General features: G+C 74.5%; 52 protein-coding genes. 26 read left to right on the top strand and 26 right to left on the bottom strand.

Annotated features, from left to right (window positions below; all coding sequences use genetic code 11):
* Window positions 1–174: 174 nt before the first annotated feature.
* The gene (locus ACZ462_RS25690; protein WP_467809947.1) at window positions 175–504 is read left to right on the top strand and encodes a hypothetical protein; all 330 of its coding nucleotides are present in this window, start codon (window positions 175–177) and stop codon (window positions 502–504) included.
* 115 nt (window positions 505–619) lie between these two features.
* Here ACZ462_RS25690 and ACZ462_RS25695 read toward each other — a convergent pair whose 3' ends face one another.
* The 4 genes from ACZ462_RS25695 to ACZ462_RS25710 form a co-directional block, all read right to left on the bottom strand.
* Window positions 620–946, bottom strand: a complete 327-nt coding sequence (locus ACZ462_RS25695; RefSeq protein ID WP_467809948.1) for a hypothetical protein — start codon at window positions 944–946, stop codon at window positions 620–622.
* A 71-nt stretch (window positions 947–1,017) separates the two neighbouring features.
* Window positions 1,018–1,233 (bottom strand): hypothetical protein, encoded by a 216-nt coding sequence (locus tag ACZ462_RS25700; protein WP_467809950.1) that lies wholly within the window; start codon window positions 1,231–1,233, stop codon window positions 1,018–1,020.
* A 58-nt stretch (window positions 1,234–1,291) separates the two neighbouring features.
* A complete protein-coding gene (locus tag ACZ462_RS25705; protein ID WP_467809951.1) occupies window positions 1,292–2,188 on the bottom strand; it encodes an arylamine N-acetyltransferase family protein in 897 nt (298 codons plus the stop codon).
* Window positions 2,189–2,218: 30 nt separating this feature from the next.
* A complete protein-coding gene (locus ACZ462_RS25710) occupies window positions 2,219–3,361 on the bottom strand; it encodes an NADH-quinone oxidoreductase subunit D (protein ID WP_467809952.1) in 1,143 nt (380 codons plus the stop codon).
* Window positions 3,362–3,457: 96 nt separating this feature from the next.
* Here ACZ462_RS25710 and ACZ462_RS25715 point away from each other — a divergent pair, with 96 nt between their 5' ends.
* Together ACZ462_RS25715 and ACZ462_RS25720 are read left to right on the top strand one after the other, a co-directional pair.
* Window positions 3,458–3,949 carry a PH domain-containing protein gene (locus ACZ462_RS25715; RefSeq protein ID WP_467809954.1) on the top strand — a complete coding sequence of 164 codons (492 nt, stop codon included), beginning with the start codon at window positions 3,458–3,460 and terminating at the stop codon, window positions 3,947–3,949.
* Window positions 3,946–5,379 (top strand): PH domain-containing protein, encoded by a 1,434-nt coding sequence (locus ACZ462_RS25720; protein WP_467882869.1) that lies wholly within the window; start codon window positions 3,946–3,948, stop codon window positions 5,377–5,379. Before ACZ462_RS25715 ends, ACZ462_RS25720 begins: the two co-directional genes overlap by 4 nt.
* A gap of 37 nt (window positions 5,380–5,416) precedes the next feature.
* Here ACZ462_RS25720 and ACZ462_RS25725 read toward each other — a convergent pair whose 3' ends face one another.
* Together ACZ462_RS25725 and ACZ462_RS25730 are read right to left on the bottom strand one after the other, a co-directional pair.
* Window positions 5,417–6,091: a response regulator gene (locus tag ACZ462_RS25725; RefSeq protein ID WP_467809956.1), complete on the bottom strand. Its 675-nt coding sequence runs from the start codon at window positions 6,089–6,091 to the stop codon at window positions 5,417–5,419.
* A 23-nt stretch (window positions 6,092–6,114) separates the two neighbouring features.
* Window positions 6,115–7,314, bottom strand: coding sequence for a sensor histidine kinase (locus tag ACZ462_RS25730; protein ID WP_467809957.1), 1,200 nt, complete (start codon window positions 7,312–7,314; stop codon window positions 6,115–6,117).
* A 105-nt stretch (window positions 7,315–7,419) separates the two neighbouring features.
* Here ACZ462_RS25730 and ACZ462_RS25735 point away from each other — a divergent pair, with 105 nt between their 5' ends.
* A complete protein-coding gene (locus tag ACZ462_RS25735) occupies window positions 7,420–8,394 on the top strand; it encodes an SAM-dependent methyltransferase (RefSeq protein WP_467809958.1) in 975 nt (324 codons plus the stop codon).
* 97 nt (window positions 8,395–8,491) lie between these two features.
* Here ACZ462_RS25735 and ACZ462_RS25740 read toward each other — a convergent pair whose 3' ends face one another.
* Both ACZ462_RS25740 and ACZ462_RS25745 read right to left on the bottom strand, forming a co-directional pair.
* On the bottom strand, window positions 8,492–10,045 hold the full coding sequence (locus ACZ462_RS25740; RefSeq protein ID WP_467808930.1) for a M28 family metallopeptidase: 1,554 nt from the start codon (window positions 10,043–10,045) through the stop codon (window positions 8,492–8,494).
* Window positions 10,046–10,218: 173 nt separating this feature from the next.
* Window positions 10,219–11,340, bottom strand: a complete 1,122-nt coding sequence (locus ACZ462_RS25745) for a DUF5937 family protein (protein ID WP_467808929.1) — start codon at window positions 11,338–11,340, stop codon at window positions 10,219–10,221.
* Between the two features lie 105 nt (window positions 11,341–11,445).
* On the opposite strand from ACZ462_RS25745, the gene ACZ462_RS25750 reads away from it, so the two are divergent.
* Window positions 11,446–11,655 carry a hypothetical protein gene (locus ACZ462_RS25750; protein WP_467808927.1) on the top strand — a complete coding sequence of 70 codons (210 nt, stop codon included), beginning with the start codon at window positions 11,446–11,448 and terminating at the stop codon, window positions 11,653–11,655.
* A 19-nt stretch (window positions 11,656–11,674) separates the two neighbouring features.
* Here ACZ462_RS25750 and ACZ462_RS25755 read toward each other — a convergent pair whose 3' ends face one another.
* Genes ACZ462_RS25755 through ACZ462_RS25775 form a run of 5 tightly spaced genes read right to left on the bottom strand, consistent with a single transcriptional unit; the run spans window position 11,675 to window position 17,137 of the window.
* Entirely contained in the window at window positions 11,675–12,484 is an 810-nt protein-coding gene (locus ACZ462_RS25755) for a type III pantothenate kinase (protein ID WP_114053567.1), read from the bottom strand.
* A 3-nt stretch (window positions 12,485–12,487) separates the two neighbouring features.
* Entirely contained in the window at window positions 12,488–13,456 is a 969-nt protein-coding gene (gene nadC / locus ACZ462_RS25760) for a carboxylating nicotinate-nucleotide diphosphorylase (RefSeq protein WP_467808926.1), read from the bottom strand.
* Window positions 13,453–15,186: an L-aspartate oxidase gene (locus tag ACZ462_RS25765; RefSeq protein ID WP_467808925.1), complete on the bottom strand. Its 1,734-nt coding sequence runs from the start codon at window positions 15,184–15,186 to the stop codon at window positions 13,453–13,455. Before ACZ462_RS25765 ends, nadC begins: the two co-directional genes overlap by 4 nt.
* Complete coding sequence (gene panC, locus ACZ462_RS25770; RefSeq protein WP_467808923.1) at window positions 15,183–16,187, bottom strand: pantoate--beta-alanine ligase; 1,005 nt, start codon at window positions 16,185–16,187, stop codon at window positions 15,183–15,185. Before panC ends, ACZ462_RS25765 begins: the two co-directional genes overlap by 4 nt.
* Window positions 16,184–17,137 carry a Rossmann-like and DUF2520 domain-containing protein gene (locus ACZ462_RS25775; protein WP_467808922.1) on the bottom strand — a complete coding sequence of 318 codons (954 nt, stop codon included), beginning with the start codon at window positions 17,135–17,137 and terminating at the stop codon, window positions 16,184–16,186. Before ACZ462_RS25775 ends, panC begins: the two co-directional genes overlap by 4 nt.
* 97 nt (window positions 17,138–17,234) lie before the next feature.
* Between ACZ462_RS25775 and ACZ462_RS25780 the strand changes: the two genes are divergently transcribed.
* The 7 genes from ACZ462_RS25780 to ACZ462_RS25810 all read left to right on the top strand — a co-directional run bounded on the left by ACZ462_RS25780 (window position 17,235) and on the right by ACZ462_RS25810 (window position 21,172).
* Window positions 17,235–18,392, top strand: coding sequence for a threonine aldolase family protein (locus tag ACZ462_RS25780; protein WP_467808920.1), 1,158 nt, complete (start codon window positions 17,235–17,237; stop codon window positions 18,390–18,392).
* 73 nt (window positions 18,393–18,465) lie between these two features.
* Window positions 18,466–18,651: a DUF397 domain-containing protein gene (locus ACZ462_RS25785; RefSeq protein ID WP_467808919.1), complete on the top strand. Its 186-nt coding sequence runs from the start codon at window positions 18,466–18,468 to the stop codon at window positions 18,649–18,651.
* Between the two features lie 99 nt (window positions 18,652–18,750).
* Window positions 18,751–19,371 carry a hypothetical protein gene (locus ACZ462_RS25790; RefSeq protein WP_467808918.1) on the top strand — a complete coding sequence of 207 codons (621 nt, stop codon included), beginning with the start codon at window positions 18,751–18,753 and terminating at the stop codon, window positions 19,369–19,371.
* Window positions 19,372–19,384: 13 nt separating this feature from the next.
* The gene (locus ACZ462_RS25795; protein WP_467808917.1) at window positions 19,385–19,552 is read left to right on the top strand and encodes a hypothetical protein; all 168 of its coding nucleotides are present in this window, start codon (window positions 19,385–19,387) and stop codon (window positions 19,550–19,552) included.
* 111 nt (window positions 19,553–19,663) lie between these two features.
* Entirely contained in the window at window positions 19,664–20,128 is a 465-nt protein-coding gene (locus tag ACZ462_RS25800) for a BlaI/MecI/CopY family transcriptional regulator (RefSeq protein WP_467808915.1), read from the top strand.
* A gap of 9 nt (window positions 20,129–20,137) precedes the next feature.
* A complete protein-coding gene (locus tag ACZ462_RS25805; protein WP_467808914.1) occupies window positions 20,138–20,668 on the top strand; it encodes an amino-acid N-acetyltransferase in 531 nt (176 codons plus the stop codon).
* A gap of 165 nt (window positions 20,669–20,833) precedes the next feature.
* Window positions 20,834–21,172: a histone-like nucleoid-structuring protein Lsr2 gene (locus ACZ462_RS25810; protein WP_114053576.1), complete on the top strand. Its 339-nt coding sequence runs from the start codon at window positions 20,834–20,836 to the stop codon at window positions 21,170–21,172.
* Here ACZ462_RS25810 and ACZ462_RS25815 read toward each other — a convergent pair.
* Complete coding sequence (locus tag ACZ462_RS25815) at window positions 21,151–21,720, bottom strand: SCO3374 family protein (protein WP_467808913.1); 570 nt, start codon at window positions 21,718–21,720, stop codon at window positions 21,151–21,153. The two genes, ACZ462_RS25810 and ACZ462_RS25815, sit on opposite strands and share 22 nt — an antisense overlap.
* A gap of 451 nt (window positions 21,721–22,171) precedes the next feature.
* On the opposite strand from ACZ462_RS25815, the gene ACZ462_RS25820 reads away from it, so the two are divergent.
* Window positions 22,172–24,697 carry an ATP-dependent Clp protease ATP-binding subunit gene (locus ACZ462_RS25820; RefSeq protein WP_467808911.1) on the top strand — a complete coding sequence of 842 codons (2,526 nt, stop codon included), beginning with the start codon at window positions 22,172–22,174 and terminating at the stop codon, window positions 24,695–24,697.
* Window positions 24,698–25,199: 502 nt separating this feature from the next.
* A complete protein-coding gene (locus tag ACZ462_RS25825; RefSeq protein WP_467808910.1) occupies window positions 25,200–25,823 on the top strand; it encodes a M23 family metallopeptidase in 624 nt (207 codons plus the stop codon).
* A 58-nt stretch (window positions 25,824–25,881) separates the two neighbouring features.
* Here ACZ462_RS25825 and ACZ462_RS25830 read toward each other — a convergent pair whose 3' ends face one another.
* The 7 genes from ACZ462_RS25830 to ACZ462_RS25860 form a co-directional block, all read right to left on the bottom strand.
* Window positions 25,882–27,171 (bottom strand): LamG domain-containing protein, encoded by a 1,290-nt coding sequence (locus tag ACZ462_RS25830; protein ID WP_467808908.1) that lies wholly within the window; start codon window positions 27,169–27,171, stop codon window positions 25,882–25,884.
* A gap of 69 nt (window positions 27,172–27,240) precedes the next feature.
* Window positions 27,241–28,554 carry a two-component system sensor histidine kinase CseC gene (cseC, locus tag ACZ462_RS25835; protein WP_467808907.1) on the bottom strand — a complete coding sequence of 438 codons (1,314 nt, stop codon included), beginning with the start codon at window positions 28,552–28,554 and terminating at the stop codon, window positions 27,241–27,243.
* Window positions 28,551–29,255: a two-component system response regulator CseB gene (gene cseB, locus ACZ462_RS25840; RefSeq protein WP_467808905.1), complete on the bottom strand. Its 705-nt coding sequence runs from the start codon at window positions 29,253–29,255 to the stop codon at window positions 28,551–28,553. Before cseB ends, cseC begins: the two co-directional genes overlap by 4 nt.
* A 102-nt stretch (window positions 29,256–29,357) precedes the next feature.
* Window positions 29,358–29,993 carry a hypothetical protein gene (locus tag ACZ462_RS25845; RefSeq protein WP_467808932.1) on the bottom strand — a complete coding sequence of 212 codons (636 nt, stop codon included), beginning with the start codon at window positions 29,991–29,993 and terminating at the stop codon, window positions 29,358–29,360.
* A 38-nt stretch (window positions 29,994–30,031) separates the two neighbouring features.
* The gene (locus ACZ462_RS25850; protein WP_467808904.1) at window positions 30,032–30,604 is read right to left on the bottom strand and encodes a SigE family RNA polymerase sigma factor; all 573 of its coding nucleotides are present in this window, start codon (window positions 30,602–30,604) and stop codon (window positions 30,032–30,034) included.
* A gap of 171 nt (window positions 30,605–30,775) precedes the next feature.
* Entirely contained in the window at window positions 30,776–31,729 is a 954-nt protein-coding gene (locus ACZ462_RS25855; protein ID WP_467808902.1) for an HhH-GPD family protein, read from the bottom strand.
* Window positions 31,730–31,751: 22 nt separating this feature from the next.
* Entirely contained in the window at window positions 31,752–32,366 is a 615-nt protein-coding gene (locus ACZ462_RS25860) for a phosphatase PAP2 family protein (RefSeq protein WP_467808901.1), read from the bottom strand.
* Between the two features lie 168 nt (window positions 32,367–32,534).
* Here ACZ462_RS25860 and ACZ462_RS25865 point away from each other — a divergent pair, with 168 nt between their 5' ends.
* Window positions 32,535–33,329: a hypothetical protein gene (locus ACZ462_RS25865; RefSeq protein ID WP_467808931.1), complete on the top strand. Its 795-nt coding sequence runs from the start codon at window positions 32,535–32,537 to the stop codon at window positions 33,327–33,329.
* 67 nt (window positions 33,330–33,396) lie between these two features.
* Here ACZ462_RS25865 and disA read toward each other — a convergent pair whose 3' ends face one another.
* Together disA and radA are read right to left on the bottom strand one after the other, a co-directional pair.
* A complete protein-coding gene (gene disA / locus ACZ462_RS25870) occupies window positions 33,397–34,521 on the bottom strand; it encodes a DNA integrity scanning diadenylate cyclase DisA (protein WP_467808900.1) in 1,125 nt (374 codons plus the stop codon).
* 149 nt (window positions 34,522–34,670) lie between these two features.
* Window positions 34,671–36,083 carry a DNA repair protein RadA gene (gene radA, locus ACZ462_RS25875; RefSeq protein WP_467808899.1) on the bottom strand — a complete coding sequence of 471 codons (1,413 nt, stop codon included), beginning with the start codon at window positions 36,081–36,083 and terminating at the stop codon, window positions 34,671–34,673.
* Window positions 36,084–36,243: 160 nt separating this feature from the next.
* On the opposite strand from radA, the gene ACZ462_RS25880 reads away from it, so the two are divergent.
* Together ACZ462_RS25880 and ACZ462_RS25885 are read left to right on the top strand one after the other, a co-directional pair.
* Window positions 36,244–37,938, top strand: a complete 1,695-nt coding sequence (locus tag ACZ462_RS25880; RefSeq protein ID WP_467808897.1) for a BACON domain-containing protein — start codon at window positions 36,244–36,246, stop codon at window positions 37,936–37,938.
* 88 nt (window positions 37,939–38,026) lie between these two features.
* Window positions 38,027–38,242 (top strand): antitoxin, encoded by a 216-nt coding sequence (locus ACZ462_RS25885; protein WP_467808896.1) that lies wholly within the window; start codon window positions 38,027–38,029, stop codon window positions 38,240–38,242.
* Window positions 38,243–38,367: 125 nt separating this feature from the next.
* Here ACZ462_RS25885 and ACZ462_RS25890 read toward each other — a convergent pair whose 3' ends face one another.
* Window positions 38,368–39,219: a DUF3109 family protein gene (locus ACZ462_RS25890; protein WP_467808894.1), complete on the bottom strand. Its 852-nt coding sequence runs from the start codon at window positions 39,217–39,219 to the stop codon at window positions 38,368–38,370.
* 63 nt (window positions 39,220–39,282) lie between these two features.
* Between ACZ462_RS25890 and ACZ462_RS25895 the strand changes: the two genes are divergently transcribed.
* The 4 genes from ACZ462_RS25895 to ilvD all read left to right on the top strand — a co-directional run bounded on the left by ACZ462_RS25895 (window position 39,283) and on the right by ilvD (window position 43,700).
* Window positions 39,283–40,212 (top strand): Ppx/GppA family phosphatase, encoded by a 930-nt coding sequence (locus ACZ462_RS25895; protein WP_467808893.1) that lies wholly within the window; start codon window positions 39,283–39,285, stop codon window positions 40,210–40,212.
* Window positions 40,213–40,261: 49 nt separating this feature from the next.
* Entirely contained in the window at window positions 40,262–41,080 is an 819-nt protein-coding gene (locus ACZ462_RS25900) for a sugar phosphate isomerase/epimerase family protein (protein ID WP_467808892.1), read from the top strand.
* A complete protein-coding gene (locus ACZ462_RS25905; protein WP_467808890.1) occupies window positions 41,077–41,721 on the top strand; it encodes a TetR/AcrR family transcriptional regulator in 645 nt (214 codons plus the stop codon). The genes ACZ462_RS25900 and ACZ462_RS25905 overlap by 4 nt, the downstream gene beginning before the upstream one ends.
* Window positions 41,722–41,846: 125 nt before the next feature.
* Window positions 41,847–43,700: a dihydroxy-acid dehydratase gene (ilvD, locus tag ACZ462_RS25910; protein WP_467808889.1), complete on the top strand. Its 1,854-nt coding sequence runs from the start codon at window positions 41,847–41,849 to the stop codon at window positions 43,698–43,700.
* Window positions 43,701–43,801: 101 nt separating this feature from the next.
* Here ilvD and ACZ462_RS25915 read toward each other — a convergent pair whose 3' ends face one another.
* Window positions 43,802–46,030, bottom strand: a complete 2,229-nt coding sequence (locus tag ACZ462_RS25915) for a protein kinase domain-containing protein (protein WP_467808888.1) — start codon at window positions 46,028–46,030, stop codon at window positions 43,802–43,804.
* A gap of 108 nt (window positions 46,031–46,138) precedes the next feature.
* Here ACZ462_RS25915 and ACZ462_RS25920 point away from each other — a divergent pair, with 108 nt between their 5' ends.
* The 5 genes from ACZ462_RS25920 to proC all read left to right on the top strand — a co-directional run bounded on the left by ACZ462_RS25920 (window position 46,139) and on the right by proC (window position 49,777).
* A complete protein-coding gene (locus ACZ462_RS25920) occupies window positions 46,139–46,441 on the top strand; it encodes a peptidase (protein ID WP_467808886.1) in 303 nt (100 codons plus the stop codon).
* Between the two features lie 111 nt (window positions 46,442–46,552).
* Window positions 46,553–47,080, top strand: a complete 528-nt coding sequence (locus tag ACZ462_RS25925; RefSeq protein ID WP_467808885.1) for a hypothetical protein — start codon at window positions 46,553–46,555, stop codon at window positions 47,078–47,080.
* 159 nt (window positions 47,081–47,239) lie between these two features.
* On the top strand, window positions 47,240–48,064 hold the full coding sequence (locus tag ACZ462_RS25930; RefSeq protein WP_467808884.1) for an ABC transporter ATP-binding protein: 825 nt from the start codon (window positions 47,240–47,242) through the stop codon (window positions 48,062–48,064).
* A complete protein-coding gene (locus ACZ462_RS25935) occupies window positions 48,061–48,846 on the top strand; it encodes an ABC transporter permease (protein ID WP_467808883.1) in 786 nt (261 codons plus the stop codon). The genes ACZ462_RS25930 and ACZ462_RS25935 overlap by 4 nt, the downstream gene beginning before the upstream one ends.
* A 121-nt stretch (window positions 48,847–48,967) precedes the next feature.
* Window positions 48,968–49,777 carry a pyrroline-5-carboxylate reductase gene (proC, locus tag ACZ462_RS25940; protein WP_467808881.1) on the top strand — a complete coding sequence of 270 codons (810 nt, stop codon included), beginning with the start codon at window positions 48,968–48,970 and terminating at the stop codon, window positions 49,775–49,777.
* A 55-nt stretch (window positions 49,778–49,832) separates the two neighbouring features.
* On the opposite strand, the gene trpS is transcribed toward proC, so the two are convergent.
* Window positions 49,833–50,831, bottom strand: a complete 999-nt coding sequence (gene trpS, locus ACZ462_RS25945; protein ID WP_467808880.1) for a tryptophan--tRNA ligase — start codon at window positions 50,829–50,831, stop codon at window positions 49,833–49,835.
* Between the last annotated feature and the right edge of the window lie 702 nt (window positions 50,832–51,533).

Genomic DNA, 51,533 nt, shown 5'->3' on the forward strand with positions numbered 1-51,533 from the left:
TACCCCCCCCCCCCCCCCCCCCCCCCCCCCCCCCCCCCCCCCCCCCCCCCCCCCCCCCCCCCCCCCCCGCCGCGTGGCATCGCGCCCGCAGCTCCCGCAGCTCCCGCAGCTCCCGCAGCGCCCGGGGAGGCCGGGGAGGGCGCGGCGCTGCCGGCGCGCCGCCCCGCCGCCCCCGTGGCCCCGTACCAGGCCGCCCGCCGGCCGGCGCCCCGCACGATGGGCGGCTTCGACTTCTTCGGCACGAAGAGCGCCGACCGGGCGCGCGCGGCGATCGAGTCGGTCCAGGACGAGGACCTCGCGGACGTGGTCGGCGCCGAGGCCCTCGAAGCCCACAAGGCGGAGTCCGACCGGGCCGCCGCCGCACCGCAGACCGACGCGGAGCAGGCCGCCGAGGGCCCGGCCGAGGCCGGGCAGCACGACGACGCCGGTCAGGTCATCGACCTGACCGAGCACGACGAGACCGAGCCCATCGACGTCGTCCGCCTCCGCAGCGCCATCTCCTAGGGCTGTGGCCGGGTCGGGGCCGGACGGACCCCGGCCGGCCCTCCCGGACCCGGCGGGCGCGGGAGGGACGGCCCGGCCGCCGCGACCCCCGTGCGCGGCGGATCCTGTGCTCCGGTCAGGGCCGGGCCAGGACGATCAGGACGGCGAGCACCTGGAGGCCCACCTGGGCGCCGTGCGCCGTCGCACGGAACCGGAACGGTGCGGCCACCGCCGCCGCGCAGGCGGCCGCCGCGGCGCCGCAGACCCACAGGAACGCTTCCCACGGGAACGGCGCGCAGCCGCCGTACACCAGGCACCGGCCGCCCGTGTCCGTGGCCAGCACCGCGAGTTCCGCGGCGGCCAGCAGAGGCAGGAACAGCACGAGGGCGATGACCGCCCCCCGGCGGATCCGGGTGGCGCGGGCCGCCTGCGCGGTGGGGGTGGTCTGCCGGTACCAGGTCATGCGGCCATCGTGTCCGGCGCGGCCGGCCGCCGGCATCCGTCCGCCTACTCACCCCCCGCGTGCCGCCCTACTCAGAACAGCGGCAGCTGGCCGGGGACTTCGGACAGTACGAAGCCGTCCAGTGTGGGCGCGGACGCGCCGAGCACGACCCGGGCCCGGGAGCCGGGGCAGGACACGAGGGCGCCCCGGTCCCGCCCGGCCGGCGGGTCGTGCCGGGCGATCCGGCCGGCGGTCACGGCGCAGTCGCGCCCGCAGGAAGGGCAGGCGCGTCGGGGTGAGTGGGCCATGCCCCCAGTCTGCCCTGCGGCACCGACAGCCCGCCCGGCGTCCTGCCGACGGCCGGCCCTACGAGCCGCCGGCCTCCGCCCGGGACGCGAGCCACGCCGCGTGGGCGCGGTCGACCCGGTCCCACAGCGCCTCGCGGTCCTCTTCGGTCAGCCCGCCGAGGTCGCGGCCGAACAGCCCGCCGACGACCGACCAGAACTCGCCCGGCGTCCCCAGCACCCGCTCGGTGTCCCCCTTGACCGGGTCGATGCGGTGCAGGACCCGCCCCCGCAGGGCGTCGACGCCGTCCGCGTCGCGCCGCAGCATCGCGAAGGTCCGTACGAAGCCGGAGTCCTCCGCGGTGGACAGCCGCGCGTGCACGGCCTCGAAGTCGGCCGTCGCGGCCGGCTCCGACAGGAAGTTCACCACCGGGCAGGGGGCGGCCTCGTTCGTGTACCGCCAGCCGGGCGCGTCCCCGCCGAGCGGCTCCAGCCCGTACGTGAACGCCCCCTGCCGGTGCGTGCCGGACCGCAGCGGCAGCGGCTCGTGCGGCCCGTCGCCCAGCCCGGCGTCGACGAAGAACTCCCCGCCGTCCACGCGGACGGTCAGGGCCAGGTGGTCGCCGCTGACGTCGCGCCGCTCGCGGTCCGCGGCCCCGAGCACGCCCGCGACGTGCCGCGTCACGTCGAAGCCGAGCTCCTCCAGCAGCAGCGCGAAGGCGCCGTTCAGGTGGAAGCAGTAGCCGCCGTGCCCGGCGGCGAAGCGGCGCGCGGACAGCGCCGGGTCGATGCCGGGCGGCCGCCCCAGCTGGATGTCGATGTTCTCGTACGGGACGCGCTCCAGGTGGGCGCGCTGCAGGGCGAAGAGGGTCTCGGCCGTCGGGCGGGGCGCCCGGGCGAAGCCGAGCCGCCGCAGGTACCCGCCGATGTCCTCCGCGGGCGTGCCGCCGCCGGGGTGGGTGCATATGCCTGAGGTCATCCCCGCACCCTAACGGCCCCTGGGCGCCCGCTACTTGTCGATGTCGCCGACGACGAAGAACAGCGAGCCGAGGATCGCCACCATGTCGGCGACGAGGGTGCCGGGCAGCAGCACGGACAGCGCCTGGATGTTGTTGTACGAGGCCGAGCGCAGCTTCAGCCGGTACGGGGTCTTCTCGCCCTTGGAGACGAGGTAGTAGCCGTTGATGCCGAGCGGGTTCTCGGTCCAGGCGTAGGTGGCGCCCTCGGGGGCCTTCAGCACCTTCGGCAGCCGCTGGTTGATCGGGCCGGGCGGCAGCTCGGCCAGCCGGTCCAGGCAGGCGTCCGCCAGGTCGAGGGCGTTGCGCGTCTGGTCGAGGAGGCATTCGAAGCGGGCCAGGCAGTCCCCCTCGGTGCGGGTGACCACCTCCAGGACGTCCTGGAGTTCGCCGTACGCCAGGTACGGCTCGTCGCGGCGCAGGTCGAAGTCGACGCCGGAGGCGCGGGCGATCGGGCCCGAGACGCCGTACGCGTGCACCGCCTCGGCCGACAGGACGCCGACGCCGCGGGTGCGGCCGCGGAAGATCTCGTTGCCGTGCACCAGCTTGTCGTAGACGTCCATGCGGCTGCGGACGTCGGCGACGGCGGCGCGGGTGCGGGCCTGCCATCCGGCCGGGAGGTCCTCCTTCAGGCCGCCCACCCGGTTGAACATGTAGTGCATGCGGCCGCCGGAGACCTCCTCCATGACGGCCTGGAGCTCCTCGCGCTCCCGGAACGCGTGGAAGATCGGCGTGATGCCGCCCAGCTCCAGGGGGTAGGAGCCGAGGAACATCAGGTGGTTCAGGACCCGGTTCAGCTCGGCCAGCAGGGTCCGCGTCCAGACGGCCCGCTCGGGGACCTCCATGCCGAGCATCCGCTCGACCGCCATGACCACGCCCAGCTCGTTGGAGAACGCCGACAGCCAGTCGTGGCGGTTGGCGAGCATGACGATCTGCCGGTAGTCGCGGGCCTCGAAGAGCTTCTCCGCGCCGCGGTGCATGTAGCCGACGACGGGCTCGGCGCTGACGATCCGCTCGCCGTCCAGGACGAGGCGCAGCCGCAGCACGCCGTGCGTGGAGGGGTGCTGCGGGCCGATGTTGAGCACCATGTCCGTGCTCTCCGCCGCGCCGCCGATGCCGACCGTGGTCTCCGTCATGCGGGCATTGTCGCAGCCCCGAGGTCTGTCCGGCGGATCAGGGCCGGACGCCGCGGGCCCGGCCGTGGTCCGCCGGGCAGACCATAGGCTGGACCCATGGAAACGGGGACGAAGGACGGGACGGGTCGGCCCGAGTGGGTGCGGCTGCCCGGGGGGCTGCTGGGTCTGCGGCGGCTGCTGCTGGTTCTGTGGACGGTGCCGCTGGCCGTCGTCAGCGCCGTGGTGCCCGCGCTGCTCGCGGGGCCGGTGTGGGCGGTGTGCGGGGGGTTCTGGCTCGCCGTCCTGGCCTGGGGCTGGTGGCTGCTGGAGCGGAACTGGCGTTCCTGGCGGTACGCCGAGCGCGCCGACGACCTGCTGATCGGCCGGGGGGTGCTCTGGCGGGAGGAGACCGTGGTCCCGTACGGGCGGATGCAGCTCGTCGAGGTGGCCTCGGGGCCGCTGGAGCGCCGCTTCGGGCTGGCCTCCCTCCAGCTGCACACGGCGGCCGCGGCGACGGACGCGAAGATCCCCGGGCTGGCGCCGGCCGAGGCCGAGCGGCTCCGGGACCGGCTCACCGAGCTGGGCGAGGCGAGGTCGGCGGGCCTGTGACCGACGGAACCGACCCCTCCGGCCCCTCGACCCCCAGCGGCCCGGCCGCCCCCGAGCCCCGGGATACCGCCGAGCCCGCGGCGCCCGCCGAGCCCGCGGCGCCTGCCGCGCCCGCCGCGCCTGCCGCGCCCGAGCCGGGCGCCGAGCAGCGGCTGCACGTCCTGACGCCGCTGCGCCGCGCCTGGGTGCCGATCGCCGCCACCTTCGGCATCGCCGCCCAGCAGGGCGACCGCGTGGCGGAGTGGGTCGGCGGCCTGAGCCCGGCGCTCCGCGCCGCCGTGCTGGCCGCGCTCGTCGCGTTCTTCTCCGCGTACGGCTTCCTCGGCTGGTGGTTCACGCGGTACGCGGTCACCGCCACCGAGCTGCGCATCCGCAGCGGGCTGCTCTTCCGGCGCACCGCCCACATCCGGCTCGACCGCATCCAGGCCGTGGACGTCACCCGGCCGCTGCTGGCCCGGGTGGCGGGCGTGGCCAAGCTCCGGCTCGACGTCATCGGCACCGCGGACAAGGACGAGCTGGCCTTCCTCGACGAGCGGACGGCCGTCGCGCTGCGCGCCGAGCTGCTGGCCCGCGCGGCCGGCTTCGCGCCCGAGCAGGCCGCCGGGGTGGGGGAGGCGCCGCAGCGTGAGCTGCTGCGGGTGCGGCCCCGGGACCTGGCGGTGGCGCTCGCGCTGACGCTGTCCGCCTGGGCGGCGGTGCCCGCCGTGGCGGCGGCCGCCTTCCTCGTGTGGCGGTACGCCGACAGCGCGTGGGCGTTCGCCGCGCTGCTGCCCGTCCTGGCGGGCGCCTGGGCGAGCACGGCCGGCCGCTTCCTGGCGGAGTACGACTGGCGGGTCGCCGAGTCCCCGGACGGGCTCCGCCTGGACCACGGCATGCTGGACCGGGCCCACGAGACCGTCCCGCCGGGGCGGGTGCAGTCCGTGCGGATCGTGGAGCCGCTGCTGTGGCGGCGGCGCGGCTGGGTCCGCGTCGAGCTGGCCGTCGCGGGGTCGGACAACGGAGTGCTCGTCCCGGTGGCCACCCGGGCCGCGGCCCGGGAGCTGATAGCCCGGATCCTGCCCGGCGCCGATCCGGAGGCCCTGGAGTTCGCGCCCGCACCGCGCGGAGCCGCGCGCTGGGTGGTGCCGGTGTGGTGGAAGGGGTACGCGCTGGCGGTATCCCCGGAGGTCTTCGCGGCCCGCCGCGGCCGGCTGTGCCGCCGTACGGAGATCGTCCCGCACGCCAAGGTGCAGAGCGTCCGGCTCACGCAGGGCCCCTGGGAGCGGGCCCGCGGCGTGGCCGACGTCCACGTCGACCACGGGGCCGACGGCACGGTCACCGCGCGGCTGAGGGCCGCGGACGAGGCCGCGGCCCTGCTCGCCGCCCAGGCGGACCGCTCGCGGACCTCCCGGGCGGGCGCCCGCCCGGACCGCTGGATGGCCGCCGGCTGACGACAGCCGGGCCGGCGGGGCGGGGCCGGGGCGGGCGCTACGCGGCGCCGCCGCCGGCCCGGACCAGCCCCGACTCGTAGGCGAGGACGACGACCTGCACCCGGTCCCGCAGGCTCAGCTTGGTCAGGATCCGGCCCACGTGCGTCTTGACCGTCGCCTCCGACAGCACCAGCCGGGCCGCGATCTCCCCGTTCGACAGCCCCTGCGCCACCAGCAGCATGACCTCCCGCTCGCGCTCGGTCAGCCGCTCGATCTCCTTGTTCTGCGGCTCCTGCGTGCTGGTCGGCAGCATCGGCGCGAACCGGTCCAGCAGCCTCCGCGTCGTCGACGGCGCCACCACGGCATCGCCGCTGTGCACCGAGCGGATCGCGGCCAGCAGCTCCGCCGGGGGCACGTCCTTCAGCATGAAGCCGCTCGCGCCGGCCTTCAGCCCGGAGAAGGCGTACTCGTCCAGGTCGAAGGTGGTCAGGATGATGACCTTCGGGTGCTCCGGGGCCTCGCAGATGCGCCGCGTCGCCTCCACCCCGTCCAGGCGGGGCATGCGCACGTCCATCAGCACCACGTCCACCTTGGTGGAGCGCAGCACCTCCAGCGCCTCCAGGCCGTCGCCCGCCTCGGCGACGACCTCCATGTCGGGCTGGGCGGCGAGCACCATCCGGAAGCCCGTGCGCAGCAGCACCTGGTCGTCGACCAGCATCACTCGGATGGACATCAGTTACCTCGACCTCGTCCTCGTCAACTCTTCTTGAGCGGAAGCAGCGCGCTGATCCGGAAGCCGCCGCCGGGACGCGGGCCCGCGTCCAGGGTTCCGCCGACCATACCGACCCGCTCGCGCATGCCGATCAGCCCGTGCCCGGCGCCGTCGGCCCCGCCGTCCTCGTACATCTCGTGGGCCGCGCCGCGGCCGTCGTCCTCGACGAGCAGCCCGAGGCCGTCGTCGAAGTAGACCAGGCGGACGCTGGCGCTGGCGTCCGGGCCGCCGTGCTTGCGCGTGTTCGTCAGCGCCTCCTGCACGATCCGGTACGCGGTGAGCTCCACCCCGGTGGGCAGCTTGCGCGGCGCGCCCTCCACCTCGAAGGAGACGTCGAGGCCGGCCGCCCGCACCTGCTCCACGAGGACCTCGATCTGCTCCACGTCCGGCTGGGGCACGTAGTCCTCGGACTCCTGCGGCTCGCCGGTGCGCAGCACGCCCAGCAGGCGGCGCATCTCGGCGAGCGCCTGCCGCCCGGTGCCGGAGATCGTCTGGAGGGCCTCCTTGGCCTGTTCGGGGGCCACGTCCATGACGTACGCCGCCCCGTCCGCCTGGACCACCATCACCGAGACGTTGTGCGCGACGACGTCGTGCAGCTCGCGGGCGATCCGGGCGCGCTCCGCGGCGACGGCGACCTTCGCCTGGGCCTCGCGCTCCTTCTCCAGCCGCTGGTTCCGCTCGACGAGCTCGGCGTAGTAGGCGCGGCGCGTGCGCAGGGAGTCGCCGAGCACCCAGGCGAGCGCGAAGGGGACCATGGCGAACAGCGTGAACAGGACGTTCGCCGTGCTGTCGCCCTTGTCGACCGGGAAGCGCAGCGAGTACAGCGGGGCCGCGGCCAGCCCGATGCCGAAGGCGGCCCGGGACAGGGCCCGCGGGATCGCGGCCGAGGCGGCCACCGTGTAGAGGACGACCAGCATGCCGAAGTCGGCGGTGTGGATCGGGACGCCCGCCAGCAGCTGGTAGGCGCCGGCGCCGACGGCCAGCGCGAACACCGACCGCGTCCACCGGCGGCGCAGGGCGACGGCCGCGCCCATGGCGGCCACCGAGGGGACCGCGAGGAGTTTGGCGGCGGTGCCGGAGCCGGAGCCGGCGACCTCGAGCAGCGCGATCCCGCACAGGAGGACAGCCCAGAAGGTGTCGACCCCCGTGGGGTGTCTGCGGAAGAAGTCGTAGAGGCGCTGCACGTCATCAGAGTAGGAAAACGGGATAGGTGCTGGAGTCAACCACAGGGGCGATCCGTCCTCCGGACGTGTACTCCGCAAGGTGGACGTGAGCTTAGCCTGTGGTGGATGAGCACTGAGGGCGGACGCCGCGGCCCGGTCGGCTGGCGCGCGGCGATGGAGGCGGCGCTGTACGGGCCGGGCGGCTTCTACGTGCGCCCGGGCGGGCCGGGCCCCGCCGGGCACTTCCGCACCTCCGTCCACGCCTCCCCGCTGTACGCGCGGGCCGTCGCCCGGCTGCTGTGCCGGGTCGACGGGCAGCTCGGCCGGCCGGACCGGCTGGACCTGGTCGACGTCGGCGCCGGGCGCGGGGAGCTGCTGGCCGGGGTGCTGGCGGCGCTGCCGGAGGAGACGGCCGCGCGGGTGCGCCCGTACGCGGTGGAGAAGGCGGCGCGGCCGGCCGGGCTGGACCCGCGGATCGCCTGGTCGGCCGCGCCGCCGCGGGGCGCGGTGGGGCTGCTGTTTGCCAACGAGTGGCTGGACAACGTCCCCCTGGATGTGGCCGAGGACGGGCGGTACGTCCTGGTGGGCCCGGACGGCGCGGAGAGCCCCGGCGGGCCGGTGGACGGCGCCGACCGGGAGTGGCTCGACCGGTGGTGGCCGGGCCCCGGCCGGGCCGAGATCGGCCGGCCGCGGGACGAGGCGTGGGCGGCGGCCGTCGCGACGCTGGGGCGGGGCCTGGCGGTGGCCGTCGACTACGCGCACACCCGCGCGGCCCGGCCCCCGCACGGCACGCTGACCGGCTTCCGGGAGGGCCGGCAGGTCCCGCCCGTGCCGGACGGCGGCTGCGACGTCACCGCGCACGTCGCCCTCGACTCCTGCGCCGGGCCGGGCGCGGTGCTGCTGACCCAGCGGGAGGCGCTGGCCTCGCTCGGCGTGTCGGGGGCCCGGCCGCCGCTGGCCCTGGCCTCGTCCGACCCGGCGGCGTACGTACGGGCGCTCGCGGCGGCGGGGGAGGCCGCGGAGCTCACGGCCCGGGGCGGCCTCGGCGACTTCGGGTGGCTGGTGCAGCCGGTCGGCGTGGAGGCCTGGCCGCAGGACTGAGCGGCTTGCCGCGGACGCGCGGCGGGGCCGGGCGGCGACGTGCACCGCCCGGCCCCGCCGGACCGTTTCCGCAGGCCGGCCGGAGCCGGTGCCGCTGCTACTCGGTGACCTCGTGGCCGTGGCCGTCGTGGAGGCCGCCGCCGCTGCCGGCGTTGCCGCCGGTCGGCTGCGAGACCACCGGACGCGACAGCGGCGCCAGGTCGTGGGCGTAGTGGCCGACCGCGTCCGCGATCACGTCCACGTTGATGTCCAGGGCCTTCTGGTCGATGTTGGACAGGTCGTCGCCCGCGGCGTGGTAGTTCGGGTCGTAGGCCTTGCCCGCCTCGCCGCCGAACTTGGCCGCCTGCCCCGCGGTCTTGATGCCCTCGGCGCCGGTGAAGGTGCCGCCCGAGGGGATGCCGACCTCGATGAACGGGCCGTAGTCCGAGCGGCCCGTGAAGTCGGTGCCCTCGTGCGGGATGTTCTTCGAGTCCAGGAAGTCGGTGATCCCCCGCTCCAGCTGGGCGGAGCCCTCCGGGCCCGGGCCGGCGCCGACGCCGTCGGAGTCGTCGCCGTCGTAGACGAAGTAGGCGGCGTTCGGCGAGCCGATCATGTCGAAGTTCAGGTACAGCTTGATCTGCTTCTTCTGCGCCTCGGTCAGGCCGCCGACGTACGCCTCGGAGCCGAGCAGGCCGAACTCCTCGGCCGACCACCAGGCGAACTTCACCTTGTTCTTGATCTTCTTCTGGTCGCCCGCCAGGCGCTGCGCCACCTGGAGGATGCCCGCGGAGCCCGAGCCGTTGTCGTTGATGCCCGGACCGGCCGCGACCGAGTCCAGGTGCGCGCCGAGGAAGACGGTGTTGTTCTCGTCGCCGCCCTTCGTCTCCGCGACGACGTTGAACGTCTTGCGCTGCTCGCGCAGCTCCCGGAGGTCCAGGGTGACCTCGACCGGGCCGGCCGCGGTCTCGGCGGCGAGCTTCTCGCCGTCCGCCTGGGTGACGCCGCCCGTCGGGATCTTCCCGGCGGCCGGGTCCCCGAGGGTGCCGTTGAGGGCGCCGTCGGTGTTGTTGTAGATGATCGCGCCGACCGCGCCGGCCGCCGCCGCGTTGGCCTGCTTCACCGCGAAGGTGCAGCCGCCGCGCTTGACCAGGGCGATCTTCCCGGTGAAGGCGCCCGCCGCGAAGTCGCCGGGCTCGCAGCCGTTGGTGCCGTCGGCGTCGACGGGTGCCGCCGCGAGCTGCGCCGTGATGCCGCCCTCCGGGCCGCTCGCGGTGTACGTCATCAGGTGGATGGGCACGTCGCGGCCGCTCGCGCCGTTCACCTTCAGGGTTTCCGCGACCTTCTCGACGTACGTGAATTCGAACTCGTTGCGCGAGACGGTGTATCCGGCGTTCCGCAGCACCGATTCCACGTACTGGGCGGACTGCACGTGGCCCTTGGAGCCGGCCACGCGGTTGCCGCCGTTGTAGTCGGCGATCGACTGGAAGACCTTCAGGTGGTTGTAGGCGCCCTTGCCGGTCGAGTCCTTGACCAGCTTCCTGGCCAGGGCGTCGGCGCGGGCGGCGTCGCTCTGGGGGCTGGTCGCCCCGGCCGGGCCGGCCAGGAGCAGGGGGGAGGCGAGGGCGGCGGCGGCCAGGGCGGCGGTCGCGGCAGCTATACGGCGTGACGGCATGAAGGTCCTTCCACGACGGGTGCGAGCGGACACACGGAAGCGAAACGCGCTACGTGGGGGGAGTGGTGGACGCACGGTATAGACGGGGAGGCGGATCTGGCCAGAGTTTTCGCTGATTCCGGTTTGTGAATTCCATATATCGGTACATCCGTATGGTTCGAAACCGGTCATCTCTACCGCAGGACGCCCTCGATGAAGTCGGGTCCGATCCGGGCAACCGCCCCCAGATCCAACTGGTGCTGCGCATAGCGCCCCTGACGGCGCGTATGCAGCAGACCCGCCTTCTTCAGGGCCGAAAGGTGCCGGGACACCTCCGGAGGGGTGATGCCGTGGACCCGCGCCAGCTCGCTCGTCGTGTACGGCGCCCTCGCCAGGCTCCGGCACAGCATCATCCGCATGGGGTGCGCGAGTGCCTCCATTCGGCGGCGGAGCAGGTCCACCGGGCCCGGGGAGGGCAGTCCGGGCCGGCGCAGCGGATAGTGGACGACCGGCCGCCAGCCGGGGGCGTGCAGCACGAGCAGGTGCGGCCAGCCGAAGTGCGTCGGGACGAACACCAGTCCGGGCCCCAGGTCCGGATCGGTCGCGGTCGCGGTGCCGTGCACCATCTTGTCCGCGGTGATGACGGTCCGCTCCGGATCGACGCCGAGGGCGCCCGAGACCTCCTCCAGCGCGGCCGCCAGCCCCTTGCGGCGCAGCACCTCCGCCTTGTGCCGGGCGTCCGCGGCCTGCTCCGGCTCCACCCGCCGCCACGTCTGCGCGAAGAACGCCTCGTCGCAGTCCTCCAGCAGCCGCCGCAGCCACACCCGTACGGCCGCGGTGTCGTCCAGCAGCCGCAGCGAGAACTCCAGCGGGCCGGGCCCGCGCGCCGCGGCCGTCTCCAGCACCCTGGCCCGCGCCCCCGCGTCGGTCAGCGGGGACGGCCCGCCGCCCTCGTTGTACAGAGCCAGCCAGCAGTGCTCCAGTGCGGCCGTCACGAACCGCTCGTCGTCCAGCCGGTCGAGGACGTCGAGCTCCTCGGCGAGCGTCGCCGCGGGCAGGCCGGTGCCGCCGGGGATCCCGGCGAAGGCCATGAATATGTCGGAGAACGAACTGCGCCACATGAAGTCGCCCTCCAGCAGCCGGTCCGCTATGCACGGATCGAGGCCGGCGGCCGTGGCGGCGGTCCAGGAGGCCAGCCCCGGATGGTGGGCTGGCTGGGACAGCGCGTGCAGGGCCATGCACAGCTCGGCGAGCGGGGAGGGGGCGAACGCGATGCGGTCGTCGGGCAGACCGGCGATGTCGATGGTGACGCTCATCGGCCCATTCTGGCCGCTCACCGCTGTGACCAGGCACGACATGGTCGATTGACGGCATCTGCACATCGTCGTGCGGTCCGGCCCGGACGGGTCCAGGGTGGATGCATGACAGCGATCGAGCAGTACCTCGTCGACACGTACCGGGCGGCCCAGCACGGCACCGCGCCGCCCCCGCCGCCGGGCCGCCACGATGCCGCCGCGGTGCGCGAGGCCCGTACGTACGCCCAGTTCCGCGCGGTCGTCGACGGCCGCGCGGCGCAACACCCCTGGCGGGCGGCGGTCCGCCGCCTGCTGACCCGCCCGCGGCCCTGCTGAGGGCCGCGGGCCGGGCCGGTCAGCCGAAGTTCGGGGCGTTGCGCTCGTAGACCAGGCGCAGCCCCACCAGGGTGAGCCACGGCTGGTGGTCGTCGATCACCGAGGACTCGCCCAGCACCATCGGCGCCAGGCCGCCGGTCGCGATCACGCGTACGTCGTCCGGGTCGCCGTGCGGGCCGGCCAGCTCGCGCGCCATCCGGGTCACGACGCCGTCCACCTGGCCCGCGAACCCGTACACCACGCCCGACTGCATCGCCTCGACGGTGGACTTGCCGATCACGTGCCGCGGCCGGGCCAGCTCGATCTTGCGGAGCTGCGCGCCGCGCACGCCGAGCGCCTCCATCGAGATCTCTATGCCCGGGGCGATCACCCCGCCCACGTACTCGCCGCGGGCGGACACCGCGTCGAAGGTGGTCGCGGTGCCGAAGTCCACCACGATCGCGGGGCCGCCGTAGAGCTCGACGGCCGCGACCGCGTTGATGATGCGGTCCGCGCCGACCTCCTTCGGGTTGTCCATCAGGATCGGCACGCCCGTCTTGATGCCGGGCTCGACCAGCACCGCCGGGACGTCGCCGTAGTAGCGGCGGGTCACCTCGCGCAGCTCGTGCAGCACCGACGGCACCGTCGAGCAGATCGCGATGCCGTGGATGCCGTCGCCGAGCTCGCTGCCCAGCATCGGGTGCGTGCCCATCAGGCCCTGCATCAGGACGGCCATCTCGTCGGCCGTGCGGCGCGGGTCGGTGGAGATGCGCCAGTGCTCGACGATCTCCTCCCCGTCGAAGAGGCCGAGCACCGTGTGGGTGTTGCCCACGTCGATGGTGAGCAGCACCGGTTACACCGCCTCGCGCAGGTCGAGGCCGATGTCGAGGATGGGCGAGGAGTGGGTCAGCGCGCCCACCGCGAGGTAGTCGACGCCCGTCTCGGCGTACGCGCGGGCGGTGTCCAGGGTGAGCCGGCCGGAGGACTCCAGGACGGCCCGGCCGGCCACCAGGGTGACGGCCTCCTCGGTCTCGGGCACCGTGAAGTTGTCCAGCAGGATCAGGTCGGCGCCCGCGTCGAGGACCTCGCGGACCTGGTGCATCGTGTCGACCTCGACCTCGATCGGCACCTCCGGGAACGCCTCGCGAACGGCCCGGAACGCCTCCGCGACACCGCCCGCGGCGACGACGTGGTTGTCCTTGACCAGCGCGGCGTCCGACAGCGACATGCGGTGGTTGGCGCCGCCGCCGCAGCGGACCGCGTACTTCTCCAGGGAGCGCAGGCCCGGGGTCGTCTTGCGGGTGTCGCGGACCTTCGCCTTGGTGCCCTCCAGGACGTCCGCCCAGCGGCGGGTGGCCGTCGCGATGCCGGACAGCCGGCACACGATGTTCAGGGCGCTGCGCTCGGCCGTCAGCAGGTCCCGGGTGCGGGCCCGCACCGACAGCAGCACGTCGCCCTTCTTCACCGCGTCGCCGTCCTCGGCGTGCCGCTCGACCTCGAAGGACTCGGTGCAGACGACGGAGAAGACGGCCTCGGCGATCCGCAGGCCGGCCACGACGCCGTCCTCGCGGGCGACGAAGTCGGCCACGGCCTCGGCGTCCTCGGGCACGGTCGCCACCGTGGTGACGTCCTCGCCGCCGTCGAGGTCCTCGGCCAGCGCCATGTGGGCGATGTCCTCGACCTCGACCGGGTCCAGCCCGGCGTCGGCCAGCAGCTGGGCGAGCGCCGGGTCCAGGCCGCTCTCCTCGCCGTCGGCGCAGCCGCAGCCGTCGCCGCAGCCGCCTTCGTTCTGCTCGATCAGGGGGAGTTCGGGGGTGCTCACGTTGACTGCTCCTGGCTCAGGGGGTGCTGTACGGACGGGAAGTCCGCGGAGTCGGTGGTGGTGACGACCAGGGCCCGCTTCTCGGTGGCGGACAGCCTGACGACGAGGTGGCGGCGCCAGGCGGCGTCGTCGCGGTCGGGGAAGTCCTCGCGCCAGTGGCAGCCGCGGGTCTCCTCGCGCCGCAGCGCGGCGGCGACCAGCACCCGGGCCACGCACAGCAGGTTCGTGGCCTCCCAGGTCTCGGTCCCCGGCACGGCGGTCTTGCCGTCGGCCTCCTGGGCCGACAGCGCGGTCGCGTACAGGTCCTCCAGCGCGGCGGCGGCCCGGCGCAGCGACGCGGCGGAGCGCAGCACGCCCGCCCCCTCGGTCATGATGCGCTGCACCTCCTGGCGCGCCTCGGCGGGCTGGAGCGGGCCGGTGGAGGGGACCGGGATGCCCGGGCCGGTGCCGGCGGGCTGCGTGCGGGCGATGTCCTCGGCGATCCGCTCCGCGAAGACCAGGCCCTCCAGCAGCGAGTTCGACGCCAGCCGGTTCGCGCCGTGGACGCCAGTGCAGGCGACCTCCCCGCACGCGTACAGGCCGGGCACCGTGGTGCGGCCGTGCAGGTCGGTGCGGACGCCGCCGGAGGCGTAGTGCGCGGCGGGCGCGACCGGGATCGGCTCCGTCACCGGGTCGATGCCGTGCGCGCGGCAGGCGGCCAGGATCGTCGGGAAGCGCTGCTCCCACATCTCGGCGCCGAAGTGCCGGGCGTCGAGGTACATGTGCTGCGCGCCCTGCTCCTGCATGCGGCGCATGATGCCCTTGGCGACGATGTCGCGGGGCGCGAGTTCGGCCAGCTCGTGCGCACCGACCATGAAGCGGACGCCGTCGGCGTCGACGAGGTGCGCGCCCTCGCCGCGGACCGCCTCGGACACGAGCGGCTGCTGGCCCTCGGCGTCGGGCCCGAGGAAGAGCACGGTCGGGTGGAACTGGACGAACTCCAGGTCGGAGACCTCGGCCCCGGCGCGCAGCGCGAGCGCGACGCCGTCGCCGGTGGACACCGGCGGGTTGGTGGTCGCGGAGAACACCTGGCCCATGCCGCCGGTCGCGAGGATCACGGCGGGCGCGTGGACGGCGCCGACGCCGTCGTGCTGGCCCTCGCCCATGACGTGGAGGGTCACTCCGGCGGTGCGGCCCTCGGCGTCCTGGAGCAGGTCCAGGACCAGGGCGTTCTCGACGGTCCGGATGCCCGCGGCGTGCACGGCCTCGACGAGCGCCCGGGAGATCTCCGCGCCGGTGGCGTCGCCGCCGGCGTGAGCGATGCGGCGCCGGTGGTGGCCGCCCTCGCGGGTCAGCTCGATCTCCCCGGTCTCCGCGGACGTGTCGAAGCGGGCCCCGGAGGCGATCAGGCGCCGCACGGCGTCCGGCCCCTCGGTGACCAGCAGCCGCACCGCGTCCCCGTCGCACAGGCCGGCGCCCGCGACGAGGGTGTCGTCCAGGTGCTGCTCGGGGGTGTCGCCCTCGCCGAGGGCGGCCGCGATGCCGCCCTGGGCCCATCGGGTGGAGCCGTCGTCCAGCCGGGCCTTGGTGACGACGACGGTGCTGCGGCCCGCGGCGGCGCAGCGCAGGGCGGCGGTCAGGCCGGCCACGCCGGAGCCGACGACCACGACGTCGGCGTCGAGGGCCCAGCCGGGTGCGGGCGCGTGCAGCCGTATGCCGGTGCCGGCGGGGGCTGCGCCAGGGGTGCTCACGAGTGTGCTCCGAACTCCAATGGGATGTTGTCGATCAGCCGGGTGGCGCCGACCTTCGCGGCGACGGCCAGCACGGCCCGCCCGGTGAAGTCCGGGCCGACGTCGGTGAAGTCCTCCGGGTCCACGAGCGCCAGGTAGTCCAGCACCAGCGGCGGATCCAGCCGGGCGGCCTCCTCCAGCACGTGCAGGGACGCGGCTCGCACGGCGTCGGGCAGGCCGGCCCCCGCCGCGGACACGGCGTGCGCGTCGGCGGAGGCCCGGATCTCCCCGAGCCGGGCCAGGGCGGTGGCCCGCTCGTCGCTGGCCGGGGAGGCCTCGGCGCGGGCGCGCAGCGCGGCCTGCGCGGCGAGCCGGTCGCGGCCCGCGAACAGGGCGCGGGACAGGGCGAGGGCGGTGCGCCGCTCGGCCGCGTCCAGGTAGCGGTTGCGGGAGGACAGGGCGAGCCCGTCCTCCTCGCGGACGGTCGGTACGCCGACGATCTCGACGGGGAAGTTCAGGTCGGTCGCCATCCGCCGGATCAGGGCGAGCTGCTGGGCGTCCTTCTGGCCGAAGAGGGCCAGGTCGGGGCGGGTGAGGTGGAGCAGCTTGGCGACGACGGTGAGCATCCCGTCGAAGTGCCCGGGCCGGGTGGCGCCCTCCAGCCGCCCGCCCATCGGCCCGGAGCTGATCCGGACCTGCGGCGCCCCGCCGGGGTAGACCTCCTCGACGGCCGGGGCGAACACGGCGTCGGCGCCGGCCTCCCGGGCCAGGGCGAGGTCGGCGTCGAGGGTGCGCGGATAGCGGTCGAGGTCCTCGTTCGCCCCGAACTGCAGGGGGTTGACGAAGACGGTGACGACGACCTGCCCCTCGGGGCCGGCCTGCTCGCGCGCGGTGCGGACCAGGGTCGCGTGGCCCTCGTGCAGGGCGCCCATGGTCATGACGACGGCCCGCGGGCCGGAGCCCGCCCGCGGCAGCTTGGCCAGCTCCTCGGCGGTGTCGATCAGCAGCAGGTCGCGGCTCACCGGCCGTCGCTCCCTTCGGCGCCGCCGCCCGCGGCGTCGGCGCTGTCCGCGAGGACCCCCAGCAGGTCCTCGGCGAGTTCCGGCTTGAGCAGGCCGTGCGCGAGCGCCCGGTCGGCGGTCGTGCGGGCCATCGCCAGGTATCCGGCGACCGTGCCCGGGGCGTGCTTGCGCAGCTCCGAGACGTGCGCGGCGACGGTGCCCGCGTCGCCGCGGGCCACCGGCCCGGTCAGCGCGGCGTCGCCCGAGCGCAGGGCGTTGTCCAGGGCGGCGCCCAGCAGCGGGCCGAGCATCCGGTCCGGGTGCTCCACGCCGGCCTTGCGCAGCAGCTCCATGGCCTGCGCGACCAGCGTGACGAGGTGGTTGGCGCCGAGGGCGAGGCCCGCGTGGTACAGCGGGCGCGCCTCCTCCGCGATCCACTCCGGCTCGCCACCCATCTCGATGACCAGCGCCTCCGCGGCGAGCCGCAGCTCCTCGGGGGCGGTGACGCCGAAGGAGCAGCCGGCGAGCCGCTGCACGTCGACCTCGGTGCCGGTGAAGGTCATCGCCGGGTGCAGGGCCAGCGGGAGCGCGCCCGCGCGCCGCGCCGGGTCCAGGACGGCGGCCCCGTACCGGCCCGAGGTGTGCACGAGCAGCTGGCCGGGCCGGACCGCGCCGGTCTCGGCGAGGCCCTGGACCAGCCCGGGCAGGGCGTCGTCGGGGACGGTCAGCAGCACCAGGTCCGCCAGCTCCAGCACCCGCGCGGGCGGGACGAGCGGCACGCCGGGCAGCATCCGCTCCGCGCGGCGGCGGGAGGCGTCGGAGACGCCGGAGACGGCGACGGGCCGGTGGCCGGCCAGCCGGAGGGCGCAGGCCAGCGCGGGGCCGACCCGGCCGGCCCCGACGACGCCGACGGACAGCCGGGCGGGCCGGGCGGACGGATCCGGGGGTTCCGTCGGATGGGGTGCGTTCACGCGGGAAGGGCCTTCCGTTCCAGTCCGCGGGGGTACCGGACGATACGCCGCCATGCTAGCCCCTGGCCGCCCGGCGCGATCAGGGATGATCTGGGTCATGACGGATGACATCGAGCGGGCGAACCGGCTGGTGGCGGCCGCCCGCACCGCGCGGCGCACGCTGCGGCGCGGCGCGCGGGAGGCCACGGTCGGCGAGCTGCTGGCCGGCCTGGCGGGCCTGGCCGGCCCCGACCCCGAGGAGCCGGCGGACCTGTACGGCGACGGCGTGGTCGCCCGCCTGGAAGAGCGGGTGGCGCAGCTGCTCGGCATGGAGGCCGCGGCGTTCTTCCCCTCCGGGACCATGGCCCAGCAGATCGCGCTGCGCTGCTGGGCCGGCCGTACCGGCAGCCCGGTGGTGGCCCTGCACCCGATGAGCCACCCCGAGGTGTGGGAGGGCGGGGCCCTGTCGCTGGTCTCCGGGCTGCGCACGGTGCACCCGACGCGGGAGCCGCGCCAGCCGACCGCGGCGGAGGTCGCCGAGCTGGCGGAGCCCTTCGGCACGCTGGTGCTGGAGCTGCCGCTGCGCGACGCGGGCTTCCTGCTGCCGACCTGGGAGGAGCTCGTGGGGCTGGTCGAGGCGGCCCGGGAGCGGGACGCGGTGGTCCACTTCGACGGGGCGCGGCTGTGGGAGTCCACCGTCCGCTTCGGCCGCCCGCTGCCCGAGATCGCCGGACTCGCCGACTCCGTCTACGTGTCCTTCTACAAGTCGCTGGGAGGCCTCAGCGGGGCCGCCCTCGCCGGGCCGGCCGCGCTGGTGGAGGAGGCCAGGGTGTGGCGCCACCGCTACGGCGGCCAGGTCTTCCGCCAGTTCCCGCAGGCCCTGTCCGCGCTGGCCGGGCTGGAGCGGGAGCTGCCCCGGCTGCCGGAGTACGTCGCCCACGCCCGGACCGTCGCGCAGGCCCTGCGGGAGGGCTTCGGCGCGGCCGGGCTGCCCTGGTTCCGGATCCACCCGGAGGAGCCGCACACCCACCAGTTCCAGGTGTGGCTGCCTTACGGGGCGGACCTCCTGACCGACGCGGGGATCCGGCTCGCGGAGGAGACCGGCACGCTGCTGTTCCGCAGCTGGTCGCCGGGGCCCGTGCCCGGCCTGTCGGTGACGGAGGTGGAGGTGGGCGAGCCGGGCCTGGAGTGGAGCGCGGAGGACGTCGTCCGTGCCGCCGCCGCCTTCGCCGACCGTATGGAACCGGCCACGACGCACCGAATTCGGCCGAAGTAGCCGAACGGGGCCCGCCCCGGAGTTACCGTCCCACCACGGGAAGTACCAGCCCGTCCCTCGGAGGAGAGACCACATGACCGCTCACCCCGCCTGGCAGAAGTCCTCGTACTGCGGCGACGGCGATGCCTGCGTCTACGTGTCCGCGGCCCCCGGCCACCTCGTGCGCGTCGCCGATCTGAGCGACCCGGCGCACCTCGTCCTGGCCACCACGCAGTCCGCGTGGGCCGACTTCCTGCGGGCCGTCAAGGAGCACGGCTGAGGCAGGGCCGCCGCCCCGGGGCCGCGGGCCCCGCCCCGTCGCCGCGCCGCAAACGCGACGATCAGGGGATTTTGTCCGATTAGCGCGTATCTTCGGCCCATGCCCACGCCCTACGGAACCCGCGGCGGCATGGCGTTCAGCGCCGCCGAGCTGCGCGTGCTCAGGCGCACCCTCGCCCGCGCCCTCCAGCCCTCACCGGCCCCGCCGACGGCCGCCGAGGTCCAGGACTGCCTGCACCTCGCCCAGGCGGTGGACGACGCGGCCCGGGAGGCGGGGCGGCTCAGAGCGTTCCTCCTCGCCGACCTCGACCGCTACCGCAGAGCCCTCCCCGGAAGCCGCTCCGGCTACCTGCAACTCCTCGCGGACGCCCTGTCCGCCGGGTGCGAGCCGCTGCCGGAGGACCTGGACGCCCTGCGCGGCCTGCGCCCGCACCCGGCCGCCGCTGCCCTGCTGGAGCGGATCGGTGCCGCGGCCGAGCACCCGACGCCGCGCCGCCGGGCCGTCGTCGGCCCGCCGCGCACCCGCCTGCTGGCGCTGGCCGGCGGCCAGGAGCCGGCGCCGCGGCCCAAGCCGGCCCCGAAGGAGCCGGCGCGGCCCCAGCGGCCCGCGGAGCGCCCGGGGGAGCGGCCCGCGCAGCGGCCCGTACCGACCCCTGGCGAGGTCTTCCCGCCGCGCCGGAGGCCCACCCCGCCCCCGGCGGCGGACCTCGCCGCCGGGTAGCTACGCTGGGGGCATGGACTACGTTTCCGCGCTCCTTCCCCCCGTCGTCATGGCCGCGTTCTTCATCGCCCTCGTCGTGACGATCGTGAAGAGCCAGGGCGGCGCCAACAAGGCGAAGGAGGACGCGGCCGTCGACGCCGTGCTCTCCCGCGCCGAGTCCGCCCGACAGTCCCAGCCCTGACGGGACTCCGCACCACCCGGGCGTACGGCCTTCCGGCCGTGCGCCCCATTTTGTGTGCCTTTCCGCGCGCATGACCGGGCAATTCCGTACATTCCGCACTATCGTGCAGGTGTGCCCCGGCCCCTGGGAGAACTCGAAGACGCCGTCATGACGCGGGTGTGGCAGTGGAACCGCCCCGTGACGGTGCGGGAAGTCCTGGAGGACCTCCAGCAGGAGCGGTCCATCGCCTACACCACGGTCATGACCGTCATGGACAACCTCCACCAGAAGGGCTGGGTCCGCCGCGAGGCCGAGGGCCGCGCCTACCGGTACACGGCCGTCTCCACGCGGGCCGCCTACTCCGCCGCCCTCATGAACGAGGCCTGGTCGACCAGCGACAGCCCGGCCGCCGCGCTGGTCGCGTTCTTCGGCATGATGTCCGCCGAGCAGCGCGAGGCGCTCCGCGACGCCATCCGCGTCGTCCAGCACGACGACGAGGCGGCCGCCGACCCCGCCCCCGAGCCCCCGGCCCCCGCCCCCGAGCCGCCGCCCGCGGCTGACGGCTCCGCCGGGCAGGACCCGGGACCGGGGCGATAGCGTCCGGCCATGGCCGAGATTTCCGCTGCCCCCGCAGAAACGGTGACGATCCGCCGTGCCCGTACCCGTGATGTCCGCGCGCTGCGCCGGCTGCTGGACCAGTACGTGCACCAGCGGATCCTCCTCGACAAAGCGCCCGTCGTCCTTTACGAGGACATCCAGGAGTTCTGGGTCGCCGAACGCGACTCCGACGGCCTGGTGGTCGGCTGCGGCGCTCTCCACGTCATGTGGGAAGACCTCGCCGAAGTCCGCACTCTCGCCGTCGACCGCGGCGTGAAGGGGGCCGGCGTCGGCCACCGCCTGCTCGTGCAGTTGTTGGAGACCGCCCGCGCCCTCGGCGTCAGCCGGGTTTTCTGCCTCACCTTCGAAGTGGACTTCTTCGCCAGGCACGGCTTCGTCGAGATCGGGGAGACCCCGGTCGAGACCGATGTCTACATGGAGCTCCTCCGTTCCTATGACGAGGGCGTCGCCGAGTTCCTGGGTCTCGAACGGGTGAAGCCGAACACGTTGGGCAACAGCCGCATGCTTCTGCGTCTCTGATCGATCACAGTGCGCTTTTCCAGGGCTCCGTGCGCCTGTGGCCTATGTCCGAATCGCGCACGTTTCCCTCCCCGTTGCGGTCCTGAACCCCTCCCAGGGGGTTTGTGTTTTCCCGGGAAAAGCGGTTTCCTTTCCGCGTACTGCTTTTCGATGAAAGGAAATCCGGTGGCACAGAAGGTTCAGGTCCTTCTTGTCGACGACCTCGACGGTGGCGAGGCGGACGAGACCGTGACGTTCGCTCTGGATGGCAAGACCTACGAGATCGACCTCACCACCGCCAACGCGGAAAAGCTCCGTGGTCTGCTCGAGCCGTACACCAAGAGCGGGCGCCGCACCGGCGGCCGTGCCGCCGCCGGCCGGGCCAAGGGCCGCGCCGCCTCCGGCTCCGGCCACCCGGACACCGCCGAGATCCGCGCCTGGGCCAAGGCCCAGGGGATGAACGTCAACGACCGCGGGCGCGTCCCGGCCGAGATCCGCGAGGCCTACGAGAACGCCAAGGGCTGACCGGCGAGCGGCGTGCGCCGCCGCAGCCGCGCCCGGTGGCACTCCGTCGCGGCCGCGGCGACCAGGCGCACGAGATCGGGCCGGTCCGCGGCCCCGCCGCCCCGCCCGGGCCCGGGCAGGGCCGGCAGCAGGGCCTCGCACCCCGGCCCGGGGGGCCGCAGCCACGCGGCGGCCCCCCGGCGGGTTCCCTGCGGGCGCCGCCCCGGCGGGACCGGGGCGGTGAAGGCGCCGCCCTCACCCAGGGCGGCGAGGTCCAGGGCGACCCCGCCCCACTCCAGCCACTCCAGCAGCCCGTCCAGCTCGTCGGCGCTCCCCGCGGCCAGCAGGAAGCGCATCCGGCCGCCCTCCAGGGCGACGGGCCCCGTCGGAACGGCCCGCCGCAGCAGCTCCGCCCCCGCATCGGACGGCAGCTCCAGCGCGTCGAACCGGACCCCCGTGGGCAGCAAGCCGGGCGGCCCGCCGGCCACGGGCCAGCCGAGGACGTCCTCGTACCAGGAGGCGAATCCGGCCTCGGGGGCGGAGCGGGGCGGCGGAACGGTGAAGGCCATGCCCGGAGCAACTCCGGGGGGCCCGCCGGGTTACGCTGGGCATCCCGACAGGTGCGGAACGTAAAGCTCCCCGCCGGCGGAGTCCCGCATTCGGGACGGAATCGTGTTCGCCCGTAGCGGAGGGATGCGGTGCCGCGGGCATGGAGTGTCAGTGTGCACGGGTAAGACATTCCTAGTGGATCGGGGCGACACGCTGATTTGAGCGGGTTCCGTTCGCCATCGGCGTACACGCGTGACGGGTATCTGCCTGGCCTGCGGGAACATCGTCTCGCACCATCGGGTTGGAGCAGTTGTCGGCTGTTGCAGCCGGTTTTCCCCACGGAGGTGGGGGTGAGCCGCGGACGGATGTCGGCAGTTGGAATGAGCTGTCCCGCCCCGCGGGACTAGCATGCGGAAGGACAGGGCGGGGACCGACCCCGAACTGCCCGACCGCTCTGAGGAGCGATAAACGATGTTCGAGAGGTTCACCGACCGCGCGCGGCGGGTTGTCGTCCTGGCTCAGGAAGAAGCCCGGATGCTCAACCACAACTACATCGGCACCGAGCACATCCTCCTGGGCTTGATCCACGAGGGTGAGGGTGTCGCCGCTAAGGCCCTGGAGAGCCTCGGGATTTCGCTCGAGGCTGTTCGCCAGCAGGTTGAGGAGATCATCGGCCAGGGCCAGCAGGCCCCGTCCGGGCACATCCCCTTCACCCCGCGGGCGAAGAAGGTCCTGGAGCTTTCGCTCCGAGAGGCCCTCCAGCTCGGCCACAACTACATCGGCACCGAGCACATCCTGCTCGGCCTGATCCGCGAGGGCGAGGGCGTCGCCGCCCAGGTCCTGGTGAAGCTGGGCGCCGATCTCAACCGGGTCCGTCAGCAGGTCATCCAGCTGCTCTCGGGCTACTCCGGCGGAGGCAAGGAGTCGGCCACCGCAGGCGGCCCGGCCGAGGGCACCCCCTCGACCTCGCTCGTCCTGGACCAGTTCGGCCGCAACCTCACCCAGGCGGCCCGCGAGTCCAAGCTCGACCCGGTCATCGGGCGCGAGAAGGAGATCGAGCGGGTCATGCAGGTGCTGTCCCGCCGCACCAAGAACAACCCGGTCCTCATCGGCGAGCCCGGCGTCGGCAAGACCGCCGTCGTCGAGGGCCTGGCGCAGGCCATCGTCAAGGGCGAGGTGCCCGAGACCCTCAAGGACAAGCACCTCTACACCCTGGACCTGGGCGCCCTGGTCGCGGGCTCCCGCTACCGCGGCGACTTCGAGGAGCGCCTGAAGAAGGTCCTCAAGGAGATCCGCACCCGCGGCGACATCATCCTGTTCATCGACGAGCTCCACACCCTCGTCGGTGCGGGCGCCGCCGAGGGCGCGATCGACGCCGCCAGCATCCTCAAGCCCATGCTGGCCCGCGGCGAGCTCCAGACCATCGGCGCCACCACGCTGGACGAGTACCGCAAGCACCTCGAGAAGGACGCGGCCCTGGAGCGCCGCTTCCAGCCGATCCAGGTCGCGGAGCCCTCGCTCCCGCACACCATCGAGATCCTCAAGGGCCTGCGCGACCGCTACGAGGCCCACCACCGCGTCTCCATCACGGACGAGGCCCTCGTGCAGGCGGCCACCCTGGCCGACCGGTACATCTCGGACCGCTTCCTGCCGGACAAGGCGATCGACCTGATCGACGAGGCCGGCTCCCGGATGCGCATCCGCCGGATGACCGCGCCGCCGGACCTCCGCGAGTTCGACGAGAAGATCGCGGGCGTCCGCCGGGACAAGGAGTCGGCGATCGACTCGCAGGACTTCGAGAAGGCGGCCTCCCTCCGCGACAAGGAGAAGCAGCTCCTCGCCGCGAAGGCCAAGCGCGAGAAGGAGTGGAAGGCCGGCGACATGGACGTCGTCGCCGAGGTCGACGGCGAGCTCATCGCCGAGGTCCTCGCGACCGCGACCGGCATTCCCGTCTTCAAGCTGACCGAGGAGGAGTCCTCGCGTCTGCTGCGCATGGAGGACGAGCTCCACAAGCGCGTCATCGGCCAGAAGGACGCCATCAAGGCGCTCTCCCAGGCGATCCGCCGCACCCGTGCGGGTCTGAAGGACCCGAAGCGCCCCGGCGGCTCGTTCATCTTCGCCGGCCCGTCCGGCGTCGGTAAGACCGAGCTGTCGAAGACGCTCGCCGAATTCCTCTTCGGCGACGAGGACGCGCTGATCTCCCTCGACATGTCGGAGTTCAGCGAGAAGCACACGGTTTCCCGCCTCTTCGGTTCGCCCCCCGGCTACGTGGGCTACGAGGAGGGCGGCCAGCTCACCGAGAAGGTGCGCCGCAAGCCGTTCTCCGTCGTCCTCTTCGACGAGGTCGAGAAGGCCCACCCGGATATCTTCAATTCCCTTCTCCAGATCCTGGAGGACGGTCGCCTGACCGACTCCCAGGGCCGGGTCGTGGACTTCAAGAACACGGTCATCATCATGACCACCAACCTGGGTACGCGGGACATCTCGAAGGGCTTCAACCTGGGCTTCGCCGCCCAGGGCGACACCAAGACCGGCTACGAGCGGATGAAGGCCAAGGTCAACGAGGAGCTGAAGCAGCACTTCCGTCCCGAGTTCCTGAACCGTGTCGACGACACGGTGGTCTTCCACCAGCTGTCGCAGGACGACATCATCCAGATCGTCGACCTGATGATCGCCAAGGTGGACGAGCGCCTGAAGGACCGCGACATGGGCATCGAGCTGAGCGGCGACGCGAAGCTGCTGCTGGCCAAGCGCGGCTACGACCCGGTCCTGGGTGCCCGCCCGCTGCGCCGGACCATCCAGCGCGAGATCGAGGACATCCTGTCGGAGAAGATCCTCTTCGGCGAGCTGCGCCCCGGCCACATCGTGGTCGTCGGCAAGGAGGGTGAGGGCGAGGAAGCCAAGTTCACCTTCCGCGGCGAGGAGAAGTCGGCCCTGCCGGACCTCCCGCCGATCGAGGCGACGGGCTCCGGCCCGGACCTGAGCAAGGGCGCGTGACCGCCCGGCCCGCACAGGCGGCCTGACGCACCAGGGGCGGCCCCGGAACCACTCGGTTCCGGGGCCGCCCCTTTGCGTCGGCACGGTCGGCGCGGGCTGCTTCCGGGCGCTCCAAGGCCGTCCTGGGGCCCTTTACGGCGTCCCGGGCGGGCGGGCGCGTGTCGGCGCGGATGCTCCCAGGGGCCGCGGAACCCGCTCCGGCAGGGCCCGCGGAGGCCCCCGGCCGGTGACAAGGGGCACAGGGCAAATCGGACGTCCTATGACCTTTCGTAGACCGAGTGTCCGATTTGTCCGAGCTTCCCTCGGTTATCAGTGCTGGCAGCGGGCGGTCTACGGTCTACGTCACACGCCCCCCGCCTACGAGTCGGGGTAGTAAAAGGGACGTTTGGGGATGCCGTGGGGCGCGGGTTACCAATGAGGGGCAAGCCCGGCACCCGGTCGCACAGCGTGCCGGGCCGCCTGATGCCTGACTGCCCCCTGTTCCCGGCCCCGGAGGTCCTCCATGTCCGCGAAGCGCGTCACCACCCCCCGTACCCGTCTCGCCATCGGCGCAACCGCCCTCGGTGCGGCCCTGGCCCTGGGTGCCGGGACCGGCTCCGCGTTCGCCGACGAGGCACCCACCAGCCTGACCGCCTCCGCCGAGCTGGTCGCCGCCCAGGCGTCCGCCCAGGCGTCCGCCGCCGCCCAGGCGTCCGCCGCCAAGGCCGGCGCCTGGCAGAAGCCGCTCGCCACCTACACGCTCAGCGCCACGTACGGCAAGGGCGGCAACCTGTGGTCGCGCAAGCACTCCGGCCAGGACTTCGCCGTCCCGGTCGGCACCCCGGTCAAGTCCGTCTCCGACGGCGTCGTCGTCAAGGCCGGCCCCAACGGCGGCGGCGACGGCCCGGCCTACGGCAACGCCGTGGTCGTCAAGCACGCGGGCGGCACCTACTCGCAGTACGCGCACCTGTCCAAGATCCAGGTGAAGGTGGGCCAGAAGGTCGCCAAGGGCAAGCAGATCGCCCTCTCCGGCAACACCGGCAACTCGACCGGCCCCCACCTGCACTTCGAGATCCGCACCACCCCGAACTACGGCTCGTCCGTCAACCCGGTCGCCTTCCTGCGCTCCGCCGGCGTCACCCTCTGACCCGGAGCCCCTCCGAAGGGCACGGCAGGCCCGGCGGGGATCCCCCCGCCGGGCGGGCTCAGTAGAGCAGCCAGGCCCCGGTCGGCTCGATCGACGCATTGACCTTGCCCGGCTTCAGCGTGTCGATCTGCGCCGCCGACAGGGCCTTGTCGTAGGTCTGGATGCTGTCCATGGCCCCGTTCCACGCGGCCGTCCACTTGTCCTCGTGCCGGGCGCGCGCCACCTGGAGCGGCCCCTGCGCGTCGTGGACGCCGGGCACCGCCGCCTCGCCGGCCTTCTTCCCGTTCACGTACAGGGCGATCTGCTTGCTCTCGGCGTCGTAGGTCGCGGTCAGCTCGGCGAAGGTCTTCTCCATCTTCGGGCTCGTGCCGCTGACGACGACGGTCGTGGCGTCCGCGCCCTGGTCCCCGGTCTGCACGCGGAACACCCAGGCCGGCTTCCCGTTCACCTGGTCCATGCCCAGCGCGAACGACGACGACTTCTCGTTGCCCTGGCTGACCGCGATCTGCCGGCCCTTGGTGGAGCGGAGCCAGACGCGGGCCGAGACGGTGAAGCTCTTGGACGTGTCGACGACCCGCTTCTCGGACTCCGCGTAGGAGTTCTCGCCGCCCTTGGTGCGGATCTCGAAGCGCTTGTCGATCGGGAAGACGCCCGCGTCCGGGCCCATCTTCAGCGGCGCCTTCCCGGCGCGGTCCCGGATCTGCGTCGGGTCGTCCTTGACGGTCGGGCTGTTGTCCACCGGCTTCTTGCTCTTGGAGCCGCTCGGCGACGGCGAGGCCGACTCGGAGGCCGTCGGCTGGTCGTCCGCCGCCTGCGGCTGCTCCCCGCCGCCGTCCCCGCCGAGCAGCCAGAACGCGCCGCCGCCCGCGAGCAGCGCCAGCACGGTCGCACCGCCGACGATCGCCCACGTCCTCTTCTTGCGCCGCTCGGCAGCCGTGCGGTCGGCCAGCGCATCCCAGTCGGGCTGCTCGGAGGCCTGAGGGAAGAACGGCGCCGGCGCCTCCTGGACGGGCAGTCCGGCCGGCGGCCATTGTGCGGGCGGCACGTGCGGGTTCTGCTGGAACGGCCCGCCGGGCGCGGCCGGAGCACCCGGCGCTCCGGGCCCGGGCGGTGTGCCGGGGCCGTCCTGCGCGTACGGGTTCGGGGCGCCCGCCTGCGGGAAGCCGTAGCCGCCCTGCGGGGGCGCCCCGCCCGGCGGAGGGCCGAAGCCGCCGCCCGCCGCGGGCTGTCCGGGCGGGAAGCCGTAGCCGCCGCCGGGTGCCGGCGCGACCGGCGGGAACCCGTAGCCGCTGTTCCCCGGAGCGGGCTCGGGCTGCGGGGTGGTCGGGGGATTCTTGCCGTCGGTCATGCCAGGGATGCTAGAACACGCCGCCGTACAGGCGTACGACCCGGTCCCGATCCCCCGTGAACCGCCCGCTCACTCCGGCAGCCTGACGATCGGGAAGCTGCCCGTCGCCGTCGGGGCGTGCTCCGGCAGCCACAGGACGGCCACCGCGCCCGCGGCGGAGCCCTCCTGGTCGGCGCCGCCCGGGGCGGCCACGTTCCGGAACGTCAGCCGGGCGCCCAGCACCCGCGCCTGCCCCTCCGCGATGGTCAGCCCCAGCCCGTGGCCCCCGCCGGCCCGGTCCGTCGACCCGGTCCGGAACCGGCTGGGGCCCTCCCGCAGCAGCGCCTCGGGGAAGCCGGGGCCGTGGTCGCGGACCCGTACGACCCGGCCCTCGACGTCGACCTGGACCGGCGGGCGCCCGTAACGGGCCGCGTTGGCCAGCAGGTTGCCGAGGATCCGCTCCAGGCGCCGCGGGTCGGTGCTGACGATCTCGTCCGCGACGATCCGCACGGTCGCCTCCGGCATCTGCGCCGCCACCCGGCGCCCGACGAACTCGCCGAGCGCCAGGTCCTGGAGCTCCGCCCGCTCGGACGCGCTGTCCAGCCGGGCCACCTCCAGCACGTCCTCGACGAGCGCCCGCATGGCCCGCGCCCGGTCCAGGACCAGTTCGGTCGGCCGGCCCGGCGGCAGCAGCTCGGCCGCCGTCAGCAGGCCCGTCACGGGGGTCCGCAGCTCGTGCGCGATGTCCGCGGTCACCCGCCGCTCGGCCTCCAGCCGCTGCTGGAGGGCGTCGGCCATGGCGTCGACCGCGCGCGCCAGGTCGTCGGTCTCGTCGCGGACGACGCCGCCGACGGCGTCCCGGACCCGTACGTCGGGGTCGCCGTGGGCGACGCGCTGCGCGGCGGCGGCGGCCTTCCGCAGCCGGCGCGAGATCTGCCCGCCGATGAGCACGCCGAAGGCCGCGCCCGCGACGACGGCGGTCAGCGAGCCGACGACCAGCGCCCGGTCGAGGTCGCGCACCAGCTTGGCGCTGTCCTTGAAGGTCGTGTGCAGCGAGAGGACCTGGCCGTTGCCGAGCGGCACCGCGGCCCACACCTCGGGCAGGCCCCTGCGGGGCTCCTGGATGTAGGTGCCGCGCCGGCCCGACTTCGCCTTCTCGCGGAGCTCGGCGGGCAGGTCCGGGTCGTTGATCTTGGCGCCCATCGGCGGCTTGCGGCCGGCCTCGACGTTGCGGGCGATGAACTGGACGCGGTCGAGCTGCACCTCGCGGGCGCTGTCGAGCATCGAGGTCCGGGCGCCGCTGTGCACGACGAGGCTCAGGGCGACGACGACGAGCGCGGCGACGGCGGCGATGGCCGAGGCGATCTTCCAGCGGATGCCCGTGCGGAAGGTGAAGCGTCTCATCCCTTGAGCTTGTATCCGAAGCCGCGGACCGTTTCGATCCGGTCCTGCCCGATCTTGGTGCGCAGGCGCTGCACGTGGACGTCGACCACGCGGGTGTCGCCGCCCCAGTCGTAGTCCCAGACCCGCTCCAGCAGCCGGTCGCGGGAGAGCACGGTGCCGGGCGCGGAGGAGAACTCCAGCAGCAGCCGCATCTCGGTCGGGGTCAGCGCCACCGGCGCACCCGCCCGGCGGACCTCCATGCCCTCGGTGTCGACCTCCAGGTCCCCGAAGGCGAGGATCCCGGTTCCCGGGCTGCCGTCGCCCGGCCCGCCGGCCCCGTTCGGCCCGCCGGCGTGCCCGAAGCGGCGCAGGACGGCCCGGATCCGGGCCACGAGGACGGCGCCGTCGAACGGCTTGGTCACGTAGTCGTCCGCGCCCGCCTCCAGGCCGAGGACCACGTCGATGGAGTCGGCCCGCGCCGACAGCATGATCACGGGGACAGTGGACTCGTCGCGGATGCGGCGGCACAGGCTGACGCCGTCCATGCCGGGCACCATCACGTCGAGGAGGGCGATGTCGGGCCGGCGGGCCCGGAAGGACTCCAGGCCCGACAGGCCGTCGGGCATGGCGGTGACCGTGAACCCGTCGCGCTCCAGCGCCAGGGTGGTGGCCTCGCGGATGACGTCGTCGTCCTCCACGAACAGGACATGGGTCTCGGCCATGCGCACGCCTCGCCTCGGTATCTTCGCTTCGTCGGTGGGCCGCCCGGGCCCGGGTCCTGGGTCTGCCGGCGCCGGGTCGCCCCCGGGTGCCGGCGCGGCGCCTCAGCCCTTCGGGCTGACCGCCGGGGCGGGCAGGGCCCCGCCGTCGATGTTGCTGTAGTCGGTGTGCACGCGGTCGTGCTCGGTGAACCTCTCGCCGTCCCAGCGGTAGGTGAGCACGTCCTCGCCGGACGGATAGGCGAGAGCGTCGCTCTTGCCGTACACCGGCTTGGTGACGACCAGGTCGCCCCGGTCGATCTCGGCGTAGACGGGCGGCTGCTCGTCCGAGAACACATTCTCGTACCTGCCGTCCGCGGCCCGGTACACGTACGAGCCGCGGCCCAGCGCGTCGGCGCAGGACAGCACGTTCACCACGATGTCGGCGGCCGCGCCGCCGGTGAGCTTCCCGTAGCTGACGTCGACCGGGTACTCCTTGCCCGTGCAGGGCTTGAGGTCCCGCTTCACCTGCGGGCTGACCTTGGGGTCGGCCATCAGGAGGGCGACCGGGTCGACCTTCTGCCACGGCTTTCCCGACCCGCCCGACGCAGTCGGCCCGGAGCCGGTCGGCGCCGGCGGCGAGCCGCTCTTCGCGACGGTCTCCGTCCGGGCGGGGCCGCCGTCGCGCAGCCCCGTCCCCCCGGCCGAGCAGCCGACCGCGAACAGCACGGTGCCGACGAGGACGACCGTCCCCGCCGACATCAGTACCAGCGGCCCTCTGCCGCTCAGGAGTTGGCCGTTCAGGCCGCGCACCGCTCACGCCTCTCGTACCGGATGGTGGGGTCACCGCGGTGGTCACCGCGCTCCAGCGCGCGCATGTCCAGGTTCCGGCTCTCCAGCTCCTGCCGGAGCCGGGCCAGTGCGCGGTGCAGGGTGCTCTTCACAGTACCCGTGGACATGCCCAGCGCGGCAGCCGTCTCCTCCGTGCTCATCTGCTCCCAGTGTCGCAGCACCACGACGCTGCGCTGCTTGGGGGCGAGCACCTTCAGGATGTCCATCAGCAGGGCGCGGTCGGCGCGCTGCTCGGTGCCGTCCTCGACGGAGGCGTCCGGGAGCTGCTCGGTGGGGACCTCCTCCAGCTTGCGGGCGCGCCACCACTCGGTACGGGTGTTGATCATGACGCGGCGCAGGTAGGCGTCGGCCAGCGCCTTGTCGGCGATGCCGTCCCAGCGGCCGTACGTGCGCACGAGGGCGGTCTGGAGCAGGTCCTGGGCGTCGGTGGGGTCCGGGACCAGGCGGCGGGCGCTGCGCAGCAGCGCGTCCTGCCGGGTGCGTACGTACTCCTCGAAGCCGAGTACCTCGCCGTGCGCCATCTCCGACCGCCTCCGTTCCGTGCACCGCTCGTCCGCTGCAACGGACCCGAAGGTACGGAGGCGTTGTCACGAGCCTGTGCGGGCCAGCCTGCGGTGGGCGCACGGACACCCATAGGTTGTGTAACAGCGCCTGTGAGCTGGGCTTTCCCCGGAAAAAGCGGAATGGATCAGTCAGTCGGAGGCGGGGTGCTGCGGCAACCGGTACATGCCGCCGGACAGCGGTTCCACCAGTCCGTCGGACACCAGCCCGTCCAGCGCGCGGGCCCGCTGCACGGGCTCGTTCCACACCGTGTCCAGCACCGCCTGCGGGACCGGGCCGACCGCGTCCCGCAGCACCGCGAGGAGCTTCCCGCGGACCTGCCGGTCCGTCCCGGCGTACGTCTGCCCGCGCCGCGGCGGCCCGTCGTGCGCGGGCTTGCCGGCCAGCCGCCACGCGCACTGCCCGGCCACCGGGCAGCGGGCGCAGTCCGGGTTCCGGGCCGTGCACACCAGTGCGCCGAGCTCCATGGAGGCCGCCGCCCAGCGGGCCGCGGTCGCCTCGTCCCGCGGCAGCAGCTCCCGCGCCAGGCGCCGCTCGGCCGCCGTCGTGGCGTTCGGCGGGAACTCGACACCGGTGCGCGCGCGGGCGAAGACCCGCCGCACGTTGGTGTCGAGGACGGCGTGCCGCTGCCCGTACGCGAACGACGCCACCGCGGCGGCCGTGTACTCGCCGATCCCGGGCAGTGCGAGGAGCTGCGCGTGGTCCCGCGGCACGTCGCCGCCGTGCCGCTCCGTTATGGCCACGGCCGCCCCGTGCAGCCGCAGGGCGCGCCGCGGGTACCCGAGCCGCCCCCAGGCCCGTACGGCCTCGCCGGGGGCCTCGGCGGCCAGGTCGGCGGGCCGCGGCCAGCGGGACAGCCACTGCGCGTACACGGGCAGGACCCGGCTGACGGGGGTCTGCTGGAGCATGAACTCGCTGACCATGACGCCCCACGGGCCGGCCTCGGGGCGGCGCCAGGGCAGGTCGCGGGCGTGCTCGTCGAACCAGTCGATGACCGGCGCGTGCAGCGGGTGGGGGGCCGCCGGGGCGCCGGCGGCCGCGGCGGAGCCGGCGGGTGCGGTGGTGGTCGTCCGGGATGCAGTCATGGCTACCGCATCCTGGCACGTTTCAGGTCCGGCGTGCGGAGCCCGGACCGGTGAACCACGCCGCCGCCGGGTTGCCGCTCGTCCTCATGGAGGCGGCGATCCTGCTCACCGGCCCGGTCAGCGCCAGGACGAAGAGGGCGGCGACGATCCCGCCGCCCACCAGGCCGACGGCCACGTCGTGGGGGTAGTGCACGCCGACGAAGACCCGGGAGTACGCCATCAGCGCCGCGATCGGCAGGGTCAGCAGCACCAGCCGGCGCAGTGCCAGGGCCAGGGCGACGGCTGCGGCGCCCGCGATGGCGGAGTGGTTGCTCGGAAAGGACCAGTCGCCCGGCTCGGGGCACACGGAGAGCGAGGCGGCCGCGTTAGCGACGGCCCGGCAGGGCCGCTCCTCCTGGACGAAGACCTTCACGGTCTCGGAGACCACGTACGCGAACGCGGTGGCGAGGGGGGCGAGGACCGCGAGGGCCACCGCCCGGGTGTTGCGCTGCGTGCGGCCGCGCCACCACACGGCTATGAAGAGGAAACCGAATATCAGCAGCCCGAGTTCGGTCCACACCTCGAACGCCGTCTGCACCCAACCGGGTGCCGAGCGGGCGGAGTCGGTGATGTCGCGGTAGAGGTCCGAGGTGTCCATGGTGACCGACCGTACTCAACGCGCGCGGGCGCCCGCGTGCCACCCCTGGCTGATTGTCCTCCCCCGCCGTCCGCCTCCAGGATGATCATCGGCAGAACCGGGCCGATGTGCGGCATGTGGGGCGCGGTTCGGGCCCCGGATTCTCGTAGAGTTCCCTCCGTGGGATCTATGCGCAATCCGGTCGGGCCGCTCCCCTCCTCCATCTACTGGCGACGGAGGGCCGTCCTGGCGTCTGTCGTGGCGCTCATCGCGCTGCTCGCCGTATGGGCCGTCAGTTCCGGTGGCGGCACCTCCAGTACGAACGGGAAGGGCCAGGACGGCCCCGACCCGGCGGCCTCGATCACGCCCGGCCCCTCGGGCACGGGGCCGGCGATCAGCCAAGCCCCGGGCGGACGAACCGAGTCGGGCGGCGGAACCGCCAAGAACGGCGAGCCGGGCTCCGGTTCGGGTGGCGGCGCGGGCTCCGGCGCCGACTCCGCCGCCGCCGCGGGCACGGGCGGCGGCGCCGGTACGGCCGGCGGCGCGGCCGCGGCGCAGGTCCCGGCGGACTCCCCGCTGCCGACGTGCTCGACGAGCGCCCTCCAGTGGGAGGTCAAGAGCGTCAAGAACGAGTACGAGGCGGGCGAGAAGCCGCGTCTGGAACTGATCGCCCGCAACATCACCGGATCCACCTGCAAGGTCGACCTCGGCCCGAAGCAGGCCGTCGTGACGATCCTCCAGGCCAGCACGAGCAAGGCCGTGTGGTCCTCGGCGGACTGCCCCCAGGGCGCGGGCAGCGCGTTCTTCCGCGTGCCGGCGCAGGGCGAGACCAGGCACACCGTCGAGTGGGACCGGAAGCCCAGCGCCGCCGACCAGTGCCAGACGCCCCCGCAGGGCGCGGCTGTCCCCGACACCTACGTGGTGGAGGCCAAGGCCCCGGGCCTGCCGGTGGCGCGGACCTCGTTCGTCCTGAAGCCGGAGTAGCGCGGCAACCGTCCGCCGAGGCCGGGAGCGCCCCCGGCCCCGGCGCCACCCTGCCCGCGGGTGTCCGTCAGACGTAGCGCTCCAGGATCGAGGACTCCGCCAGGCGGGACAGCCCTTCGCGGACGCTGCGGGCGCGGGCCTCGCCCACCCCGTCGACGGCCTGGAGGTCGTCCACGCCCGCCGCGAGCAGCTTCTGCAGCCCGCCGAAGTGCTCCACCAGCCGCTCGATGATCGCGCCCGGCAGCCGCGGCACTTTCGCCAGCAGCCGGTAGCCGCGCGGCGACACGGCCGAGTCCAGCGTCTCGGGCGAGCCCGTGTACCCCAGCGCCCGCGCCACGATGCCCAGCTCCAGCAGCTCCGGGTGCGTCAGCGCGTCCAGGGCGGGCAGGGCCTCCTCGACGGTGCGCGAGCGCTTCGCCGTCGGCTCGGGCACGTAGTCGCGGATGACGAGCTCCCGCTCCTGCTCGATCCCGACGGTCAGCTCGTCCAGCTGGAGCGACAGCAGTCGCCCGTCCGTGCCCAGCTCGACCACGTACTCCGCGATTTCCGTCGCGATCCGGCGGACCATTTCCAGCCGCTGCGCGACGGCCGTGACGTCGCGCACCGTGACCAGGTCCTCGATCTCCAGCGCCGACAGCGTGCCGGCGACCTCGTCGAGCCGCAGCTTGTACCGCTCCAGCGTGGCGAGCGCCTGGTTCGCCCGGGACAGGATCGCGCCCGACTCCTCCAGGACGCGGCGCTCCCCGTTCACGTACAGGGCGATCAGCCGCATCGACTGCGAGACGGACACGACGGGGAAGCCGCACTGCTTGGAGACGCGGTCCGCGGTGCGGTGCCGGGTGCCGGTCTCCTCCGTCGGGATCGACGCGTCCGGCACGAGCTGCACGCCCGCCCGCAGGATCTTGGTGAGGTCCTTGTCGAGGATGAGCGCGCCGTCGAGCTTGCACAGCTCCCGCAGCCGCGTCGCGGTGAACTCCACGTCCAGGACGAAACCGCCCGTGCACATCGCCTCGACGGCCTTGTCCATGCCGAGGACGATCAGGCCGCCGGTGTTGCCGCGGACGATCCTCTCCAGGCCGTCGCGCAGGGGCTGGCCGGGTGCGACCGCGCTCAGGGAGGCACGCATCATGGCCTCCTGCCTGGAGCTCGCGCCCGCCTTCCCGGATGCTGCTGCCCCGTCCTTGGCTGCCACTGCACTCCTCCGGTCGCGGTTTGCGCCGCCTGCGTAGGGCCGGGCGGACCAGCACAAAGTCTACCGGCGCCCGCTGCGCGCCCGCCGTGGCTTCACTGGGTGCGCCCCCGGGGGCCCCCGCGCACGCCCGGCCGCAGGCCCTCCCGGGGCTATTCGCGGGCCGTCTCGCGGGCCTGCTCGCGAGAGCGCCGGCGGGGCAGAACGCGCAGCGCATCGCCCATGTCCGCGACCTCCGTGACCTTCATGCCGGCGGGCACCTTCCCCGGGTCGGCCGGCACCAGCGCGTGCGTGAACCCGAGCCGGTGGGCCTCGGCGAGGCGCCGCTGCACGCCGGTGACCCGGCGCACCTCGCCGGCCAGGCCGACCTCGCCGATGGCGACGAGGTTCTTGGGCAGCGGGACGTCGCTCGCGGCCGAGGCGAGCGCCAGGGCGACGGCGAGGTCGGCGGCCGGCTCGGTCAGCTTCACCCCGCCCACGGTGGCGCTGTAGATGTCGCGCTTGCCGAGCGCGGTGATCCGGCCGCGCTGCTCCAGCACGGCCAGCATCATGGAGACGCGCGAGGTCTCCAGGCCGGAGGTGGTCCGCCGCGGGGAGGGGATCTGCGAGTCGACGGTGAGCGCCTGCACCTCCGCGACCAGCGGCCGCTTGCCCTCCAGGGTCACGGTCAGGCAGGTGCCGGGGACGGCCTCCGCGCGGCGGGTCAGGAACAGCCCGCTGGGGTCGGCGAGTCCGGTGATGCCCTCGTCGTGCAGTTCGAAGCAGCCGACCTCGTCGGTGGCGCCGTACCGGTTCTTCACACCGCGCACCAGCCGCAGCCGGGCGTGCCGGTCGCCCTCGAAGCCGAGGACGACGTCGACCAGGTGCTCCAGCAGCCGCGGGCCGGCGATCGCGCCGTCCTTGGTGACGTGCCCGACGAGCAGGGTGGACATGCCGCGCTCCTTGGACGCCCGGATCAGGGCGCCGGCGACCTCGCGGACCTGGGCCATGCCGCCGGGCGCGCCGTCGATCTCGGGGGAGGCGACGGTCTGGACGGAGTCGAGGACCAGCAGCGAGGGGTTCACGGCCTCGATGTGGCCGAGGACGGCCGAGAGGTCGGTCTCGGCGGCGAGGTAGAGGTGGTCGCTGAGCGCGCCGATCCGGTCGGCCCGCAGCCTCACCTGGCTCGCCGACTCCTCGCCGGTGACGTACAGGGTGCGGTGGGAGGGGCCGGAGGCCTTGGCCGCCACGTCCAGCAGCAGCGTCGACTTGCCGACGCCCGGCTCGCCGGCGAGCAGCACCACGGCGCCGGGGACGAGGCCGCCGCCGAGCACCCGGTCCAGCTCGTCGACGCCCGTGCTGCGGGCGGTCGCCGTCCGTCCGTCCACCTGCGCGATCGGCAGCGCGGCGGTCGAGACGCGGCCGGGCGCGGTGGTCCGCACGGCGGCCGCCCCCATCTCCTCGACGGTGCCCCACGCCTGGCACTCGGGGCAGCGCCCGAGCCACTTGGCGGTGGTCCAGCCGCACTCGGTGCAGCGGTAGGAGGGCCGGTCCTTCGCGGACGAGCGGGATGTACGGGCAGCCATGGCGCCCACCGTAGCGGCAGGCACCGACATCCCCGGCCGGCAGCACAGGCAGCCCGGCGCCAGGCGGGCGGCCAGCGGCTGTTCGATCTCGTCACCCTTAAGGGCTAAAACAGCTCAAGGCTTCACGGCTCCCGGCGGGCTGCGGCCTACCTTCGCCAGGGTGAGCAGCAGCAACCAGGAAAGCCCCGCCCGGCACTCCGGCGCACGACGGGCGCACGGGCGCACGCCTCCCGAGGGGCGCGCGGCAGAACAGGCGCCCCCCTTCCGGCACGAGCCGTACCTGGACGGCCTGTTCACGTACTGCCTGTCCGTCCTGTGCGACCACGACACGGCCACCGACGTGCTCGCCGACGTGCTCGCCGTGGCCGAGCGGCATCCCGGCCGCTGCCCCGACGAGAGCGACCGCCGCGCGTGGCTGTACGCCCTCGCCCGCTGGGCCTGCCTGCGCCGCCTCGCGGAACAGCACGGCACCCGCAAGGGGGCGCACAGCGCCCGGCGTACGCCGGAGCACAGCGGAGCGCACCGTGCCCCCGGCGACCGCTCCCAGGACACCGCCGCGCACCGGCGCACCGAGCTGGCCCGGCTCGCCTGGCCCGAGGCCGCCGGCACCACACCCGAACAGCGCGAGGCCCTCGAACTCGCCGTCCGCCACCGCCTCGGCGTGCCCGAGCTCGCAGCGGTCCTCGGCACCCCCGAGGCCGGCGCCCGCGAACTGCTGGCGGGCGCGGCCTGCGAAGTGGAGCGCACCCGCGCCGCCCTCGCCGTCGTCGAGACCGGCGGCTGCCCCTCCGTCTCCCGGCTCACCGGCGGCGGGCAGCTCCTGCTGTCCACCACCCTGCGGGCCGAGCTCGTCCGCCACGTGGACGACTGCCCGCGCTGCCGCCGCCTCGCCGAACGCGTCGACGCCGCCTCCCCCTGGCCGGGCTCCTGCGGCGTCGAGGCGGCCCTCCCGCTCGTCCAGGCCCCCCGCACCGCCGTCCACGCCGCGCTCCAGCGCCCCGGCCGGGGCCGCGGCCGGCCCGCCCCGCGCTTCGACCGCACCGGATTCCCCGTGGACCCGCGGGACCGGGCCGCGCGCCGCGACCGGCTGCGGGCCCGGGCCGTCACCACCACCGTCGTCGCGACCGTCGTCGCGGCGCCCGTACTCGCCCTGTGGGCGGCCCACCGCGGCGGCCCCGGCACCGGCGAGACCGCCGGCGCCGACGCCACCCGGATCTCGGCCAGCGAGGCGGACCTCCCGCCGGGGCGGGCCGGCGGCAGCCCGATGCGGGCCTTCGAGAACGCCGGCGCGACCGGCCGCACCAGCGGCGCCCCCGGCTTCGCCGGCCCCTCCCCGTCCGTCTCCGTCGAGGTGATCAGCACCGGCGCCCCGGCCGCCCCCGACCGGCCCGGCGCCCCCGGCCGGCTCACCGTTTTTGCCTCCGCGGAAGGCACCACGACCGTGCTCACCCTGACCGCCTCCGGCGGCGCCCCGGTGCACTGGCGGCTCTCCTCCGACGCCCCCTGGCTCCGCGCGAGCCGCACCGCCGGCACGCTGGCGCCGGGGGACTCGGCCCGGATCCTGATCACGGTCGACGGCGCCTCCGAGCCCGTCGGCCCCTGGGCCGCCCGCGTCGGCGTCGACCCGGGCGGCGCGGTCGTCGCCGTACGCGGCAGCGGCCGCCCCGCACCGGCCGGAAGCGAGCCCCCCGCCCCGCGGCCGACGCCCACGCCCACCCCGACGCCGACCCCCGAGCCGACCCCGACGCCGACGCCGGATCCCACGCCCACCGCCACGCCCGAGCCGACGCCCACCGCCACGCCCGAGGACCCCGCAGGAACGGTTTCCCCGCCCCCCGGCGACCCCGCTCCGTGACCGTCGAGCGCCATCCACGACGTGCGCGCGGCGATCACCGCGGCCACCCTGGACCCAGTGGGGGACCCCCGAGGACCAGGAGGTCCGGATGAGCGTGCTGGACAAGCTGAAGCAGATGCTGAAGGGGCACGAATCCCAGGTGGACCAGGCCGTCGACAAGGGCGGCGACATGGTCGACAGGAGGACGCAGGGCAAGTACGCCCGCCATGTCGACACGGCCCAGGACCGGCTCAAGGAGCAGTTCGGCACCACGGGCCGCGACCGGCAGGACCCGCCCCCGCCGCCCGCCCCGCCGCAGGGCTGACCGGCCCGGCGCCCACCGGACGGCCGGCCCGGCACCCGGGCCGGCCGCCTGCTGCCGCCGCGCGCCCAGGGCCTGTCCGGCGGATCAGGGCCCGGCCATGATCCGCCGGACGGACCCTGAGCCCGCTACCGGCCCGCCGGGCCCGGAGGGTCCGCCGGGTGCGGCGCCATCGGGAGCAGCGACGCCAGCCGGGCCTCGCACAGCCGCGCCAGCTCCGCGTACCCCTCCGCGCCCATGAGCTCCACCAGCTCCGCCCGGTACGACACGTACACCGGCTGCCCCGCGCCGTGCGCCGACGTCGCCGACGTGCACCACCAGTGCAGGTCGTGCCCGCCCGGCCCCCAGCCCCGCCGGTCGTACTCGCCGATCGAGACCTGGAGCACCCGCGTGTCGTCGGGCCGGTCGATCCACTCGTAGGTGCGCCGGATCGGCAGCTGCCAGCACACGTCCGGCTTCGTCTCCAGCGGCTCGCGGCCCTCCCGCAGCGCCAGGATGTGCAGCGAGCAGCCCGCGCCCGCCGGGAACCCCGGCCGGTTGAGGAAGATGCACGCCCCCTCCCACCGGCGGGTCTGCCGCTCCCCGTCCTCGTCCTTCTGCACCCACCCGGTGTCGGTGCCCACGTCGTGGAACTGCCACAGCTCCGGGGAGAGCCGGGCCACGTGCTCCGCGACCCGCCTCTCGTCGTCCTCGTCCGAGAAGTGCGCGCCCAGCGTGCAGCAGCCGTCCGAGGCCCGGCCGGCCTGGATGCCCTGGCAGCCGCTGCCGAAGATGCACGTCCAGCGGGAGGTCAGCCACGTCAGGTCGCAGCGGAAGACCTGCTCCTCGTCCGCCGGGTCGGGGAACTCCACCCAGGCCCGGGGGAAGTCGAGGCCGGTCTCGTCGCCCGCGGCCGGAGCCGGTCCGACCGCCCCGGCCTTCTTGCCGCTCTTGCCGCTCTTGCCGTTCTGGGGCTTGTCGGCCTTCTTGGTGTGTGGCACACAACCAAGCCTATGCCGCCCTCGGGCCACCGCGGCTCCCGCGGCACAGTAGCGTTTCCCCGTATGAGACTCGGTGTCCTGGATGTGGGGTCGAACACGATCCATCTGCTGGTGGTGGACGCGCACCCCGGCGCGCGCCCGCAGCCCGCGCACTCGCACAAGGTCGAGCTGCGGCTGGCCCAGCTGCTCGACGAGCACGGGGCGGTGACCCCCGATGGCGTCGAGCGCCTCGTCTCGGCGATCGCCGGCGCGGTGCAGGCCGCCGAGGACAAGGGCTGCGAGGACGTCCTGCCGTTCGCGACGAGCGCCGTCCGCGAAGCCACCAACGCCGACGAGGTGCTGGCCAGGGTCAGGGCCGAGACCGGCGTCGACCTGCCCATCCTCAGCGGCGAGGACGAGGCCCGGCTCACCTTCCTCGCCGTCCGCCGCTGGTTCGGCTGGTCGGCGGGCCGGCTGCTCGTCCTCGACATCGGCGGCGGCTCCCTGGAGATCGCGTACGGCATCGACGAGGACCCGGACGCGGCCGTCTCCCTCCCGCTCGGCGCAGGCCGCCTCACCTCGGCGTGGCTGCCGGGCGACCCGCCCGAGCCGGCCGACGTCCGCGCCCTGCGGCGGCACGCACGGGCCCAGATCGCCCGCGTCGTCGGCGAGTTCAACCGCTTCGGGACCCCCGACCACGTCGTGGCCACCTCCAAGACGTTCAAGCAGCTGGCCCGCATCGCCGGCGCCGCCCGCTCCGGCGACGGCCTCTACGTGCAGCGCGAGCTCACCCGCAAGGCGCTGGAGGAGTGGGTGCCCAAGCTCTCCCGGATGACCGCCGAGCAGCGCTCCACCCTGCCGGGCGTCTCCGAGGGCCGCGCCGCCCAGCTGCTGGCCGGGGCGCTGGTCGCCGAGGGCGCGATGGACCTCTTCGGCATCGACGAGCTGGAGATCTGCCCGTGGGCTCTGCGCGAGGGCGTCATCCTGCGCCGCCTGGACCATCTGCCCACCTGAGGCCGCGGCCGGTCTGCCCCCGGCCGGGCGGGGCCCGTACCCTGTCCCCGTGGCAGAACCCGTCCGTGTCCCGACCGCGAAAGTCGCCCTCTCCACCGCCTCCGTCTATCCGGAGTCGACGGCGACCGCCTTCGAGATCGCCGCACGCCTCGGCTACGACGGCGTGGAGGTCATGGTCTGGACGGACCCGGTCAGCCAGGACGTCGACGCGCTGCGCCGCCTCTCCGACCGGCACGGCGTGCCGATCCTGGCCGTCCACGCGCCGTGCCTGCTGATCACCCAGCGCGTCTGGTCGACGGACCCGTGGATCCGGCTCCGGCGGGCGCAGGCGGCCGCCGAGCGGCTCGGCGCGAGCACGGTCGTCGTCCACCCGCCGTTCCGCTGGCAGCGCCAGTACGCCCGGGACTTCGTCACCGGCATCTGGCGGATGGCCGACGAGACCGACGTCCGGTTCGCCGTCGAGAACATGTACCCCTGGCGCTACCGCGACCGCGAGATGCTCGCCTACGCCCCCGAGTGGGACGTCACCAAGGACGACTACCGCCACTTCACCGTCGACCTCTCGCACACCGCGACCGCCCGCACGGACGCCACCGCGATGGTCGACCGCATGGGCGACCGCCTCGCGCACGTCCACCTCGCCGACGGGAACGGCTCCGCGAAGGACGAGCACCTCGTCCCCGGCCGCGGCACCCAGCCCTGCGCCGAACTGCTGGAGAGGCTCGCCGCGAACGCCTTCGACGGGCACGTCGTGATCGAGGTCAACACCCGCAGGGCCATGTCCTCCGCCGAGCGCGAGGCCGACCTCGCCGAGGCCCTGGCCTTCACCCGGCTCCACCTCGCCACCGCCCCGGCGCGCCGACCGTGACGGGGCCCGCACCCGAGCCGGGCGGGCCGCCGAAGCCGGTGCGCCGCCGGGGCCCCGGCCGCCCCCGGCAGGACGAGGCCGCCGAGGGGCCCGGAACCCGGGAGCGGATCCTGCTCGCCGCCCGCTCCGAGTTCGCCGCGCGCGGCTACGACAAGGCCTCCGTACGCGGGATCGCCAAGGCCGCCGGCGTCGACCCCGCCCTCGTCCACCACTACTTCGGCAGCAAGGACGACCTGTTCGCCGCCGCCGTCGAGCTGAGCATGGAGCCGGCGCTCGTCGTCCCCGCCGTCCTCGGGGAGGGCCCCGACGGCGTCGGCGAACGCCTCGCCCGCTACTTCCTCGGCGTCTGGGAGAACCCCGCCACCCGGGCCCCGCTCCTGGCCGTAATCCGCTCCGCCCTCACCCACGAGGCGGCCGCGAAGGTCCTGCGCACCCTGGTGCTGCGGCGCGTGCTGGAGCGGGTCGCCGCCGACCTCGACGTCCCCGACCCCACCTTCCGCGCCGAGCTCGCCGCCTCGCACATGGTCGGCATCGCCGTCCTGCGGTACGCGGTCCGGGTCGAGCCCCTCGCCTCCGCCGACCCGGAGGCGATCGTCGCCCTCGTCGCGCCCACCCTGCAGCGGTACCTGACCGAGGACTGACCCTCCCGTCCCGGCATCCGGACCACCTGTCCGCATCCCGGTCCGGGGGCGTAGCCTCGTAACCGAGCCATATCCGCAGTCGCGGCGGCGCGCCGGCGCCACCGCACTCATGGGGAGTGAACCCGATGCCCGAGCTGAGGTCCCGCACTGTCACCCACGGCCGCAACATGGCGGGCGCCCGCGCCCTCATGCGTGCGTCGGGCGTAGCGAGCGAGGACATCGGGAAGCCGATCGTCGCGGTCGCCAACTCCTTCACCGAGTTCGTCCCCGGGCACACCCACCTCGCCCCGGTCGGCCGGATCGTCTCCGACGCCATCCGCGCGGCCGGAGCCGTCCCCCGCGAGTTCAACACCATCGCCGTCGACGACGGCATCGCGATGGGCCACGGCGGCATGCTCTACTCGCTGCCCTCGCGCGACCTGATCGCCGACTCCGTCGAGTACATGGTCGAGGCGCACTGCGCCGACGCCCTGATCTGCATCTCCAACTGCGACAAGATCACCCCCGGCATGCTGATGGCCGCGATGCGCCTGAACATCCCGGTCGTCTTCGTCTCCGGCGGCCCCATGGAGGCCGGCCAGGCCACCCTCGTCGACGGCACCGTCCGCAAACTCGACCTGATCAACGCCATCGTCGACGCGGTCAACGAGAACGTCTCCGACGAGGACGTCCTGCGCATCGAGGAGAACGCCTGCCCCACCTGCGGCTCGTGTTCCGGCATGTTCACCGCCAACTCGATGAACTGCCTCGCCGAGGCCATCGGCCTCGCCCTGCCCGGCAACGGCTCCGTCCTCGCCACCCACACCGCCCGCCGCGCCCTGTACGAGCAGGCCGGCCGCACCGTCGTCGAGATCACCAAGCGGTACTACGAGGACGGCGACGAGTCCGTCCTGCCCCGCAGCATCGCCACCCGCGAGGCCTTCGAGAACGCCATGGCCCTCGACATCGCGATGGGCGGCTCGACCAACACGATCCTGCACCTGCTGGCCGCCGCCCAGGAGGCGGGCCTGGACTACGACCTGAAGGACATCGACGCGGTCTCCCGCCGCGTCCCCTGCCTGGCGAAGGTCGCCCCGAACGTCGCCCCGGGCGGCACCTACTACATGGAGGACGTCCACCGGGCCGGCGGCATCCCCGCCATCCTCGGCGAGCTGCACCGCGGCGGCCTCCTCAACAAGGACGTCACCACCGTCCACTCCCGCGGCCTGGAGGACTGGCTCGCCACCTGGGACGCCCGCTCCGGCACCGCCTCCGAGGAGGCGATGGAGCTGTGGCACGCCGCCCCCGGATGCAAGCGCTCCGCGACGGCCTTCTCCCAGTCCGAGCGCTGGGAGTCCCTCGACCTCGACGCCGAGAACGGCTGCATCCGCTCCGTGCAGCACGCGTACAGCAAGGACGGCGGGCTCGCCGTCCTCAAGGGCAACATCGCCGTCGACGGCTGCGTCGTGAAGACGGCGGGCGTCGACGAGTCGATCTGGACCTTCGAGGGCCCGGCCGTGGTCTGCGAGTCCCAGGACGAGGCCGTCGACAAGATCCTCTCCAAGCAGGTCAAGGAGGGCGACGTCGTCGTCATCCGCTACGAGGGCCCCAAGGGCGGCCCCGGCATGCAGGAGATGCTCTACCCGACCTCCTTCCTCAAGGGCCGCGGCCTCGGCAAGGCCTGCGCCCTGATCACCGACGGCCGCTTCTCCGGCGGCACCTCCGGCCTGTCCATCGGCCACGCCTCCCCGGAGGCCGCCTCGGGCGGCACGATCGCCCTCGTCGAGGACGGCGACCGCATCCGCATCGACATCCCGAACCGCTCGATCGACCTCCTCGTCGACGAGGCCGTGCTGGAAGCCCGCCGCGAGGCCCTCGGCGGGGTCTACGCCCCGAAGAACCGCGAGCGCAAGGTGTCGGCGGCCCTCCGCGCGTACGCGGCGATGGCGACGAGCGCCGACAAGGGCGCGGTCCGCGACGTCACGAAGCTGACGGGCTGACCCGCAGCCGGACCGGAAGCCCCGTCCGCCGCCGGTGCGGCGGCGGACGGGGCTTCCGCGCACCCCGGCCCCAGCGGCTGAACCTGGTGGCGCCGGGGCCGCTACCAGGCCGCCGGGTTCGCGGTGTCCACGGCGAAGACCGTGCCGTCGGGGGCCGAGGCGAAGACGCGGCCGGCCGCGGCGACCGGGGACGGCAGGGCCGCCGTGAAGGTGTTCGGCGCTGCCGCCATACGGGGCTTCGTCTGGCCGAGGAGGCGGCCCGCGGCCGCGTCCACCGCCAGCAGGCGGCCGTCCGGCGCGGACAGGAGGACGCGGCCGTCCGCGAAGACCGGCCGGGACGCGACGGCCAGGCCCGTCTCCAGCCGCCACTGCTCCTTCACCGGGCCGATCGCCGCGAGCCCGCCCGAGGCGCCGAAGGCGTACACCACGCCGTCCGCGCCCACCGATGCCTGCGCCTGGTACAGCGGGGTGCCGGGGCGGACCCGCTTCACGGCGCGTGTGCCGAGGTCGATCCGCACGACCGCCTCCGCCTTCCCCTCCAGGTCGCTGTCCAGCAGGAACAGCCCGCCCTGCGCCGCCCCGACCGGCTGGAGCAGTCCGGCCGTGCGCAGCTGCCAGCGCGCCGCGCCGGTCGCCGGGTCCACCGCGGCCACCCGGGTCGCGGAGCCGTCGCCGTCGGGGACGGCCGCGTACAGGGCGGGCCCGCCGAACTCCTGAGGGCCGGCCCACCACTGCGTGCCGGTGCCGCCGACCTGCCGGGTCCAGCGGACCGTCCCGGTCGCCGCGTCCAAGGCGGTCGCCGTCCCCGACGCCGACACGGCGAGGACGTGGCCGCCCGCCGCGACCGCCCGGGCGCCGCCGGGCAGCGGGTGCCGCCAGCGCTCCGCGCCCGTGTCCGGGTCCCGCGCCTGGAGGAGCCCGGCGCCCGGCGCCGCGGTCAGGACGAGCCCGCCCGCGAGCAGGGGGGCCTCCGGCGCGGTGCCGGGGGCGCTCCGGCCGGCGGCCGGCACGCTCCACACGGCCGTCCCGTCCGCCGCGTCGAGCCGGACCCCGGCCAGGCCCGCGCCTGCGCAGTACAGGGCCGTCCCGTCCGCCGAGCACGCCGCGCCCGCGGCGCCGCCCTGCGCAGGTCCGCCCGGGGTGACGGCCCACGGGGCGGGCGGCTGCTGCGGGGGTGCGCTCCGGCCGGCGGTGCGGACGGCCGGCGAACCGCCGCCGGCCGAGCCGGCCGCGTACACGCCGCCGACCGCCAGGGCGGACGCCGCCAGCACCGCGGCCGCGACGGCACCGCGCCGCCGGCGCGACCACCGCCGGGCGCGCCGCCGGAGCCCACCGGCCGCTCCGGCCCCTGCTGGGCCGTCCGCGCCGCCGTCCACGCCCCCGTCCGCGTCCGGCTCCGGCTCCGGCCCGCGGCGCCGTACGTGCGTGGCGTCCTCGGCCCCGGCCCGTCCCGCCGTCTCCGCGGCCGGACGGGCCCGGGGCTGCGGGATGAACGCCTGCGTGTCCTCGCCGGTCGGGTACGCGACCGCCCGCACCTCCGCGATCAGCTCCTCGGCGGTGGGCCGGTCCGCCGGGTCCTTCGCCAGGCACCGCGCCACGACCGGGGCGAGCCGTTCCGGCAGCCCGCTCAGATCGGGCTCGCCGTGCACCACCTGGTACGCCACCAGGTAGTGGCTGTCGGAGTCGAACGGCCCGCGCCCGGTCGCGGCGTGCACCAGCACCGCCCCCAGGGCGAAGACGTCCGCGGCCGGGCCGACCTCGCGGGGCCGCTGGAACTGCTCGGGCGCCATGTACGGCGGCGTCCCGATCAGCTTGCCGGTCTCCGTACGCAGCAGGCTGTCCGCGGGCCGGGAGATCCCGAAGTCGATGACCCGCACCCCGTCGGCCGCCATGAGCACGTTCCCCGGCTTGAGGTCGCGGTGCACGACCCCCGCCCGGTGGATGTCCCGCAGCGCCTCCGCGAGCCCGGCGGCGAGCCGCGTCAGCCCGGCGGCGTCGAGGACCCGCTCGCGGACCCGCTCGGCGAGTGTCGGGGCGTCGATGAACAGGGTCGCCATCCACGGCCGTTCGGCGTCCGGGTCGGCGTCCACGACAGGCGCCGTGAAGGCTCCGCTCACGCGCCGCGCGGCGGCGACCTCCTGGCGGAAACGCGCCCGGAACTCGGGGTCGACCGCATGCTGCGGATGCACGATCTTGACGGCGAGTTTCAGCCCCGACCCGGACGTGGCGAGATGGACGACGCCCATCCCCCCGGAGCCGAGCACCGCTTCGAGCCGGTACTGCCCGGCGTACTCCGGAAAGCCCACCCCGTCCGCGCGCCGCGACTGCACCGCTCCACCACCCCCGCCGGAGCCTAGTCGATGCCCCGTCCCCGGCCACAAGGGTCCTGCTACCCTGCGCGAGTTGCGCACCGCAGCATTTCCGGGGGGAGATCGCGCATGTCCGTCGAGAATGATTCCGGCCAAGTCCAGAGCCTGTCGTCCGGCTCCGGCTTCCCGACCTTTCCGGTCGCTTCGGGCTACCGGGTGAACGTCCGCAGCGGGCCCGGCACCCAGTACTCGATCGTCCGTGTCCTGCCGTACGGCGCGTGGGTCGGCATCCGCTGCCAGTGCAGGGGCACGACGGTGACGGGCCCGTACGGCACGTCCGACATCTGGGACTGCATCGGGAACGGCGAGTTCGTCTCCGACGCGTACGTGAAGACCGGCAGCGACGGCTACGTCACCGGCACCTGCGGCTGACCCGCCCGCCCGGCGGCGCGGCCGGGTCCTCCCGGCCCGGGCCCCGGGCACCCGTCCTCCGCGTGAGACACCCCGGCCCGGCCGCGCGCCCGCCGGGGGATAATCGCCGGTGTGAGCGACGAGCAGCCCGAGAAGACCCCCGCCGCGCCGGCCGCGGCGGCGCCCGCCGGCGGCCCCGAGCCGGAGCCGATCCGCTTCTTCGGCACCACCTGGGTCCACCACGACGGCGGGTACGCGCTGCGCCGGATCGCCGCCGGCGCCGGCTCGATCGTCACGGCCATCGCGGCGGCCGTCCTGCTCCGCCTGTCCTACGAGGGCCTGGCGATCGGCAACGTCGGTTCGTTCCTGAACATCTCCGTCGTCGTCCTCTTCGCGGTCTGCAGCGCGATCGCCTTCGTCAAGACCTGGGACTCCTTCAGCCGCCGCCCCGCGCCGTCCTCCGACGAGGCCGCGCTCAAGGGCCTGAAGACCATCGGCTTCATCGGCTCCCTCATCGCGTACTTCCTGCGCTGCTTCGCCGAGGCGCCCGGCGAGGGCCTGCGCCGCGCCGAGTACCAGCGCGCCGTCGCCGAATACGAGCGCCGCCGCAGCTCCCGTACGGGCAACCCGGCCGCGCGCCGCCCCAAGCGCAAGAACTAGGGCCTGTATCGGGTTGCCCCGCGGCGTCGCGACGCCCGGCACGCACCCCGGCGCGCACCGAACGCCGCTCCTTGCTCCACGGGGCAACCCAGTACAGGCCCTGGCGCGACCCCCTGCGCGCCGTTGACGCACGGCACCTCCAGGAGCAATATTCATCACATGATGAATAACCGGGGGGCCGGTCCCGCCCCCTTTCCCGCGGCGCCCGCAGCCCCCGCCGTCCGCGCCCGCGGCCTCACCGTCCGCCGCGGCACCGGCCGCACCCCGCGCACCGTCCTCGACGCGATCTCCTTCGACGTACCCCGCGGCCGCATCACCGGCCTCCTCGGCCCCTCCGGCTGCGGCAAATCCACCCTCCTGCGCGCCGTCGTCGGCACCCAGGCCCACACCACCGGCACCCTCGACGTCCTCGGCCGCCCCGCCGGCCACCCCGACCTCCGGTCCCGCATCGGCTACGTGACGCAGGCCCCCTCCGTCTACGACGACCTGACCGTCCGCCAGAACCTCGACTACTTCGCCGCCGTCCTCGACCCCGGCCGCGCCGCGGCCGAACGCCGCCGCACCGCCGTCACCCGCGCCCTCGCCGACGTCGACCTGGCCTCCCGCGCCGACGCCCTCGCCGGCGACCTCTCCGGCGGCCAGCGCAGCCGCGCCTCCCTCGCCGTCGCCCTCCTCGGCTCACCCGACCTGCTCGTCCTCGACGAACCCACCGTCGGCCTCGACCCCGTCCTGCGCCGCGACCTGTGGCACCTCTTCCACGACCTCACCGCCGCCCGCGGCGCCACGATCCTCGTCTCCTCCCACGTCATGGACGAAGCCGAACGCTGCCACGACCTCCTCCTGATGCGCGACGGCCGCATCCTCGCCCAGGACACCCCCGACGCCCTGCGCACCCGTACCGCCGCCGACACCGTCGAAGCCGCCTTCCTCCGCCTCGTCGACGAAGCCGCCGCCCCCGCAGCCGCCCAGGAGCAACCGCGATGACCACCCCCGCCGCGCCCGCCGCCCCGCTCGCCGCCCCGCTCGCCGCGCACGCCGCCCGCACCGCCGCCACCGCCGCCCGCGTCCTGCGCCAGCTCCGCCACGACCCGCGCTCCATCGCCCTGATGCTGCTGGTCCCCGTCCTGATGCTGACCCTGCTCCGCTACGTCTTCGACGGCAGCCCCCGCACCTTCGACAGCATCGGCGCTTCCCTCCTCGGGATCTTCCCGCTGATCACGATGTTCCTGGTGACCTCCATCGCCACCCTCCGCGAACGCACCTCCGGCACCCTCGAACGCCTCCTCGCCATGCCGCTGGGGAAGGGCGACCTCATCGCCGGCTACGCCCTCGCCTTCGGCGCCGTCGCAGTCGTCCAGTCCGTCCTCGCCACCGGCCTCGCCCTGTCGCTCCTCGGCCTCGACGTCGTCGGCTCGCCCTGGCTGCTGCTCCTCGTCGCCCTCCTCGACGCCCTCCTCGGCACCGCCCTGGGCCTGTTCGTGTCCGCCTTCGCCGCCTCCGAGTTCCAGGCAGTCCAGTTCATGCCGGCCGTGATCTTCCCGCAGCTCCTGCTGTGCGGCCTGTTCGCGCCCCGGGACACCATGCAGCCCGTCCTGGAACGCCTCTCCGACGTCCTGCCCATGTCGTACGCCGTCGACGGCATGACGCAGGTCCTCACCCACACCGACATGACCGCCGACTTCGTCCGAGATGTCGCCGTCGTCGCCGCCTGCGCCCTGCTCGTCCTCGCCCTCGGCGCCGCCACCCTCCGCCGCCGCACCCCCTGACCGCACTGCGGACACCCCCTCGCCGGCGCGCCCGCGGGTGAAAGGATGAGCAGGCGAGGAGGGCGCGCCCGCCCGCGCGCCCGCAGCAACAGCAGCAGCCAGCTCGACGAGGTGACACCGCATGACCCAGACAGTCGCAGTCCTCGGTACCGGAAAGATCGGCGAGGCCCTGCTCAGCGGCATGATCCGCGGCGGTTGGCCCGCCGGGAAGCTCCTCGTCACCGCCCGCCGCCCCGAACGGGCCGAGGAACTCCGCGCCCGCTACGGCGTCGAAGCCGTCAGCAACGCCGAGGCCGCCGCTCGGGCCGACACCCTCATCCTCACCGTCAAGCCGCAGGACATGGGCCGCCTCCTCGACGAGCTCGCCCCGCACGTGCCCGCCGACCGCCTCGTCATCAGCGGCGCCGCCGGCATCCCCACCTCCTTCTTCGAGGAGCGGCTCGCCGCCGGCACGCCCGTCGTCCGCGTCATGACCAACACCCCGGCCCTCGTCGACGAGGCCATGTCCGTCATCTCGGCCGGCAGCCACGCCACCGCCGAGCACCTCGCGCACGCCGAGGAGATCTTCGGCGGCGTCGGAAAGACCCTCCGCGTCCCCGAATCCCAGCAGGACGCCGCGACCGCACTCTCCGGCTCCGGGCCCGCCTACTTCTACTACCTCGTCGAGGCCATGACCGACGCCGGCATCCTCCTCGGCCTGCCCCGCGCCCAGGCCCACGACCTCATCGTCCAGGCGGCCATCGGCGCAGCGGTCATGCTCCGCGACAGCGGCGAGCACCCGGTCAAGCTCCGCGAGGCCGTCACCTCCCCGGCCGGCACCACCATCAACGCCATCGTCGAACTCGAACGGCACGGCGTCCGCGCCGCCCTCATCGCCGCCCTCGAAGCGGCCCGCGACCGCAGCCGAGAACTCGCCACCGGCAGCAACTGACGGCCGGCGGGGCGGGGGCGGGGCGGGCACGGCTCCGCCCCCGCGGTTCTCCCTTTCAGGGCGCCAGGAGCCCGATCGCCTCGTAGGCCCGGTCCACCACCGGCCGCGCCAGCGCCCTCGCCCGCGCGGCACCCTCGCGCAGCACCCGGTCCACGGCCCCGGGATCCGCCGCCAGCTCGGCGTGCCGCTCCCGCAGCGGCCGCAGCACCTCCACCACCGCGTCGGCCACGTCCCGCTTCAGCGCCCCGTACCCGCCGTACCCGTCGGCGAGGGCCGCGGGGTCCCCGCCCGTACAGGCGGCGAGGATGTCCAGCAGGTTCGCGACCCCCGGCCGCCCGGCCCGGTCGTAGACGACACCGCCGTCCCCGCTGTCGGTGACGGCCCGCATCACCTTCCGCCGTACGACATCGGGCTCGTCGAGCAGGAACACCACGCCGGGCCCCTCCCCGAACGACTTGCCCATCTTCGACGCCGGGTCCTGGAGGTCCATCACCCGCGCCGCCACCGCCGGGTGCACGGCCCGCGGCACCGCGAACGTGTGCCCGTACCGCTGGTTGAACCGGACGGCCAGGTCCCGGGTCAGCTCGACGTGCTGCCGCTGGTCCTCCCCGACCGGCACCTCCTCGGCCCCGTACGCGAGGATGTCGGCCGCCATCAGCACCGGGTACGTCAGCAGCGACAGCCGCACCCCGGCCCCCGCGCCCCGGGCCTGCCCCGCCTTCTCCTTGTACTGGACCATCCGCCGCAGCTCGCCGTCGGTGGCGGTGCACTCCAGCAGGTACGCGAGCCGCGTGTGCTCGTCGACGTGGCTCTGGACGAACAGGGTGCACCGGTCAAGCGACAGCCCGGCCGCCAGCAGCAGGGTCGCCGCCTGCCGGCTGAGCCGGCGCACCCGCGCCGGATCGTGGTCGACGGTGAGCGCGTGCAGGTCGACGACGCAGAACAGCGCGTCGTCGGGCTTCTGCTCGGCCTCGACCCACTGCCGTACGGCGCCCAGGTAGTTGCCCAGCGTCAGGTGGCCGGTCGGCTTGATCCCGCTGAAGATCCGCGTCATGTCGGTGTCTCTCCCTGTCCGTGTCGGTGTGGCGGCCGCCGCCTGGGGGGACGGCCGGGCCACTCCGCGGATGCGGGGAGGAACGCAAAACGGCCGCCGAGGCGGCGGCCGTGAGCGCGTACGTGCTCGCGTGGTGGATCGGCCGCCGTCAGGCGGGCCACCAGCGAAGGCTCGGCACGAGTGCGCGCGTGGTCATGACGGCCACAGTAGCGGCCGACAGGCCGCCCGTCGCGGAAGTTGACACACCCTTGCGCCGTCCGTAAGGTTCTTCGAGTTGTCCGACGTGAGCGCCGACCGCGGTCGGTCCCCGGACAGCCATCCCGCACTACACACCCGAGCGAACGGCGCACTGTGCCGTCTCGTTTTCATGCGTATTTGCGAATGGGGAATCCGCGTTCCAGGACGCAGCCGCCGATTGGCATCGGGGGCAAGGAATCCGCTAATGTCTCACATCGCCGCAAGGGCCAACGGCCCCCAAAGCGAATCCCGCTGACTGGGAGTCAGCCCCGAGAGGGTCTGATAGAGTCGGAACCGCCGGAAAGGGAAAGCGCGAAAGCGAAAACCCCGGAAAGCGAAGCGCGAAAGACTCTGATAGAGTCTGAAACGCAAGAACGAAAGCCCGGAGGAAAGCCCCAGTAAGTGTTACTGCGGGTGAGTACGAAGGAAGCGTCCGTTCCTTGAGAACTCAACAGCGTGCCAAAA

The sequence above is a fragment of the Streptomyces sp. NPDC031121 genome (assembly GCF_055570615.1).

Coding starts and splice junctions, on each gene's coding strand:
- ACZ462_RS25695 (WP_467809948.1), bottom strand. CDS start 946: ATGACCTGGTACCGGCAGACCACCCCCACCGCGCAGGCGGCCCGCGCC.
- ACZ462_RS25710 (WP_467809952.1), bottom strand. CDS start 3,361: ATGACGGAGACCACGGTCGGCATCGGCGGCGCGGCGGAGAGCACGGAC.
- ACZ462_RS25920 (WP_467808886.1), top strand. CDS start 46,139: ATGTCCGTCGAGAATGATTCCGGCCAAGTCCAGAGCCTGTCGTCCGGC.
- ACZ462_RS25705 (WP_467809951.1), bottom strand. CDS start 2,188: ATGACCTCAGGCATATGCACCCACCCCGGCGGCGGCACGCCCGCGGAG.
- cseB (WP_467808905.1), bottom strand. CDS start 29,255: ATGGCCGAGACCCATGTCCTGTTCGTGGAGGACGACGACGTCATCCGC.
- ACZ462_RS25795 (WP_467808917.1), top strand. CDS start 19,385: ATGGACTACGTTTCCGCGCTCCTTCCCCCCGTCGTCATGGCCGCGTTC.
- ACZ462_RS25725 (WP_467809956.1), bottom strand. CDS start 6,091: ATGTCCATCCGAGTGATGCTGGTCGACGACCAGGTGCTGCTGCGCACG.
- ACZ462_RS25805 (WP_467808914.1), top strand. CDS start 20,138: ATGGCCGAGATTTCCGCTGCCCCCGCAGAAACGGTGACGATCCGCCGT.
- ACZ462_RS25700 (WP_467809950.1), bottom strand. CDS start 1,233: ATGGCCCACTCACCCCGACGCGCCTGCCCTTCCTGCGGGCGCGACTGC.
- ACZ462_RS25935 (WP_467808883.1), top strand. CDS start 48,061: ATGACCACCCCCGCCGCGCCCGCCGCCCCGCTCGCCGCCCCGCTCGCC.
- proC (WP_467808881.1), top strand. CDS start 48,968: ATGACCCAGACAGTCGCAGTCCTCGGTACCGGAAAGATCGGCGAGGCC.
- ACZ462_RS25860 (WP_467808901.1), bottom strand. CDS start 32,366: ATGGACACCTCGGACCTCTACCGCGACATCACCGACTCCGCCCGCTCG.
- ACZ462_RS25830 (WP_467808908.1), bottom strand. CDS start 27,171: ATGACCGACGGCAAGAATCCCCCGACCACCCCGCAGCCCGAGCCCGCT.
- radA (WP_467808899.1), bottom strand. CDS start 36,083: ATGGCTGCCCGTACATCCCGCTCGTCCGCGAAGGACCGGCCCTCCTAC.
- ACZ462_RS25825 (WP_467808910.1), top strand. CDS start 25,200: ATGTCCGCGAAGCGCGTCACCACCCCCCGTACCCGTCTCGCCATCGGC.
- ACZ462_RS25745 (WP_467808929.1), bottom strand. CDS start 11,340: ATGAGCGTCACCATCGACATCGCCGGTCTGCCCGACGACCGCATCGCG.
- ACZ462_RS25895 (WP_467808893.1), top strand. CDS start 39,283: ATGAGACTCGGTGTCCTGGATGTGGGGTCGAACACGATCCATCTGCTG.
- ACZ462_RS25865 (WP_467808931.1), top strand. CDS start 32,535: ATGCGCAATCCGGTCGGGCCGCTCCCCTCCTCCATCTACTGGCGACGG.
- ACZ462_RS25820 (WP_467808911.1), top strand. CDS start 22,172: ATGTTCGAGAGGTTCACCGACCGCGCGCGGCGGGTTGTCGTCCTGGCT.
- ACZ462_RS25790 (WP_467808918.1), top strand. CDS start 18,751: ATGCCCACGCCCTACGGAACCCGCGGCGGCATGGCGTTCAGCGCCGCC.
- ACZ462_RS25715 (WP_467809954.1), top strand. CDS start 3,458: ATGGAAACGGGGACGAAGGACGGGACGGGTCGGCCCGAGTGGGTGCGG.
- cseC (WP_467808907.1), bottom strand. CDS start 28,554: ATGAGACGCTTCACCTTCCGCACGGGCATCCGCTGGAAGATCGCCTCG.
- ACZ462_RS25850 (WP_467808904.1), bottom strand. CDS start 30,604: ATGGCGCACGGCGAGGTACTCGGCTTCGAGGAGTACGTACGCACCCGG.
- ACZ462_RS25855 (WP_467808902.1), bottom strand. CDS start 31,729: ATGACTGCATCCCGGACGACCACCACCGCACCCGCCGGCTCCGCCGCG.
- ACZ462_RS25785 (WP_467808919.1), top strand. CDS start 18,466: ATGACCGCTCACCCCGCCTGGCAGAAGTCCTCGTACTGCGGCGACGGC.
- ACZ462_RS25815 (WP_467808913.1), bottom strand. CDS start 21,720: ATGGCCTTCACCGTTCCGCCGCCCCGCTCCGCCCCCGAGGCCGGATTC.
- ilvD (WP_467808889.1), top strand. CDS start 41,847: ATGCCCGAGCTGAGGTCCCGCACTGTCACCCACGGCCGCAACATGGCG.
- ACZ462_RS25885 (WP_467808896.1), top strand. CDS start 38,027: ATGAGCGTGCTGGACAAGCTGAAGCAGATGCTGAAGGGGCACGAATCC.
- ACZ462_RS25930 (WP_467808884.1), top strand. CDS start 47,240: ATGATGAATAACCGGGGGGCCGGTCCCGCCCCCTTTCCCGCGGCGCCC.
- ACZ462_RS25735 (WP_467809958.1), top strand. CDS start 7,420: ATGAGCACTGAGGGCGGACGCCGCGGCCCGGTCGGCTGGCGCGCGGCG.
- ACZ462_RS25740 (WP_467808930.1), bottom strand. CDS start 10,045: ATGCCGTCACGCCGTATAGCTGCCGCGACCGCCGCCCTGGCCGCCGCC.
- ACZ462_RS25845 (WP_467808932.1), bottom strand. CDS start 29,993: ATGTCGGCGGGGACGGTCGTCCTCGTCGGCACCGTGCTGTTCGCGGTC.
- trpS (WP_467808880.1), bottom strand. CDS start 50,831: ATGACGCGGATCTTCAGCGGGATCAAGCCGACCGGCCACCTGACGCTG.
- ACZ462_RS25780 (WP_467808920.1), top strand. CDS start 17,235: ATGACGGATGACATCGAGCGGGCGAACCGGCTGGTGGCGGCCGCCCGC.
- ACZ462_RS25750 (WP_467808927.1), top strand. CDS start 11,446: ATGACAGCGATCGAGCAGTACCTCGTCGACACGTACCGGGCGGCCCAG.